This is a genomic window from Archangium lipolyticum (genome assembly GCF_024623785.1).
Taxonomy (GTDB): Bacteria; Myxococcota; Myxococcia; order Myxococcales; family Myxococcaceae; genus Archangium; species Archangium lipolyticum.
Map to the genome: position 1 here is coordinate 1 of NZ_JANKBZ010000041.1, position 56,988 is coordinate 56,988.

Consider the following 56,988-nt stretch of genomic DNA (forward strand, 5'->3'; position numbering starts at 1 on the left):
GCGTGCTCTTCAGCGTGGCCGTGAGGATAGAGCGACTCAAACGCCTGGCCCGAGAGGCCCCGGAGCTACCAGCGGACGTGGAGCTGTCACGCTGGGAGATTCGGGGTCTGCAACTGCGCTACGACACGCAGGGCTTGCGCCGTGAGGACATGCCCAACATCGCCCAGGCCGTCTTGTGGATTGCTCGCCTGGGCGGCTACTCCAAGTCCTCAGGAGGTCCGCCCGGCTCAATCACCATCGGCCGTGGTCTCAAGACCCTGGCCATCATCGCCGATGACCTCCAGCGTCTCCAGGAGCTGGGCCTGAAAATGTGACTAATGCTCAGCTCCCGGAGAGGGAGAGGGGTGGGCCCTCCCGACGGGAGGGGAAGGAGGTTGCCGACTACAGCTGCACCTGCTCGCGCTCCGGGTTGGTGATGTAGCCGGAGCCGGCGGCCACCAGCTTGGCCATCAGCCGGTCGATGCCGTTGGACTTGGCGAAGGCCATCTCGTTCTTCGTCACGCCCACGAGCGTGAGCAGCTGCACCTGCCCCGACTCGAGCTGGAAGTTCGCGGGGCGGGACGGATCCTTCACGAAGACGAAGCCGTTGAGCTTCGTCTCACCGCCCGTCAGCGTACCCTCCACCGGGTAGCGGTGCCCCATCGCGAAGGCCCGCATGCACACCAGGTTGTAGGCCATCATGTCCAGCAGCCGGAGCACGGGCCACTGGGCCTCCTCGGTCGAGTGGATGACCATCTCGTAGCCGAGGCCGCTCGGAGCGCCGGGTTCGATCTCCTGGCCCGGGACCACCGTGAAGGGGTTGGACAGCCCGCTCGTCACGTACGTCCAGTAGGGGTACTCGGGGCTCGGCGGCGCCACGCGCACGCCCATGCCGCCCCAGTTCGGGTCCAACTCCTTGACCTCGGCCAGGTCACTCTCGAGCCAGGCCTCCAGGGCCCCACTCTGTTCCAGCGTGTAGACCTCCTCGCTGATCGCCCCGAAGAGCTTGGGGTACTCCACCTCGTCCCGATCCGCCCAACAGTCCTCGTACCACTGCAGAAAGTCCGCTTCCGTCTCAGGCGCTTTCATAGCGGGTGGACTCTACGGGTTGTTTCCCCGCGATTCACTTTCCATTCACCGGGTTGTGTCAGGTTCCAGGGTGGGCAACCTCCTTCCCACCGGGGGTACGCCGTTTCCCAGCCGAGGGCAGGCAGGCGAGCACCCCTGTTGCTCGGTGTACCCACGAAGCGACCGCCGGTGGACGAAGTGGGGGGTTCTCCGCCCGGTATGGGTCGTGAAGGGGCACGGCGCGGCGAGCAGTCAGGGCGCTCGGGTCCACACATGGAGGAGCGACATGCTGAGGGGATGGAAGGCGGCGGCCATGGCCACGGTACTGGGGGTGACTGGGGCCGCGAGTGCCCACGAGTTCACCTGTGAAAAGCGCGTCCAGGTCCAGGGCGAGGTCGGGCCGAAGGACGAGGTGCCGCGGGTGACGAAGTTTCCGGCCACGCTGCGCTTCCATTACACGCTGAAGAACATCCACCCCCAGGCGGAGTCGGTGGCGGACCTCGTGGAGGATCCGCTGCTGGCGCCCTACGGCTTCGGCGCTCCGTTCGCCACGCCGCTGGCGCTCGGGGTGGGAAGGTCGGGAGAGGCCACCTTCGAGTTGAAGCTGGCCTCGCCCGATGCGTGCCAGGCCCTGGCGGCGAGCGATGGCAGGGCGGATGGGAACTTCGACAGCGCGCTCCGGGTGAAGTGGGCGCTGGGAGAGACGCAGTGCGCCGCGCGCGTCACATGCTGCGAGCCCTTCGTGGACTGCGAGATGGCGTGCCCGCCGGAGGACCCCTACTGCACGGAGTCGGCGGCGCGAGGTCCTTCGCGCAACGCGGGCTTCTTCAAGGTGCACGAGCAGGCGCTCCAGCAGTGCCTCGGGTTTGGATACCTCGAGCTGGGCGTGGCGCGGGTGGAGTCGTTGGAGCAGGCGCTGGGACTGTTGTGGGCGAGCCCTGGCCTGGACCGTAACGGGGGAGTCCGGAGCGAGGCGGACACGCGGCGCTTCGAGCTCGCGCGCGAGGCGCTGGTGGCCTCCTGCAACGAGCGGCTCTTCGGCGCCAGCGCGAAGCGGGGCCGGGTGCTGGACGAGGCCCTGAGGGCGCTGCGCGCGGGTGACGAGGGGGCCGAGCGCCTCATGAAGGAGCTGAGGCGTCAGAACGAGGCGGGGACGCGCGAGCCGTTGCCCCAGGGCTTCGACGCGGGACGGGCCACGCCGGCACACGCCGCGAGCATCGCCGCGGACCCGACGGAGCCGGGCCGTCCGTAGGGCCGTTTCCATCACACGCCTTCCAGGAGAACACACACCATGAAGAAGCTGATGCTGTCGGCGATGGGCGCGGTGGCGCTCGTGCTCGCGAGCTGCGGTGAGGCGGGCCGGACGCAGGAGACGCCGGGGCAGCGCCCGGACTTCCCCGAGGAGCTCGAGGGCCAGCGCTTCGAGCTGCGCCTCAAGGGGGTGAACAACCCGGGCTATGCCTCGGCGCTGGTGCAGGTGCGGAGCATCTCCGTCACCACGATGGAGGGGTATTCGCTGCCGACGCGGCTCAAGTCCCGCCAGTCGATGGACCTCACGAATCCCGAGCAGGCGTACCTCGTTGGCCGCTTCGTGGTGCCAGAGGGCGTGGACCGGGTGAAGGTGGAGGTGGAGTTCGACGACTTCGGCGGCTACGAGGACGCGGCGAGCGGAGGGGTCATCGACACGCGGGTGGCGCCGCTGCGCTTCGAGTCGCCGGTGGCGTACCTGGCCGAGCGGGGCCACGCGGTGGTGCACCTGGATCTGGGACAGTCGCTGCGCGCACAGGGAGAGTCGAGGCTGCTGCTGCCGAGCCTGGACGTGCGCTACTAACCGGTGGCGCGGCCCTGACCCGGGAGGGGCCAGGGCTTGAGGCCGGCGAGATCCTCGGCCTGCTCGATGGCGGGCTGGAGGTGGGCGTGCTCGCGGCGGAGGAAGTCGCGCACGGCCCTGTCGAGCGTCTTGTCGAAGAGCAGGTGGGCGCTGTGCACCGCGGTGGGCTCGAAGCCCCGGGCGATCTTGTGCTCACCGCCCGCGCCGGGCTCGAACACCTTGCGGCCCGCCTGGATGCACTCGTCCACCGAGTGGTACAGACACACGTGGAAGTGCAGGAACGGGTGCTCCTCGAAGCAGCCCCAGTAGCGGCCATAGAGGCGCTCGGGGGTGGCGAGATTGAAGGCGCCCGCGATGACCTTGCCCTTGTGCTCGGCCTGCACCAGCTCCACGGTCTCCGGCAGTGAGCGGAAGGCCCGCACGAAGAAGTCCTCGGTGAGCTGCACCTGGCCCCAGGGCCCGCGGCTCTCGCAGGTGGCCTCGTAGAAGCGGAAGGCGCGCCGGGCGTGCTCGGGGCCCAGCTCCTGGCCTCGCACGGTGCGGATGAGGATGCCCTGGTTGGCGGCGGCACCGCGCTCGCGCTTGAGCTGGGAGCGGCGCTTGGAGTCGAAGCGGGCCAGGTAGTCGTCGTAGTTGCGGTAGCCCGGGTTCTTCCAGTGGAACTGGAGGGTGATGCGGCGGGCCAGTCCCTGCTGCTCGAGCAGCTCCGCCTCGTCCTCGCGGGGATAGAGGAAGTGGACGGAGGAGCAACCTCCCTCGCGGGCGCTCTCGAGGGCGGCTTGAATCAGCGCGAGGCGGAGGGTGGGGACGTCCTCACCGGGAGCGATGAGGAAGCGCGGGCTGGTGGCGGGGGAGAGCGGGGCGCCGACGACGAGCTTGGGGTAGTACTCGATGCCGAGCCGCTCGGCGGCGCTGGCCCAGGAGAAGTCATAGATGTACTCGCCCATGCTGTGGTTCTTGCGATAGGCGGGCGAGGCGGCGACGAGGTTCTTCCCGCGCCAGATCGTCAGGTGCTGGGGCTCCCAGCCCGTCTCCGGCTGGGCGCTGCCACTCTCTTCCATGGCGGAGAGCCACGCATGGCGGATGAAGGGAGGAGCATCGGGTCCCACGAGGGCGTCCCAGGCGGAGGCGGGGACGTCGGTGATGGACTCGAGCATTCGGATGCGGAGGGGAGCGTCGGCGGCCACGGGGAAGCTTCTTAACGCGGGGGCCGCACGCTCGCCGTCCGTCCCTCCTCCCTTGCCGGGCGGGCAGGGGCGGGGGCTGTAAGCACCTGGAAGCCCTGGGGAATTTCCCCGGGGCTTCCTGTTCACGACACGGTCGCGGGCACGAAGGGGCCGCGCAGCCCCGAGCGGAACAGCGCCCAGGACAGCCAGGTGGGAACCAGGTCGAGGATGAGCACGGCGAAGAGCGTCGTGATGAGCGCGTCGGCGAGGCCTTTTCGCTGGAATTCGTCGCGGAAGAGCTGGAGTGTGGCGAGCCAGAACAGTCCGCAGAAGCTGAGCCCCACTCCTCCCAGGACGAGCTTGGTCAGGGCCCACCAGGAGAGCTCGCGAGGTGGCTCGCGTGGGACCACGGCCCAGGCGATCTCCGGCTCCGGCGCGGAGGGCGGGCCGGCCCTGTCATCCGCGGACTGCCTCCACTCCCGGAGCTTCAGCACATGGAAGAGCCGGTCCTGCTCCTCCCGGAGTGCCTTGAAGAGCCTCCAGGCCAGGTACAGGCCGAGGGCGTTCACGGCGATCGCCAGCAAGGCGAACGAGGTCTGGTGCGTGAGCAACGCGGCATTGAAGAGGGCGTTGAGGAGGATGGCACCGCCCAGCCCCCTGGCCAGGAGCGAGAGGCTCTGGAGCGGATCCTGGGTGAAGTGCGCGCGGCCCATGTAGGCGCCCATCACCACTCCACAGGCGGCCTGTCCCGGTACCGCGAGGAGGGCGCGCAGCACCGCGATGTCCATGTTGAACTCGCCCGCGTAGGTCATGTTCTCCAGCGTGGCGAAGCCGAGCGAGACGGTGGCGCCGTAGATGACACCGTCCAGGGGCTCGTTGAAGGCGGGGTGGCGCCGCGCATAGAGGTACAGCAGGAGGAACTTGAGGACCTCCTGGGGAATGGCCAGCGAGAGGAGGGCCCTCCACCAGGCCGTGCTCGACATCCCCGGGGTCGTCAGCTCCGGGAACGACTGCTCGAAGCTCACCCGCACGATGAGCGAGGGGAAGCAGCAGAACAGGCCGAGCAGGAACGTCTTCAACCGCAGGGCGCGTGGCTCGGGGAACTGGTCGCGCGAGTAGATGTACCAGAGCAGGACGAGGGCCGGAGCGATGGTCGCCCCCCCGAGGATCATGGGCTTCATGAGGCACACACCCTAGCAGCTGGCCGCCACCCATGGCCTCCGTGCGCGGCCGTGGTAGGGAGGGCCGCGCATCGGGAGGAGCAACCGGAATGAATCGCCAGGACATCGTCGCGTGGGACAAGCGGCACGTGTGGCACCCGTACACCGCGATGGACGAGTACATCGCCAAGACGGACCCGTTGGTGGTGGTGCGAGCGGAGGGGCCGTACCTCCACGACGCGGACGGCACGCGCTACCTGGACGCCAACGGCTCCTGGTGGGTGTCCACGCTGGGGCACCGGCATCCCCGGTTGGTGAAGGCCCTCACCGAGCAGGCCGGCACCTTCCCGCACACCTCGCTCGCGGGCGTGACGCACGAGCCGGCGGCGCTGCTGGCGCGGGAGCTGGTCGCGCTGGCCCCGGGTGCCGGGCGCGCGGACCTCTCGGCGGAACAGCGGCTCTCGCGGGTCTTCTACTCGGACAACGGGAGCACGGCGGTGGAGGTGGCCATCAAGATGGCGGCGCAGTACTGGGCGCAGAATGGCCGCCCCCGGCGCACGCGCTTCATCACGCTCTCGGGGGCCTTCCACGGCGAGACGATCGGCGCCACCAGCGTGGGCGGGGTGCAGGTGTTCCGCGATGTCTTCGGGCCGCTGCTCTTCGACGTGGTGCACGTGCCGTCCCCGGCGGAGCCGTCGGGCTGGGAGCGCGCCTTCGCGCAGGTGGAGGCGACGCTGCGCCAGCACCCGGAGGAGATCGCCGCCGTCATCCTCGAGCCGGTGATTCAGGGCGCGGCGGGCATGCTCGTGTACGAGCCCGGGTTCGTGCGCGCGGTGCGCGAGGCCACGCGGGCGGTGGACACCTTCCTCATCGCCGACGAGGTCTTCACGGGCCTGGGGCGCACGGGGGCTCGCTTCGCGTGTGACCTGGCGGGAGTGGTGCCGGACCTGCTGTGCCTGGCGAAGGCCCTCTCCGGAGGACTGATGCCCTTCGCGGTGACGCTGGCCACCGAGCGGGTGTTCGCGGGCTTCGGCGGAGGCAGTGAGCGGGCGCTGTACTACGGGCACTCGTACTGCGGGAACCCGTTGGGGGCGGCGGTGGCGCGCGAGGTGCTGGCGGTGTACCGGGACGAGGACGTGCTGGGGCAGGTGGCGCGCAAGGCGCCGAAGGTGAAGGCGGCCTTCGAGCGCATGGCCGGGACGATTCCCGGGGTGAAGAACCCCCGGGCCATCGGCATGGTGGGGGCGGTGGACCTGGGAGGCGGCGGCTACCTGGCGCGAGGAGGCTGGCGCGTGTACGAGGCGGCGCGGCGGCGCGGGTTGTACCTGCGCCCGCTGGGGGACACGGTCTACGTGGCGCCCGCGCTCAACATCCCGGACGCCGCGCTGGACGAACTGCTCGCCGGTGTGGAGGCGAGCCTGCGCGAGGTGGCGGCCGGGTAGTCCTGGCCGCGGGCCGCGCTACTGCTCGGAGGGGGGCGGTGGGTTGCCGGCCTTGATCCATTTGGCGAGAGAGATCGCCTCCTGGGTGGTGATGCGGCCGGCGAAGCTGGGCATCATCGTTCCCGGGCGGACCTTCTGGGGATCGAGGATCCACATGGCGATCACCTCGGGCTCCTTGGTGCGCGCATTGGCGAGGGCGGAGACGAAGGCGCTGCCCGGGCCATGACAGGCCCGGCAACCCAGGTTGGCGAAGAGCTGCTCGGGGGTCCGGGCGGCGTCGGCCGGAGGCGGGTTGCCCTGGGGCGCGGCGGCGGTGCCCGTGGGGCCCGTGGTCGGAGGCGCGGGGACGGAGGGCGACTCCGGCTGGCGGGGCTCGTCCTTGAAGACGGAGGCCGCGCTCGGGGGTGGAGGCGTCTTGTCCGCCGGTTTGTCCGAGCAGGCGAAGAGGGCCAGGGCCATCGACAGGGGCGCGGTGCGCGCCAGGAGGCGGGAGGAGAGCGTGCGGTTCGATCGGGTGCCCATGCGAGCTGGCTCTCTAGCACGGGAGACGCTAGCCGCGAGCGGGGAAGGACCCTTCGATCGCGATGATGAAGTTCACCGGTGTATACGGCTGCAGGTCGTTGGTCCGGCGGTCCTTCGCGGGGTCGCGGGCGCGCTGATCCCAGTCGGTGTGGGGCGTGCCCTGGAGCGTCAGGCCGGGTCCCGAGCCGGGGTGGAGCGGCACGCGGCCCCGGAGATCCGGCAGCGCGAAGGTGGTCATGCCGTCACCCCCGTAGGAGGTTCCCAGGACGGAGAAGAGGGCGGAGTGCTGCGAGATCGACAGGAGCCGGCCATCGCACAGCGCCCAACCGCGGGGCGCGAAGCTGCCGGCGAACATGCGGACCTCGCCAATGAAGGGCTCTGACATGGCGATGCTCTCGGGACTTTCGGCACCCAAGACGACCATGTCCCCCCGGCGCGGAGTACGAACGATTTCACGCCAAAGGTGTGAACGGCTTCATAGCGCCGGGGCTCCGGGCTCGTTCTCGGCGCTCCGCGCCCTCCGGTGCAATGGAGTTCGCCAGGGCGCGTAGTTCATGCAGACTGGCGTCACACGCAGCACGAGTGGAGGATGAAGTGATCAGCCTGTGTACGACGATTGTCTTCGGTTTCCTGGCGGGGCTGATCGCCCGCGCCCTCATGCCCGGCCGGCAGAGCATGGGCCTCATCGGGACCACGCTGTTGGGCATCGCCGGGTCGTTCATGGGCGGCTTCCTCGCCTCGATCATCTGGGGAGGCAACTGGCGCGTGCTGAGGCCCACCACCTTCATCGGCTCCATCCTCGGCGCCATCGTGCTGTTGATGCTGGGCCGGATGATGTCGAGCCGACGCTGACGGGGGCGGGTGTTCTCACTCCCCGGTAGGCGCCACCGTACAAACCGTACAATTTGATAGGCACACACCCCTCCAGGGTGTAGGCTGAAGGCGCAGTCCAGCTGGAATCAGGCGAACTCATGGCCACTCCCAAGTGGGACTGATGGCTTTGCGGGCCAGGGGCTGGCGTTCCGTCCGGTTTTTCTTTATGTGCCCGCCCGCGAATTTCGGGTGGACGCAACGCGTTCCACCCATACAGCCCGTGCTCGCAGGGGAACCCCTCCAAGGCAATCCGCGGCACGGGCTGGCTGAAGACTGCGCGCGTCCTCGGGATGCGAAACCCCTCCAAGGTTCAACCCGGGGACGTGCGCAGCCTTGGTTTTCACACCTGAGCGGAGGATGAGAGCTCCGGGTGATGGAAACGCAACCCTTGGCGATCCCCCGCATACCGAGCACGTCCCGCCCCCTGTGAGGGAGGGCTACCCTAAGGGCTTTTCCCTGTCCCACGACAGGACCTGTGCGGGATGCGAGGTGGCCCATGGGCACGGTGACGATGGCTCTGGTGGCGTGGCTGCTGGCGGGGGTGCCGGAGGCGGCGCCACCCCAGGCCGCGGGTGGGACGCCCGGCACGTTCGTGGCGAAGACGCTCAGCGTGCATGGCGAGACGTACCCTTATTCGGTGTACCTGCCGCCGGGGTATCGCCCGGGGCAGGCGTGGCCGGTCATCCTCGCGCTGCATGGAACGGGCTCGCGGGGAACGGATGGGATGCGGCCGAGGACGCAGAGCCTGGCGGAGGCGGCGCGGGTGCACCCGGAGCGCTACCCGGCCGTGCTGGTGCTGCCCCAGTGCCCGCCGGACAAGGACTGGAGTGGGGATGTGGCCGACTTCGCCCTCCAGGCCCTGGAGAACACCCTGGCCGAGTACGGCGGTGACCGGAAGCGGGTGTACCTGACCGGCCAGTCGATGGGGGCGCGGGGCGCGGTGCAACTGGCGGCGAAGTATCCCGAGCGTTTCGCGGCGGTGGTGGCCGTGTCCGGCCGGTACACGGATCGCTCGGTGGTGGCGCGGCTCAAGGGCCTGCCCTTGTGGATGTGGCACGGAGAGGCGGACACCGTGGCCTCCGTCTCCGAGAGCCGCACGCTGGTGGAACTGCTGAAGAGCGCGGGCAGCTCCACCGTGCGCTACACCGAGCTGTCCGGCCTGGGGCACGAAATCTTCGACACGGTGTACCTCGACGAGGCCGTGAGCACCTGGCTCTTCGCGCAGCGGCGCGGGAAGTGAAGGCGGCCCGGCTTCCGGCTATGACTGCGCGCATGAGCTCTGACGCCATCCGCCTCCTGGACCTGCTGTGGGAACGCTACGCCGCCGAGGTGCCCTACGCGCGCACCTTCGTCCAGCTCTCCGGGGGAAGCTTCCGCAACGACCACGTCGCGCTCCGCTCCCTCGCCCGGCCCGATGGCGGCATCGCGCTCTTCTCCCGCGTCTTCGAACGCTTCGGCTGGAAGCCCGCAGGCCAGTACACCTTCCCCGATACGCACCTCTCCGCCATCTATATGTCCCACCCGGAGGGGCTTCCCCGCGTCTTCATCTCCGAGCTCCACGCCGACAAGCTCTCGCCCGAGGCCCAGCGCATCCTCTCCTCGCTCCTCGCCGACCCTCCGCCCCCAGACTCCATCGAGGCGCTCGCCGACTGGTTCTCCGCTCCGCCTCCGCCCGACGAGCCGGCGCTGCTCGCGCTGGAGAAGGAGTCCCAGTACGGCGCGTGGTTGCTCGCCTTCGGCCGCAAGGTGAACCACTTCACCGGCGCCGTGGACGACGTGGAGGTGTGGCAGCGGCGCATGCGCGAGGCCGGCGTGCCCATGAAGAGCGAGATCGAAGGCGAGCCGGGCAGTGCCCTCCGCCAGACGGCCACCCGCGCCGCCTCCGTCTCCATCCGGCTCAAGGATGGGAGCACGCGCGGCTGGCCCTATGCGTACTTCGAGATCGCCCAGCGCGCCCCCGGCTTCGATGGCTTCCTCGGCCCCCAGGCCCGTGCGCTCTTCGATATGACGAAGCGCTAGAACTTCTCCGTCGCGGGGCGCACGTCCAGCTCCTGCGTCCACGCGGAGGGGTCCTGACGGTGCAGCTGCCAGTACGTCTCCGCGATGGCGTCCGGTGACAGCATCGTCGACGTCTCGCGCCCCGGCACCATGCTCCGCACCCGCTGCGTGTCGATCATCCCATCGATGACGACGTGGGCCACGTGGATGCCCTTCGGTCCGAGCTCGCGCGCCAGCGATTGGGCCAGGGCCCTCAGTCCGAACTTCCCCACCGCGAACGCGGAGAACCGCGCCGCGCCTCGAAGCGAGGCCGTGGCTCCCGTGAACAGCAGCGTGCCCCTCCCGCGCTCCAGCATCGCTGGCACCACCTCGCGCGCCGTGAGGAAGCCGCCCATGCAGCCGATCCTCCACGAGGATTCGAACTGCTCCGGCGTCAGCTCCAGGAGCCCCGCCTGCGCGAATGTTCCCGCGTTGTAGATGCAGACCTCTGGCGCGCCGAGCTCCGCGCGCATCCTGGCGAAGGCGGACCGCAGCGAGGCCTCGTCCGCCGCGTCCGCCACGTAGACGCCCGCACGTGCTCCTGTCTTCTCGAGCTCCTGCCGCACCGGGAGCAGGCTCGACTCGCTCCGGGCGAACAGGCCCACGGCATATCCCTCCCGGGCGAAGCGGCGCGCCAGCGCCGCCCCCAGTCCCGGGCCCGCTCCAATCACCGCTGCTGTCCTGGGTGTGTTCATGACCATGACATAACACCCTCCACTTTCCGTGAAGGGCCACTCATGTTAGGGCGGGTCCTCTCGGCCGCGGAGGAAGGGTTCAAGATGGAGCCGCGTCACCTCGTCACGCAAGTGCTCGGAGTGTCGGTGATGGCGCTGACGGGCTGGTGGGCCGTGGTGGAGTCGCGGCGGGACTGGAAGCTCAGGCGCATCCCCCTCCTACGAGGGCCCATGAGCGCCCGCGTGCTGCTCGTCGTTCTCGCCATGGTGGCGTTGGTGCCCGTTGTCGCCGTCTCGATCTTCTCCCAGGAGTTGGTCCCCCGCGACTCACCCCTCTGGTTCGTGGCCACACTCGGGTGGCTTTCGATCAGCGTCGTCTTGGGATTGATAGCGCTCATCACCCGTCAGCTGCGGAGTGGTGCCGAGGGATGGTTGACCGTACAGGGTGACGAGACGCTCCTGCTCGATGTCGATGGCACCACGTCGACGTTCGTGCTGGGCGTGGGAGCCGTGCGCGCGTACTTCATCGACGGCGCGCCGCAGTACGTTCAATTCGTGTTGACGGATGGCGAGAACGTCGCGTTCTTCCGGGGCGCGGTGGGGATCCGGGACATGAAGCTGGTGACGCAGGGCAGGGTGGTCCCCGCCCAGGGTCTGATGATCGGCAGCTCCATGAAGCCCCTCCTCGGGTGGCTTCGGCCCTTCATGACCACCGATTGACGACCGTCCCGGCCCGTGGCCTCCTGGCAGGTCAGGGTCCCCTGCTCGGAGAGGGCCGCCTCTCCCTCGCCGGAGGGCGGGCCTGGCGTTTCTCGTGGTGCCCGGGCTCTTGCTGGAGCCCGTGCAGCAGCTCCAGGAAGACGCCGTTGGTCCACCCGAAGCCAACGACGTTCGCCCTGTACCCCTTCGTCACATCCACCTCCGAGGTGCAGGCCACCACGTCGTACTTCTCCAGGATGACCCCCGTCTTCGCCCCTGGAAGCTTGCTCGTGCGGCGGAAGTCTCCGGCCACCAGGTCGAGGTACTTGCGCGAGAGCCGGTCGGCCTCCTTGTCGTAGCCGTAATGGCGCATGCCCTCGATGGAGAGGAGGTGCGCGGGCGCCCATCCAAAGGGGAAGTCCCACTGGGCTCCCGTCTTCCGCTGGCTCATCGCCAGGCCGCAGGGCTGCTCGAAGCGGGAGAGGTTGGACAGCAGCGCCCGAGCCTGCTCGGGCGAGGCCTGCTCCGCCCAGAGCGGGTAGAACGTCGTCGCGTATTCGTAGGTCGAGCGCTGGCCCGTCGTGAAGTCGTAGTCGAAGTACATCCCGCGCTTCGCGTCCCACATGTACCGGTTCATCCGCTCCTTGCGTTGGGCGGCCCGCTCCCGCCATCTGCTCGCGTCGGCGGTGCGGCCCAGCTGCGTACTGATGCGCTCGAGGTCCTTCTCCGTCTTGTAGAGCAGGCTGTTCAGGTCCACCGCGGCGTAGTGGTGCGTCCCCGCGCCGTAGGGCCCGAAGCGGAAGGAGACGTCGTACCCCGACTCCCTCATGGCCCGGTCTCCCTTGTAGAAATCCTCGGTGAGGGTGTGGGCCTGCTGCGACGTACACTCGACAGCGATCGTTCCCGGCGTCTGCTCACAGACCTGCGTGGTGAACACGGGGTTCACCGGGGAGTCCGCCTTGGTGCCCACGGGCACCTCCTTCATGTAGGGCTTGCCCTCCTCCGGGTGCTGCATGAAGTACCAGACCGTGTCCCGGTAGTGGCGGTTGTCATCGGCGATCTCCGGCACGGGACCCTCGCCATGATCGAAGTAGCGCGACAGCCCCGTGTCGCCCGCCAGGTGCGCGCCCCTCGTCCACATCTCGTAGTCGCGGACCATGTAGGGGAGGGCTTCCTCCAGCCACGCGCGCCGCTCCGCCTCGCCGAGCTTCCCCTCGTCGTACACGGCCATCACCATCGAGGACAGGAAGGGCGGTTGCGAGCGGGTGAGGTAGTAGGTGCGGTTGGCATTGAGCACCGACCCGTAGTGTTGGACCTCGAAGAGGAAGTTGCGCACCATGCCCTGGGCCAGCTCCGATCGGCCGTCGCGCAGCAGCCCTCGAAGGATGAAGTAGCTGTCCCAGCCATACATCTCGTTGAACCGGCCGCCCGGCACCACGTACGGATGCTCCAGGTAGAGCAACCCCTGGGCCTGGAGCTTCCTCACGTCCACCTGCCCCGGCCCGGTGATGACCTGCGGCAGACGTTGGACCTGTACCTGGGGGCACTTCTGGCGCAGGGCCTGGACCGACGCGGGCTCGGGCAGGTTCATCGGCAGGTAGAGCACGGAGCGGTCGCCGAGCTTGGGATCCACCACCACCTCGCATGAGCTCTGGGAGCGCGTCAGCACGTCCCAACTCCGGGAGATGTACTCGAGGACGTCCCCGTATCCCCGCGGCTCCTCCCTGGCTTCGGCGCTCGTGGCCACCGACATCGCGAGCACGAGACCCATGACCCATACGGGCATTCCTGACCGTCGAGTTCCCGTCATGTCCCCCTCCCATCCCAGGTTTCGCGGGAAGCTGTTCATTCCCGGCCGTGTGTGCATCGTGTCTCCAAACGCTCCCAAGGTTCCTGTTCCGACGCGCTGGCCGGGTACCGTCCGGCTGGGCCCTCGTTGCAGCCGGGGTGCTCGCGCCCAGATCCTTGAATCCCGTCCCTTCCCTTCCGCGCGCGGGAGAGCGGGATACGGCTGACCGAGAGGAGGGCCGAACGGTTGCCGCCAACCACACACAGCGCTCCCGATGGGTTGGAGGAGCCAAGAGACGAGCCGCACTCGAAGGAGGCGCTCGGTCTCCGGGGTGGGTTGGCCCTGCTCATGGTGGAGCAGGCGGGGGATGACGCGCTCGTCGGTCTCGACCTGAAGGGCCGCATCACCCTGTGGAGCCCGGGCGCGGAGCGGCTCACCGGTCATTCGAGGGCCGATCTCCTGGGCGAGCCCCTCTCCGCCCTCTATCCGCCCGAGGAGTGGGAGCAGGTGGCGAGGGACCTGCGTCAGGCCGGGTTGAAAGGCCGTATCGAGGTGGAGGGCTGGCGCGTGCGGAGCGATGGCACCCGCTTCCTCGCACTGCAGGTGATCACCGCCCTGCATGATACGGGCGGCGGGCTGGCCGGGTTCGCTGTCTCCCTGCGGTCCGCCGAGGAGCAGGGCGCGCTCCAACTGCTGCGTGACGTGGGCGAGCGCATCCTCGAGTCCGTGGACGAAGGCATCTACGGGCTGGATCTCGAGGGCCGCACCACCTTCGTCAATCCGGCCGCGGCGCGCATGCTGGGCTGGAAGCCCGAGGAGCTCATCGGCAGGTCCCTGCATGCGCTCATCCACCATACGCGCCAGGACGGCACGCCCAGCCCCGAGGCCGAGTGTGTGCTCTACGCCGCGTTCCGTGATGGGCAGACCCACCACGCGGTGGACGAGGTGTTCTGGCGGCGCGATGGCACCTGCTTCCCGGTGGAGTACCGCAGCAGCCCCGTCCGGCAGGGTGAACACATCATCGGGGCGGTCATCACCTTCACCGATATCTCCACGCGGGTGCGCCACGAGGCCCGCGAGCGCCAGCTCATCCGCGAACAGGCCGCGCGGGTGGAGGCGGAGGCGGCCGAGCAGCGCGTGCGCCGGATGCTGGAGAGCATCACCGATGCCTTCGTCGCCCTGGACCGGGCCTGGCGCTTCACCTATGTCAACCACCGCGCCGAGGAGCTGTCTCACCGCTCACGCGAGGAGATGCTCGGGCGCACCATCCTGGAGGTGTTCCCGGGGTTCATCGGCTCGCGCGCCGAGCGGGAGTACCGCACCGCCCTCACCGAGGGACGGGCCGTCCGCTTCGAGGAGCACGACCCACCACGCAACACCTGGGTGGAGATCCACGCCTATCCCTCGGAGGAGGGGCTCGCCATCTACTTCCGGGACATCACCGAGCGCAAACGCACGGAGCAGCGGCTGCGCCTCTTCGAGTCCATGGTGGTGAATGCCCATGACGGCGTGATCGTCCTCGTTCCGGCGCGAGGGAGAGAGGAAGGCCGCTGGGACATCGTCTATGCCAACGAGGCCTTCTCCCGGATGACGGGTTTCAGCCTCGAGGAGCTCCAGCGGCGGAGCTCGATGGCGCTGGTGGGGCCCGAGACGGACGCGGCTGCCCTCGAGCGCCTCATCGGGTCGATGAAGCGGCAGGAGCCCTGCCGGGAGGAGCTGCTCCTCTACCGCCAGGACGGCTCCACCTTCTGGTCGGAGAATGCCCTGGTGCCGGTGAAGGAGGATGAGGACGAGGGGGGGAGGACGCACTGGGTGGCGGTGATGCGCGAGGTGACGGAGCGCAAGCGGGCGGAGGAGGCGGCGTTGCGGCTCGCCCGGGAGGAGGCGGCGCGGACCGTGGCCGAGGTGGCGCGCGCGCGCATCGAGGACCTCCTGGAGAGCATCACCGACGCCTTCGTCGCCCTGGACCGCGAGCAGCACATCACCTTCGCCAACCAGCGGGCGGCCGAGGTGCTGCGGCGGCCACGCGAGCAGCTCCTGGGACAGCGCCTGGGGGAGGTGTTCTCGGATGAAGGCGCGCGCGATCTCTTGCACGGGGTGGGCCGGGTGCTGGAGGGCCATGGCGCTTCCGAGTGCGAGATGTACCTCGCCTCGCTCGAGGCCTGGTTCGAGTGCCACACCAGCCCCTCCAGCGAGGGCGCCTCCGTGTACCTGCGCGAGGTGACGGCACGCAAACGGGCGGAGGAGGCCCGCCGCCGGCTCAGCTCCATCATCGAGGCCACTCCGGACCTCGTGGGCAGCACGGACGCGCAGGGGCGGGGGCTCTACCTCAACCGCGCCGGGCGGCGCATGGTGGGAATGGCGGACGACCAGGACGCCAGCGCCTGGAGCATCGCCTCGGCCCACCCGACCTGGGCCGCGCGGCGCCTGCTGGGCGAGGGCGTGCCCACCGCGCTGCGCGAGGGCATGTGGAGGGGCGAGACGGCGCTGCTCTCTCCGGAGGGGCGGGAGCTGCCCGTCTCCCAGGTGCTGCTCGCCCACCGCGAGCCGGAGGGGGGACTGGAGATGTTCTCCACCATCATGCGGGACATCTCGGACCGCAAGCGCGCCGAGGAGTCGCAGCAGTTCCTCTCCGAGAGCAGCCGGGTGCTGGTGGCCGCGCTGGAGTACGAGGCCACGCTGCGGAGCCTGGCCCGGCTGGTGGTGCCGCGCCTGGCGGACTACTGCGTGGTGGGGACGTTGCAGGGAGACGAGGTGCACCGGGTGGCCATGGCGCACAGGGTGCCCGAGCAGGAGGCGCTGCTGCGCCGGATCGGGTGGGTGCGGCCCCGGTGCCACACCGTGGTGGGCGTGCAGAGCGTGCTGCGCACCGGCGAGCCGGAGCTCGTCCCCGAGGTGACGGAGGTCTGGCTGCGGGCCTCCGCCGAGGACGAGGAGGACTTCGCCACGCAACGCGCGCTGGCGCCGCGCTCGCTGATGATCGTCCCCCTGGTGGCGCGGGGGCGGACGCTGGGCGCCATCACCTTCGCCACCACCGCGGAGTCGGAGCGGCGCTACGGCCCGGCGGACCTCTCGCTCGCCGAGGGGCTGGTGGGGCGGGCCGCCCTCACCATCGACAACGCCCGGCTCTACATGGAGTCCCAGCAGGCCACGCAAGCGAGGGACGATGTGCTGGCCGTCGTCTCGCACGACCTGCGCAACCCCCTCAACGTCATCTCCCTGGGCGCCACCTATCTGCTCAAGCACCTGCCCTCGGGCACGGAGGGAAACTCGTGGCGCAAGCAGGCGGAGCTGATGCGGCGCTCGGCGGACCGGGCCGTCCGCCTCATCCAGGACCTGCTGGAGGTGGCGAGGATCGAAGCGGGGCGCCTGGTGGTGGAGCGCAACCCGGAGGACTCGCGCCGGTTGCTGGACGAGGTCATCGAGCTGCACCGGCCCCTGGCGGAGACGCGGGGACTGCGGCTGGAGCGCGAGGTGGAGGGCGCGCTCCCGCTGGTGCTGGTGGACCGGAGCCGGGTGTTGCAGGTGTTCTCCAACCTCATCGGCAATGCGCTGCGCTACACGCCCGAGGGCGGGCTCATCACCGTGGGAGCCCGGCGCGAGGCGGGCATGGTGCGCTTCCAAGTCAGGGACACGGGGACGGGCATCGCGCCGGAGAGCCTGCCCCACCTCTTCGACCGCTACTGGCAGGCGAAGGGTTCTCGCGAGGGCGCGGGGCTGGGGCTGCCCATCGCCAAGGGCATCGTCGAGGCCCATGGCGGGCGCATCCAGGTGGAGAGCCAGCCCGGCCGGGGCAGCACCTTCTCCTTCACCCTGCCGGTGTACGAGGCGCCACCAGCGCCGTGAGGACGTGGTCGCGCCAGCGGTCCTGGATGAGGACGAGCTCGCGCGCCAGGCCCTCGACGCTGAAGCCGAGGCGGCGCAGCACGGCGGCGCTGCGGTGGTTCTCCGGCAGGTGGTTGGCCTGGATGCGGTGCAGGCCCATGGGCCCGAAGGCGTAGTCGCACACGGCGCGCACCGCCTCGGTCATCAATCCCTGGCCCTGGTGGCCCAGGTCGAGCCCGAAGCCCATCTCGCAGGACTGGAGGGGGCCGCGGCGGATGTCCGTGAGGGACACGCTGCCGATGACGGGCGCGGCGGTGAGGGGCGCATCGCGTGACAGGAGGAAGAGGCGCAGGGCGAGACCCCGCCGCCAGTCCTCGGCGTCCTGGGCCAGCCGTGAGCGCCACCAGGTATGGGTGAAGAAGTTGTCGGGACGCGCGGGCGAGACGGGGCCGAGGTGCTCGCGGTTGGCCTCGTGGTAGGCCAGCACGCGCGCGGCGGCGTCCGGTGGCAGCATGGCCAGGTTCAGACGCCGGGTGGTGAGCAGGACGGGCGGGTTGTCCAGGGGCATGAGGGTGTCCGGAGGGTAGCGCGGACCGGGGGCTCGCGTGTGCGCCGTGAAGCCGGGCTCGACAGGCCGCGAGCGCTCGCGTTGACTGGTGGAGGTTGGAGCCCCGGAATTGGATTGGAGAGCGTTCATGCGCCTGCACCTCGTCGACGGTACCTATGAGCTCTACCGCGCCCACTTCTCCCCCCGGCCCGGGCACTCCTCGCCCGATGGCCGGGACGTGAAGGCCACCGTGGGGCTCGTCTCCTCGATGCTCGCGCTGCTGCATGACGCCGGGGAGGCGGTGACCCATGTGGCGCTCGCCTTCGACAACCCCATCCGCTCGTTCCGCAATGACCTCTTCGCCGGCTACAAGTCCGACGAGGGCGTCCCCCCCGAGCTGCACGCGCAGTTCGACCTGGCCGAGGAGGCCGCGCGGGCGCTCGGGCTCACCGTGTGGTCCATGAAGGACTTCGAGGCGGATGACGCCCTCGCCACCGCCTCCGCTCGCTGGGCCGGACGGGTGGAGCAGGTGCGGCTGCTCACCCCGGACAAGGACCTGGGGCAGTGCGTGCGTGGCCACAAGGTGGTCCAGGTGGACCGCAAGCAGCAGAAGGAGCTGGACGAGGACGCGGTGCGGGCGAAGCTCGGTGTGCCCCCGGCGAGCGTGCCGGACCTGCTGGCGCTCGTGGGGGATGACGCGGACGGCATCCCCGGGCTGCCCGGCTTCGGAGAGAAGGGCGCTTCGGCATTGCTCTGCGCCTACGGCCACCTGGAGGCGATTCCCCCCGACGCCGCCTCGTGGACCGTTCGCCCGAGGGGCGCGGAGAAGCTCGCCGCCACCCTGCGCGAGCACCGCCAGGACGCGCTGCTGTACCGCAAGCTCGCCACCCTCGTGACGGACGCGCCCCTCGCCGAGTCCCTGGAGGACCTCGCCTGGGCCGGTGTTCCCCGGGCTCGCTTCCTGTCCCTGTGCGACTCGCTGGGGCTCACCACCCTGAAGACCCGCCCCAAGCGCTGGGCTCCGGATGCCTCCTGAGGTTTCCCGGCCCACTCGGCGGTTGCATGGCGCCCAGAAATGGCGCACATGGCCAGTGGGTTGAACACGCCATGTCCACCGAGATGAAGCCCATCGGGCTGAAGATTCCTGGCAGCGACGATGATTGGGTCCCCTCCATGGAGGACATGCCCTTCCACCGCCTCGGCGGCGAGGAGGGTGTTCGTGCCCTGGCCGAGGCCTTCTACGACGCCATGGATGCCCACGAGCCAGCGCTCGCCCGCCTGCATGAGCTGGAGGACGGCAAGGTCTCCCGTGGCATGCGCGAGCGCTTTGGTCTCTTCCTCATCGGCTGGCTGGGTGGACCTCAGCAGTACATCGAGAAGCATGGTCACCCGCGCCTGCGCATGCGCCACGGCCACTTTCCGGTCGACGTCGCCATGCGCGACGCCTGGCTGCGCAGCATGCAGCGCGCGATGGACGCCCGTGGAATCACGGGCGGCGTGCGCCGCTTCCTCGACCAGCGCTTCGGCGACGTGGCCGACTTCCTTCGCAACGTCGAGGGCTGAGCCTCCGGGGGGAACCCGGGTTCACTTCATACCCTCACCCCGTCCCTCTCCCAGAGGGAGAGGGGTTTTTGTCGTGGGTGTTGCTCGCTAGAAGCGCAGCAGCACTCCCGGGCCCGCTCCCAGCGACTCGCCTCGCCGGCCCGCGCTCATCACCACCGGCACCGGCATGACCTGGACTGCATCCGATTGGCGCGACCGCTGCTGATACATCGTGGGCGCGGCATCCGCGGGCGGCTCCTGCGTGGCCAGCAGCGTGATGACGAAGGTCGCGGCGATACCGCCCATCGCCGACAGCGGCACGGCTGGACCCTCCGCCAGCACCGTGCCCGCCAACAGCAGCACCGCGCCCACTCCCAGCGGCAGCGCCGTGAGCTTGAAGGCACGCTCCGGTGAAATCTCGAACGGCACCGCCAGCAGGCCGCCCAGCGCCATTCCCAGCGCGGGCGCCACCAACGTCGGCGAGAGGTCCGTATCCTCTTCTCCCTCGTGCCCGAGCGCGATCGTCGACTGGACGAGCCCGGTGAGCACGAAGGCGTAGATGGCCGTCATCCCCACGAGTGAGGCGTCCCCTTCGCTCACGTCACCGGGACCGGCCGTGGCCGCCAGCACGCCGATGATGCCGAGCTGCGTCGTGAGGAGCGTGGTGAGGGCGCGATCCCGTTTGCTCAGTCCGTGCTCGGTGCCATAGCCGAAGCCGGCGATGAAGCCCAGCGCCGCTCCACTCACCGCGAGCAGTGACTCCGTGCGCTCCACCGGAACGTAGTACTGGTACAGGGCCGCGGCCGTGCCGAGCGACAGGCCTCCGAGCACCGCGCCCACGTAGGTCCCGTTCCTCGACTCGAGGGAGTTGCCGATGAGTCCTCCCGTCACCAGGCCGCTGAGGATCTCCGTGAAGACGAGCATCATGCCGCCCGAGCCCGAGGAGAACCGGCTGTAGCGCATCGCCCGCTCCGAGGGCGTCTCCGCGGGGCCCTGGGACTCGGTCGTCACGGGCGGAGGCGCGGGAGGCTGCGCCGCGGGCGCCGGAGGTGGCGGAGGTGCTGGCTCCGAGACGTTGGCCGGCGGCGGAGGCGGCGGAGGCGTGGTGGTGGCCGGTGGAGGCGTGGAAGGTTGTGCCGTGGGCGCCGTCGGCTGTGCCGGAGGCGGTTGGGCGACGGGCGCGGGCCGCGACGGTGTACCAGTCGGAGGCGGATAGGCCGGTTGTTGCGCCCGCGCCGCGCCACTCGCGGACATCAGGCCGAGACACAGCAGGGAAACGACGAGCCGCATACACAGGTCTCCTGGATATCGAGTGGGGAAGATGGGTCGGCCGGTGCCTGGATGCATCGTTCGCTTCCCAGCTCTTCCTCGTCCCGTGGGGCAGTGGCGTGTCGGGTGGCGTGCATCCACGGCCCCCGAGTGTCGGCTCCCGGGTCTTCTGGGAGGGGGGCGCGGGCAGGCCGTGTGGTGGGCGGGCGAGCCCCGGAGAGGGAGAGACCTGTGACAGAATGCGGGCTCCGCATGACGACTCCCCCCCTTGCCCGGTCCTTTCGGCGGAGCCTGCTTCTCCTGCTGCTCGCGAGTGTGGCCGCCTGTGCCCGGAGCGAGGAGCCGCCACCCCCCATCGAGGCCGAGGTCGAAGGCTACTGGCTGAAGCCCATCCCGCGAGGCCGCCAGATGGTGCCGTGCGGGCACGGCTCCCACGCCTGGGGATGGACGCCGGACCAGGCCGGGCTCTGGCTCGTCGACGGGTCCGGCCACCAACTCTTCCCCGACTTCAAGGGCATGGATTGGGAGGTGGTGGAGGTGATTCCCACGGCCGACCCCGAGCGGGCCTGGGTCCACGTGCGGCTGCCGTTGCCCGTGGGCCGTGGCAGCGCGGTGCTCGTGGTGGACCACCAGGGTTCGGTCCAGCAGCCCCTGGCGCTCGCCCAGGAGTTGGAGTGGAAGCCGTCCGCGGGGCGCGAGCGGCTCTGGGTCGTGTTCGGGCTCAAGAAGCAACTCTGGGTCATCGACACCGCGGGCACCGTGGTGGACAAGGTGGACCTGTCCATGGCGGGGACCACCATGCAGGAGGTGTCGCCCGTGGGGGAGGGCGTGCAGGGCTGGCTCGTGTTGGACCACAGTCTCTATCAGGTGGACCTGCGGGCGCGTCCCCAGCTCAACCCGCGTCCGCTGCGGACACGTGACGTCTCGGCCCTGGTGCCCACCTCGCAGCCCCAACGGGCCTGGGTGCTCTCGTACGGGGCGGCCAGCCCGGTTCTCTCCGACCCCGGAGGCGCGCGCGCGGACTCCGGCGGCACGGATTTCCTCCTCGTGGGCCGCGAGGGAGCGAAGACCACGTCGACTCCGATGAACAGGGAGGTGCGGCAGCTCCTGGGTCCAGGCGGTGACAGCCTCTTCATGGTCGTGGACGACGCGAGCCCGGGTGTCACGGAGTCCTCGGGCCGGACGCTGAAGCTCATGGGCGCCGACGGGAAGGGCGTGGGCACGGGCGTGGTGGGGGTGGAGGGCGTGGTGTTGTCCCTGGACAAGTCGCCGGACGGGCACGTGTGGGCGAGCGACGAGAAGCGCGTCTATGTCCTGGGGAGCAACGGTGAGGAAATGGCGCGCGGCGCGGACGTGGAGTGGCTCGCCAGGGCCCGGCTCGTTCCCGTCTCGTCGGAGCGCGCCTGGGTGGTGACGCCCGATGGCGTCGTCCGCCTGCTGCTCGTGAAGGGCAGGGACATCCTCGTGAGCGCCTCGCTGGACACGGGGCTGCGCTCCCCGTCGCCGAAGGCCTGGGACGCACAGGGCGGGTGGCTGCTCTCGGATGACGGGACCCGGCTCCACAGGCTCTCGCTCGATGCGGGGGGGCTCGGGGCCACGCAGGTGCTCGAGGGCGTGGGAATGAGCGACGTGCTCCCCATTCCAGGCACTGGCCGGGTGTGGATCGCCGGCGTCCCGCGCGGCTACATCTACGGGCCCGCCTCGGATGTGGGGCGCGCGGGCGTGGGCTTCGCGGGGGACGCCCGCATCGAGCGCGATGCGAGTGGCGAGGTGCGGGTGGAGGGCAAGCTCGAAGCGGGCATGCCGCTGGAGACGCTGATGCTCGACTGGCCCGGGCTCGCGCATGCCACGGAGGCCGGGCGCTCGCTGCGGCTCGAGTTGCGCGCGGAGGAGGGAGACGGCGAGCTGGCGGGGCAGGGGATCCAGCGCCTCGGGGAGCCGGCCGGCGTGCTCTTCCAGTGGACGGAGCCTCCGGGGAGCGCGGAGCGCCTCTATCGGGCCGTGGTGGTGCACGAGGTGGAGAATGGCACCCGGCTCACCGCCACCTTCCGGCACGTGCCCTTCGGCGTGCCACTGCTCGACCGGGTCTGGGTGCGCACCGCGCTGGCGTGCCTCGCGGTGACACTGCTGCTCGTGCTGCCCATGTTGCTGCTGCGCCCCTCGGCGGCTTCCCGCCGGTGGCTGCCGTTGTTCGGCTATATCGCCTCGCTCGTGGGGGCGGGGGGGGGCGAGCTGCTCGGGGTGCTGGGTGGACTGCGCATCCACGTGCCCACCGTGCTGGCGGTGACGTGCGCCGAGCTGGTGCTGTGCGCGGGCCTGGGGCTGCTGTCGCCCGCGGTGTTCCGCCGGCTCGTCTTCACCCACCCGTTCTCCTGGGCCGCCGCGCCGCTGCTGCGCTGGCCCGCCTTCCGGCGCCGCTTCTTCGCCTCCTATGTCCGGCAGGTGCGCCGCCGGGTGGAGGTGGCCTCGGCCCGCGCCAACGGCGAGGTGTACGTGGAGCTGTCCTCGCACGTCACCGAGCACGCCGGACCCGGGGTGCCGGCCTCCGCCTCGGAGCGCACCGCCGAGGAGCTGGCCACGCTGCTCACGCACGAGCGCGCGCACCTGCTCATCCAGTGCGCGGGAGGCCGGGGGAAGAGCGCCCTGTTGAGGCAGCTCGTCCGGCTGTCGCTGGAGCGCTTCGAGAAGCGGCCCGCCTCGCCCCTGCCCGTCTTCATCGACCCGGCGGCGGAGGACCTCGAGGTGGCCGCGAAGGAGGCGCTGGTGGACCTGGGGCTGCCGGAGGCGCTGCGGGACACGCTGCTGGAGTCGGGGGACTTCTTCCTCGTGCTGGATGGCCTTACCGAGTCGAGGCTGGAGCCGGAGGCGCTGCGCCGCTACCTGGAGCGCGAGATGGGGCTGCACGCGCCGCTGCTGCTGTCGGCCCGGCCCAACGAGGCGTACCGGCTGGCGATGGCGCATTCGCTCCGGTGGATGGGGGTGGAGCCGAAGCGGCTGGATGGGGCGGGGCTGGTGCGCTTCCAGGCCGCGTACCCGGGCGCGGATGGGAAGCCCGTGCCGCTCTCCGGGTCGCTCGAGCGCATCTGCCGGGGACGCGCGGCGGACGGGACGTACGTGCCCATCCTCGTGCGGCTGGCGCTGCGGTTCGGCGGTGGAGACGTGGACAGCGTCATCAACCTCTACCGCGCCGTCTTCGCGGGGCTGCTGAAGAAGGACCCGGAGGACGCGGCCACCTCGGAGCTGCTGGCCTTCGCGGAGGCACTGTGCCTGGGCAGCTACTGGGAGCACCGGAGCCGGCTCATCGTCTACCGGGACAGCCCGGACGAGCCGAAGCTGCGCGTGCTGTTGGACGCGGGCCTGCTGGTGCCGGCGGATGCGAGGCCCGGCCCGGTGCCCACGCACGTGCGCTTCTTCCACGACTCGATGCAGAGCTACCTCACGGCGCGGGCGCTGTACGCGCGCCACGCGGCGGAGGCGCGGTGGGATTGCCTGTGGCGGGCGGCGGGTGAGCCGGGCTTCGCGCGCGAGCAGTCGGACCTGATGACGGAGGCGGGCTCGGAGCTGTTCCAGATGTGCTCCTACGTCTTCGGGCACGACGCGCGGCTGAAGACCGAGCTGGTGCGCCACCTGGAGCTGTGCGCGGAGGCCAACGACGAGCGGCTCAACAAGGAGGGCATCCTGGAGGCGGTGCCGGAGGAACTACGGCTCGCGTTGCGCAAGACTGGCCGGGTGATGTCGCCGGGCCTGCTGCTGAGCGAGGCCAGCCGGGTGTGCCGCGAGCACGCGGACGGAGAATCCCTGTTCCTGCTCTACGCGCGAATCGCCCCCCTGGCGTGGCCCTGGCGACTGAATGGAGCCATCCCCTCGGAGTCACGCAAGGACGTGGCCTGACCGCACCAATCCCCTCCCTCTCCCTCTCCCTCTCCCTCTGGGAGAGGGTCGGGGTGAGGGTATCTCCTGTCCGCTGTTCGCCACTCGCCCGAGCGGCCGTGACACGAGGGGGCTTGCCGCGCGGGCCAAAGTGACTACGGATTGCGGATACCCGTGCCCGTCACCCTTCCCGCCCATGCCGCCGCGGTCCTGCCCTTCTTCCGGCTCTCGCGCTGGGGGCTGACGCCCACCGCGCTCATCATCGGAGCCTGCGCGCCCGATCTCTCCTACGTGTACGCGCTGAGGGAGCTCGGCGACTTCGCGCACACCTTCCCGGGGTTCATCTCCTTCTGTGTGCCCGTGGGCCTGGCGGTCCTGCTCTGGCTGGAGGCGCTCATCCTCCCCGCGCTGCGCCTCGCGCTGCCCGAGGTCGCTGGCATCCAATGGGGCCGCTTCGCTCGCACCGAGGGCCTGCCGCGCACCCCCCTCGCCTGTCTTCTCGCCTCCGTGGCGCTCGTGCTCGGCGCGGCCACGCACATCCTCTGGGATGGCTTCACCCACCACTCCATGTGGCCCGCCGAGGTCCTCTATCCGGACATCCGCGTGCCGGCCGGGAGCAGGGACCTGCCGCTCGCCCGGGTCCTGCAGCATGCCTCGTCGCTGGTGGGCTCGCTCATCGTGCTCGGGTACATGGCGCGCCGCTATCCGCGCCTGGCTCCCGTGCCAGGGGGCTCCGTGGCCGACTTCCTCCGCGTGCTGCTGCCCACCGCCGCCGGAGCCTGCGCGGGACTCGGGCTGCGGCTGTCGCGCTTCCAGGACATGGGGGCGCTGGAGGCGCAGCTCTGGTGGGCCTTCTGGCCCACGGTGACGGGGGCGCTCGTCGGGCTCACCCTCGGGTGCGCGCTCGTCCGGTGGCGCGCGTGGCGCGGTGCGTCCACGGTCTCCGTTCAGGAGTAGACCCTCACCCCGGCCCTCTCCCAGGGGGAGAGGGAGCGCGCTCTTTCCGGCTGGCTGTTAGGGTTCGCGCACCATGAATCTTGGACCCCTCGCTCCACTGCTCGTCTCCCTGCTGTCGGGTACTCCAGCCGCGGCAACGCCCGCGCAGCCCGCGCAGAAGCCCGCGACCGCCCAGGCTCCGTCCTCGGTGCCCGGCATCGCCCCCCTCCCCGGACAGCCCAACCTGCTGGCCAGCGGCGTCCCCGCCATTCCTCCCGAGCTGCGCCGCCGCGTCCTCCAGTACCTCGAGTCGCGCTCGGCGAACCTGCTGGACGTGAGCCAGGACGGCAAGCAGGTGCTCATCTCCACCCGCTTCGCCGACACCAACCAGCTCCACCTCGTGGAGCAGCCCCTGGGTGCCCGCTTCCAGCTCACCTTCACCCCGGAGCCCATCAACAGCGCGCAGTTCCTCCCCACCGACCCGCGCGTCATCTTCTTCCTGCAGGACGTGGGCGGCGGCGAGTTCTTCCAGGTGTTCCGCCTGGACCGGCGCAACGGCCGCTCCGAGCTGCTCACCGATGGCAAGAGCCGCCACGAGCAGCTCGACATCTCCGATGATGGCAGGTGGCTCGCCTACGGGAGCACCGGCCGCAACGGCAAGGACACCGACGTCTACGTGGCGCCCACGGACAACCCCAAGCAGGCCCGCCGCCTCACCGAGGCCGAGGGCACCTGGTACCCGGCCGGCTTCTCGCGCGATGGCTCGAAGCTGCTCGTCACCCAGTTCCGCGCGGCGGACGACAGCGACCTGCACGTGGTGGACGTGAAGACGGGCGAGCGCCGCCAGGTCACGCCGAAGGAGGGCAAGGGCAGCATCGACGGTGCCGCCCTCACGCCGGACGGCAGGAGCGTCTACCTCATCACCGACCGCTACAGCGACTTCGCCGAGCTCTACAAGCTGGACGTGGACAAGGCGCCCCCCACCAGCGCGCCCCCCTCCCTCACGAAGTCCATCCGCTGGAACGTGGAGGCCATCGCGCTCTCGCCGGACGGGAAGAAGCTCGCGGTGAAGACGAACGAGGACGGGTACAGCCGGCTGTACCTCCTGGACACGAAGAGCGGCGCGCTCTCGCCGGTGGAGATTCCCCAGGGCGTGATGGGCGGGCTGGGCTTCCCGCGCGGGCGCTCGGACGTGCTCGCCTACGCGTTGACCACCTCGAAGTCGCCCTCGGATGTCTACCTGCTCGACGTGCGCACGAAGAAGAGCACCCGCTGGACGCGCTCGGAGGTGGGCGGCCTGGACACGGACACCTTCGTGGAGCCCGAGCTGGTGCGCTACCCGTCCACCGACGGCGTGAAGGTCCCCGCGTTCCTCTACATGCCGCGTGGGGCCAAGGGGAAGGTGCCCGTGGTCGTCATCTGGCACGGCGGCCCCGAGGGGCAGAGCCGTCCCAACCTCAGCACCTTCATGCAGTACGCCGCGGTGGAGCTGGGCATGGCGGTGCTGGTGCCCAACGTGCGCGGCTCGGATGGCTACGGCAAGTCGTACCGCGCCATGGATGACGGGGTGAAGCGCGAGCAGAGCCTCGCGGACATCGGCGCCACGCTGGACTACATCGCCTCGCGCCCGGAGCTGGATGCCTCGCGCGTGGGCGTCTACGGCGGCTCCTACGGCGGCTACATGGTGCTGGCCTCGGTGGCCTTCTTCCCCGAGCGCATCCGGGCCGCGGTGGACGTGGTGGGCATCTCCTCGCTCGCCACCTTCCTGCAGAACACCCAGGCCTACCGCAGGGACCTGCGCCGCGCCGAGTACGGCGACGAGCGCGATGCCGAGGTGCGCAAGGTGCAGGAGCGCATCTCACCCCTCAACGCGGTGGAGCGCATCAAGGCCGCCCTCTTCGTGCAACAGGGCGCCAATGATCCGCGCGTCCCCCAGTCCGAGGCGGAGCAGATCGTCAAGGCCGTGCGCAACCGGGGCGCGGACGTCTGGTACATGCTCGCGCTCGACGAGGGCCACGGCTTCGGCAAGAAGGCCAACCGGGACACCATCACCATGGCGACTTTCCTCTTCCTGGAGAAGCACCTGGGCTCGCCCTCCACCGCGGCCAGCGGCTCCAGCAGGTAGCGGCCCCAGGCGGGGATGACCGGCACCCGTTCGCCGGCTCATCCCCCCCCGCGGGGCAGTAGCACGCGGAAGGTGGAGCCCTGGCCGAGCTGGCTGCTCACGGAGATGTGGCCGCCCATGGCCTCGATGATCTGCCGGGAGATCCACAGCCCCAGGCCGAAGCCGCCGTAGTGGCGCTCGGACACCGCGCGCTCGAAGCGGCCGAAGACGCGCTCCAGGTGCTCGGGGGCGATGCCGATACCCGAGTCCCGCACGACCAGGCGGGCCTCCCCACCCTCTCCATCCACGGTGAGCTCGATGGGGTTGCCCTGCCCGTACTTCACCGCGTTGGAGATGAGGTTCGTCACCACCTGCTCCAGCCGCAGCCGGTCCCACTGGCCGGAGATGGGCTCCGGGGCACTCAGCGTCAGGCGCGAGCCGGTGCGCGCCAGCTCCTGCTCGAAGCGCTCCGCCACCTCGCGCGTCAGGGTGGCCAGGTCCAGCGACTCCGGCCGCAGCACGAGCCGGCCCTCGTCCAGCCGGGACACGTCCAGCAGGTCGTTGACGAGGTGCATCTGTCGCTTCACCTGCCGGTCCATCACCTCCAGGGCCCGGCGCAGCCGCTCCGGGGGGAGGCCGTCGGGGCCGCGGGTGAGCGCCCCCAACAGGCCCTGCACCTGAAGCTGGAGGGAGGTGATGGGTGTGCGCAGCTCGTGGCTGGCGATGGAGAGGAACTCCTCACGTATCCGGATGGCCTCGCGTGCGTCGCGGTAGAGGCGCGCGTTGTCGAGGGCCAGGGCCGCGCGCCGGGCGAGCTCCTGCGCCATCGACAAATCCTGTGCGTCGTAGTCGTGGTGGGAGGACACGAAGGAGAGCGCGCCCAGCGTCTGGCCTCGCACCAGCAGGGGCACGCACAGGTAGGAGTGCGTGGTCAGCTCGCACGGGAGCAGGGGCCCCTCGAGGGGCGGAGGAGGGCGGGCCGAGCGGTCCGTGCACAGCTCGGGTTGTCCCGAGAGGATGACGCGTGAGACGGCGGAGCCACCAGGCGCCAGCGGCCCCAGCACGCGCGGCGGCTCCCGATGGCCTCCCTCGCAGGCGGTGGCCACGCACCTCACCGTGCCTTCTTCGCCGAGCAGGTACACGTGGCAGCCGTCGGCGTAGGTGGGGACGGCCAGGTGGGCGATCCGCTCCAGCGTCACCTCATGGTCCAGCGAGCTGGCCAGCAGGGTGCTGGCCTCCGCGAGGAAGCGCAGGGCCTCCTCGGCGCGCTTGCGCTCGGTGATGTCCGCCAGCACCGCCAGGCACAGCCGCTGGTCGCCCGCCACCTGCACCGAGGTGCTCCACATGGCCACGTCGAGCAGGGAGCCGTCGCGCCGCTGGCGGCGCAGCTCCCGGCCGAGGATGGACTCGCCGCGGGCGACGCACGCGAGGTGCTCGTTCAGCTCCGCCTGCTTGTCCTCGGGGACGATGGGGGAGCGGCGGCCGAGCACCTCCTCGGCCTTCCAGCCGAAGATGCTCTCCGCGGCGGGGTTCCACAGCCGCACCGTGCCATCCAGCGCCAGCAGGACGATGGCCATGGGCGAGGACTCGATGATGGCCCGCAGCGTGTGGTGGGCGTCGCGCAGCGCCTCGCGGGCCTGTCGCTCCTGCTCGAAGAGCCGGGCGCGCTCGAGGGCCTGGGCGGCGTGGTGGGCCAGCAGCGAGAGGAAGACGCGCTCGTCGTCGTCGAAGTGGTGCACCCCCCGGAAGCCGAAGGCGATCCCTCCCAGGCTGCGCCCGTCCACCATCAGTGGCAGGCATGCCAGGGCGATGGGGGTCTCGGCCATCGTCGTCGCGCGCAGCCGCTGCTCCGTCAGGGGATGGCGCCGGGCGAGCTCCTCGCGCGACTCGAGCCACGCCGGCTCCCCCCGCCGGATGATGTCCTCCAGGAGGCTGCCCTGTTCCAGCGGTGCCTGGTTCGCCGAATGGGCCACATCCAGCGGCAGCCCCACGCTGCGCAGCAACCGGGCGTGTTTGCCGGACTCGTCCGCGAGCCAGAGGCACGCCAGCTGGGCGCCGATGGCCGCCACGCCCTGGTCGAAGACGACCTCCGCCACGCGCGGGGCGGTGAGTACCTGGGAGAGGGCCGAGTTGAGCGTCTGCAGGCGGGCGGTGCGCGCCGCGACGCGCTCGGCGCGGGTGCGGGCCTGCTGCGCGGACTCGTAGAGCCAGGCGCGCTCCAGGGCCTGGGCGCTCTGCCGGGCCAGGTCCAGCAGCAGTCCCCGCTCGTCCGGGTTGAAGGTCCTGTGCGTGTCGAAGCCGAAGCCGATGACCCCCAGCGCCCGCCCCCGGAGCCGCAGCGGCAGGGCGACCACGGCCCGGGTCATGTCCGGCTCCGCGATGAGGGAGCTCGGGAAGGACTGGGTGAGGGCCTCGCGCGACTCGAGCCACACCGGCTCGCCCGTGCAGTACGCCATCACCACGGGCAGCGGCGCGCTGAGAGGGATGCGGGGACTTCTCGCCAGGGTCGAGAGCGAGACTCCCCGCTGGCTCACCACCTCCAGCTGCTCGGGGTCCTCCTCCAGCCGGGTGGCCATCACGGCCCGGTCCGCGCCAATGGCGGCGATCATCTCCTCGACGACGACGCGGGCCACGTCCGCGGAGGTGATGGCCTCGCTGAGGGCGACGGTGACGCGCTGCAGGCGGGCGAGCCGCTCGGCGGCCACCTCCGCCGCGTGCCGGGCCCGGCGCTCGGCCTCGTGGGCGCGCGCCAGGTCCAGCGCCAACCCCGCGCGGTCCGCCAGCTCCTGCATCAGCAGCTGCTCGGCGAGCTCGAAGGGCGGTGCTTCCGGTCCCCGATAGATGGCGAGGGTGCCCATCATGCGCTGGCGCGCGCGCAGCGGCAGCACCAGCAGGTGGGCGGGGGTCGAGGACGCGAGCTGACTCCCGGCCGGAACGTGCTGCGGGTGCTCGGCCCGTAGCTGGTTCTGCAGCTCGGCCAACTGCACCGGGGAGTAATGAATGGCGTGGCCGGTGACCAGCACCTCGGCGTGGACGCCCCGGTCCGCGGGCTGCGGGATGGAGGCGAGGTGCTCCATGAGGGCGCGCACCTCCGGGGCCGTGTGCGCCGAGGCCACCGAGTGCAGCCATCTGCCGTCCTTGGACAGCAGCCGCACCGAACAGGCCTGGCTCAGCCGGGGGACCATCAGCGCACACAGGCGCTCCAGCACCGCGGTCGGTTCCAGGCCGGCGTCGGCGAGCCGCTGGGACGCGTCCACGAGCAGCGCCAGCCGCTGGGCATCCGGTGTCCCGGACTCCCGCGCGCTCGCCTCTCTCGCTCCAGCAGCCACCATGCGGTCACCCACCTGCCCTGCGGTGCATGTGAGCAGAAACGAAGAGCCGAGAGAATCCAGTAGGTTGGACAACCCATCGCCTCCCGCGGGGGAACGATGGATTCCGGACGCATGGCGGCCCTCCTGTGCCTGGGTCGAAGCATTCCTACCATGCAAAACAAGCAAATCAAGAAAAATCCGATGCTGGGATGGCGAGCCTGGCTCCCTGTCCTCACCCCCGTCTCGGATTGCCTCAGGGTGAGAAACGCTCGCGGGTGACGGTGCTACAGCTCCTTGGGGAGGGATGAACGTCGGTGGTGGACGGGTCCTCCCCCGGTTTCGTCGGAGAGCGGACGCAGGGCGCTGGCCCGCTGGACATTGCACGCGCGGCACGCTCCTCGCGCATGGAGTCGCATCACTACTGATGTCCCCACGCGCGGGTACCCCCTTTCCCGCGCTGGGGAACTTCCATGCTCGATACGTGTCCGCCCGCTCGCTCGCCGGGCGTCCTCACAGGACTTGGCGTGCCGTTGTCCGTCCTGCTGCTCGTTGGTTTCGGGTCCGGCTGTGGTGGTTACTACGAGGAGTCCGATGGGTCGCACGGCATGGCGCCCGTGCTGGAGACGGCGACCCCGTCCGCGGAGGACCTTCCGGCGGCGCCTCCTGCGCCTCCCTCCGGTCCTCCCCGGGGGGGCTTCGTCATCGTGACGGGTGATGACGCCGACGACCTGTGGCACTGCGAGGAGAGCCGCTGCGGAGGCCTCTACCCCTCGCTCTTCCGCTCCGCGCTCTCCCGCTCCAAGTCGGGCGGCACCGGCATCCTCGCCATCGGCGTCAATGGGGGACAGGCCCTCGCCGCCTTCAACAGCTGGAACAACACCGGTCATGGCGGCCCGGGAGCGCGTGTCACCCATGTGCGCTCGGTCGAGGACATCGCCAAGGTGGACTTCAACCGCTTCGCCTTCCTCTACCTGCCGTCGGCGGAGCGGCACACCCTGGGCGGCCTCACCGCGCAGCAGATTCTCGCGCTCAACGCGCGCCAGCCGGACATCGCCCACTTCGTCAACGTGCGGGGCGGCTCGCTCATCGCGCTCACCCAGGCCGAGGTCTCCGGAGGGTGGGGTTTCCTCCCCATGCCGCTGCAGATGGAGGACATCCCCTTCGATGTGGCCGAGCCCACCGCGGAGCTTCACGAGTTCGCGCCCACCATCAGCGCCTTCGAGCTCAGCCACAAGTCCTTCCACAACGTCTTCACCGGGCCGAGCGGCTACTCGGGCCTGCACGTGCTCGCCTACAACAACGAGGCGTACAACCCGCATGCTGGCAAGCCGGTGATGCTCGGTGGCACCGCCGTCATCCTCAGCGCGGAGGACTGCGCCGATGGGCTCGACAATGACGGGGACGGCGCGGTGGACGGACAGGACACGGACTGCCAGGTGTGCGGCAACGGCCGTGTCGACCCGGGCGAGGCGTGCGATGACGGCAACCAGACGGGTGGGGATGGTTGCGGTGCGACGTGCCAGAAGGAGAACCGCGCGCCCGAGGCCACCTGCCACGACGTCTCCGTGTGCACCGACCCGGGCGTGTGCATCGCCACCGTGACGGACATGGCCACCGCCGTGGACCCGGATGGGGACTCCGTGTCGTGGGACGCACACCCGATGGGCCCGTATGCCCCGGGCGTGCACGGCGTCTGCATGACCGCTTCGGATGGTAAGGCGCAGGACTCCTGCTGGTCCAAGGTGACGGTGCGCGACTGCGAGGCCCCGGCGCTCGCCTGCCCGGGAGACTTCCGCGTGGAGTGCTCCGGCCAGGGCCAGGCACTCGTGACGCCGCCCCAGGCCACCGCCACCGACAACTGCGGCTCCGCGAGCGTCACCCAGCCCGAGGCCGTCACCCTGCCGCTCGGCGCGCACACGCTCGGCTACTCCGCGATGGATGCCTCCGGCAACACGGCGACCTGCGCTCCCACCGTGACGGTGGTGGACACGACGGCGCCCATGCTCCTGTGCCCCGAGCCCATCGTCGCCGAGTGCACCGGCCGCAACTCCGCCTATGTCGTGCCGGGCGTGGCCACCGCCTTCGATGTCTGCACCGGGTCCCAGGTCTCCGGCCCCATGCCGGACTGGTACGCGCTCGGCGCCAATACCGTGCGTTACACGGCGCGGGACAGCGCGGGCAACGAGGCCTCGTGCACCACCACCGTCCAGGTGGTCGACCAGACGCCCCCCGTGGTCACCGTGACGCCGCCCGCGCCCCTGTGGCCCGCGGACCAGCTCTACCGCACCATCCGCCTCGAGGACTGCATCGTGGTGCATGACCAGTGCAGCGGTGGGCTCACCCAGACGGGGGCCACCGCCACCATCTCCTGCGTCTCCTCCGACGAGGCCCAGGGCGAGGGCGAGCCGGATGTCGTCTTCGTGGACGCCACCACGGTGAAGGTCCGCGCGGACCGGCTGGCCGACGGGAATGGCCGCGCGTACTCGCTCCACTTCGAGGTGCGCGACACGTCCGGCAATGTCACCCGCGGCATGTGTCCGGTGGGGGTGCCCGTGGTTCGCAACGGTGCTCCCGTGGTCGACAGTGGTGAGAAGTGGCGCTCGTGCCGTCCGGTGGGCGGTGCGTTCGACTGGAAGCACATCTCCGTGGCGGAGTGAGGTCCGCCATCAGTGGGGTTGCGCGGCGCTCTCCTCGGGCGCCGCGTGGTCCGGTGGCGCGAGGCGCTGGATGCGGCACTCCTTCACCCCGCGGCCCTCCACGTTCGTCACCTCGAGGCGGACCTCGCCGTAGTCGACCACGTCGCCCACGTGCGGAGGCCGGCCCAGCAGGGCGAGCACGAGCCCGCTCACGGTGTCCACCTCGTCGTGAGTGAGATCGAGCCCCAGCTGCTTGCCCACCTCGTCGAGCCGGCGGATGCCCTCGGCGATGAGGTGGCCATCTCCATCCGACTGGAGGACGGGCGCGGTGGGGACTCCCTCGTCGATGTCGCCCACCACCTCCTCGAAGAGGTCCTCGATGGTGAGCAGGCCCGCGGTACCTCCGAGCTCATCCATCACCACGACCATCTGGGTCTTCTCGCGGCGCATCACGGACAGCACGTCGTCGAGCCGGACCGTGCGCGGCACGAAGGGCACCGGCCGCACGCGCGCGTACGTCAGCGGGTCTCCCGAGGACAGGACGCGCAGCAGGTCCTTGATGTGCACCATGCCCACGATGTGGTCGAGGTCCTTCGCATACACGGGGTAGCGCGTGTGGTTGGACTGCCGCAGCACGCCGCGCACCACCTCCGGCGAGGCACCCAGCGGAATTCCCAGCAGGCGGACGCGGGGCGTGGCGGCTTCTCCAGCGGTCCGCTCTCCGAAGCGCAGGAGCTCCTTCATGACCTGGCCCGACTCCTGGCGCAGGTGCCCCGCGTGCTGGCTCTCCTCGACGACGAAGCGCAGCTCCTCCGGCGAGTGGCTCGTGGAGCCGCCGGTACGGCGCACGCCCATGAGGCGCAGCACCCCGTTGCCCATGGAGTTCAGCAGGACGACCACGGGGAACAGGACCGTGCTCACCCACCGGATGGGCGTGCTGATCCACAGCGCGGAGTGCTCCGCGCGGTGCAGCGCGAGCGTCTTGGGAATCATCTCGCCGAGCACGATGTGCAGGTACGTCAGCAGGGTGACGGAGAGGATGCTCGCCAGCGTGTGGGCGGCGGCCCACCGCGAGCCTCCGAGCGACTCCAGGAGGGACGCCAGCCACTCGGCCACCACGTGCTCGCCGTACATGCCGAGCCCGAGGCTCGCGAACGTGATGCCCACCTGGGCGGTGGCGATGTAGCGGTCCTGTTGCCTGGGGTCGCGCAGCAGCTCGCGCACGCGCAGGGCGCGCTTGCTGCCCTTCTCCGCGCGGCGGTCGATGGCGGTGCGCGGCGCGCCGAGCAGGGAGAACTCGGCGGCGACGAAGAACGCGTTGACGAGGATGAGCAGCGCGATGACGAACGGCGCGACGAGGTCATGCATGAGCGGGCTCCATCGCGGGCTTGAGCTCATCGCCCATCCGGCCGAGCAGCGCCTCGAGCACGTCCTCGAGGCTCACGAGTCCTTCCACCCTTCCGTTGCGGTTCACCACCAGGGCCTGGGTGGCACGCCGCTCGCGCAGCAGGGTGAGCAGCTGGTCCGCCTTCACCCCCCGGCGCACCGTGGGCAGCGGACGCAGCACGTCGCGCAGCGGCGGCAGGGTGCCATGGCGGGCGAAGTGGCTCGCGATGTCCTTGGTGTGGACGATGCCCAGCATCTTCTCGAGCGAGCCCTGGTACACGGGCATGCGGGTGTAGGGGCTCGCGATGGCCCGGCGCAGCAGCTCGTCCGGTGAGGTGGTGATGTCGAGCGCGGCGATGCGCTTGCGCGGCACCATGAGGTCCGCCGCGGTGCGCTCGCCCAGCGTGAGGGCGCTGTGGAGCCGGCGCTGCTCCTCGGGGGCGAGCACGCCCGCCTGGTGGCTCTCCGCGATGAGCAGATCCAACTCCTCGGGCGAGTGGATGTGGCGGTGCCCGCCGGGCTTCACCCCGAAGAGGCGCAGCAGCAGGAGCCCGCTGCCGTTGAGCACCTTGAGGAAGCCCGCGTACAGCTTGAGGGACAGGCGCATGGGCGGGTACGTCAGCAGCCCCGCCTTCACGGTGAACTGTAGCGCGAGCGCTTTCGGGACGAGCTCACCGAAGAGCACCTGCAGGACGGTGAGCAGCACGAGGACGACGATCGCCGCCGCCGAGTGCGCCGCCACGGGTTGCAGCCCTCCGAGGCGCTGGAAGAGGGGCGCGAGCTGCAACGCGACGGTGGCCTGTCCATAGGCGCCGACGACGAGGCTCGAGAGCGTGATGCCAATCTGGCAGGCGGCCACGTAGCGGTCGAGCTCGGCGCCATCCTGGAGTACCGCGAGAAGACCCGCGGCGCGGCGATCGCCCCGTTGGGCGAGCGGCTGAAGTTGTGTCGCGCGCAAGGCGACCGCGGCGAACTCCGCGACGACGTAGAGCGCATTGACGCCAATGAGTAGAAGAATGACGAGCCAGGCCATCGCGCCTCACGTAGGGAGAGAACACACCCTACGAGCATGGGCATCGCCGCTCATGCAGGCACGGGAGGGACGGGCTGTACTCCAGGACAATCCGCACGGCCCCGCTCAGGCGCATCGCCGCGCTCGCGGGGCAAAGCTGTACCCGGGTCGAAGGCACTCTCGGACAGCAGGGGAGCGACTGGCGTTACTCGTCCAGCAGCACCGGGGAGAAGCCCGCCGCGTCACACGAGGCCAGCACGTAGCGAATTCCGGCGCGCTCTCCGGTGAAGCCCGCGGGGATTCCTCCCGCGTGCAGGTGGCCGTACACGCAGACCTTCGGCTTGAACGCCTCGATGGGCCCGAGGAACGCCGTCGGCTTCTCGTTCGCGTACATGGGTGGGAAGTGCACCGCCACCACGCGCGTCAGCGGCTCGGCGCTCTCCTTCTCCTTCTTCTCCGCGTCCGCGATGGACGCCGCGAGCCGCCGTGTCTCGCGCTCCACGTACCCCGCGTCTCCGTGCTCGTCGCCCATCTCCCCGCCCGGCATCGGCGGGGCCTCGGGTGCCGTCCACAGCCGCGTACCGGCGATCACCCACCGTCCGATGACCACCGCGCTGTTGTGCAGGAAGCCCTCCAGCGTCTTGTACGGCTCCAGCAGCTTGCGCAGCTTCGACGCCGAGTCGCCCCACCAGTAGTCGTGGTTGCCACGCACCAGCACCTTGCGCCCCGGCCGCTCGTCCAGCCACTTCAGGTCGTCCATCACCTCGGTGGGCCGCGTCGCCCACGAGATGTCCCCCACCACCAACACCACGTCCTCGGGCCGCACCTTCTCGTCCCAGGCGCGCTGGAGTGGCAACGGATGATCCGTCCACCCGAAGCGGTGCATGTCCTTGTTGCGCGTGGAGGGCAGATGGGTGTCCCCGATGGCGAAGAGACGCATGCCCCTCTCCTAACCCAGCCCGCATCCCCCGTCGCCCCTCGCATCGTCCCCCAGGCCACTCCCCGGCCACCCGGCCGATCGTTTCAAGACAAAACTCTTGAAGAATAGGGTTTCAAGAAAAACAGGCTTCCCTTGGGGAACGGGAAAGGGCATCTTATCGGACCAGCCCCCCCAGGAGGGGGCGGAGCCGTCGCTTCATCCCTTCCCCCCAAGGAGTGCTTCCATGCACCCGTTCCGTAAGCCGCTGGTGGCAGCCGCCGCCGCGTTCTCCCTGGCTGCCTGTGGTCCGCAGGAGCCCACCCCCTCCGCACCTGCCCCCGTCGAGGACTCGCGCACGCCCGCGCAGCGCGAGGCCGAGCGCACCCCGTACCAGTTGGACGGCTTCTTCGCCCAGGCGGCCGCCGACTTCCGCGTTCCCGCCGACCTGCTCAAGGCCGTCTCCTACACCGAGACCCGGTGGGAGATGGTGAAGGGCGAGCAGGAGTTCGAGGGCATGCCCGCCGCCTACGGCCTGATGGGCCTGCGCGGCGCGAACGTCGCCGAGGGTGCGCGCCTGGCCGGTGTGTCCGAGGAGGCCGTGCGCACCCAGCCCGAGGCCAACATCCGCGCCTACGCGGCGCTGCTGTCGGCCACCGCGGACGAGCTGAAGCTGGACCGCTCGGAGGTGGGCGCCTGGGCCCCGGCCGTGGCGAAGCTCAGCGGCATCACCAGCGCCGACGCTCAGGCCGAGTACATCCACAATGAGGTGTACAACGTGATGCGCCTGGGCGCGGTGGCCCAGACGCCCGCGGGCGACCTGGCCGTCTCGCTCATGCCCACGCAGGTGCGCGCGCAGTTCGACTCGCCCCGCGTGCACGCGCTGGCCACCGGTCCGGACTACGCCGCCTCCATCTGGCGCCCCTCGCCCAACTACAACGCGCGTCCCACGGGCACCCAGGGCGACGTGCAGATCGTGGTCATCCACACCTGTGAGGGCAGCTACTCGAGCTGCTGGAGCTGGCTGACCAACTCCGCCTCCGGCGTGAGCGCGCACTACGTGGTGAACGAGAGCGGCTCGGAGATCTCCCAGCTGGTGCGCGAGTCGGACCGTGGCTGGCACGTGGGTGCCACCTACGACTGCAACCTCAACGGCGGCGTGATGTGCGGCCTGCAGGGCGTGTCGGTGAACCACTTCTCGGTGGGCATCGAGCACGGTGGCTTCGCCAGCCAGACGTCCTTCCCGGCCGGGCAGATCGACGCCTCGGCGAGGCTGACGTGCGACATCACGCAGGGGCAGGCCATCGTGCGTGACAGCTACCACATCGTGGCGCACGGACGGCTGCAGCCGGCCAGCCGCACGGATCCGGGTCCCAACTGGCCGTGGTCCACGTACATCAGCAAGGTGCAGAGCTACTGCGGCGCCTCCACGGGCATCGTCGTCGACAGCAACAACGCCAACAACGACTCCTCCAAGGGCTACATCGAGGTGTCGGCCAACTGGGTGTCCTCGACGAACGTGGCGGGCTACTACGGCTCGGGTTACTTCGCGGCCCCGACGGCGGCGGTGTCCGACCCGGCGACGTTCTGGTTCTACCTGCCGGCGGCGGGCACGAAGACGATCGAGGCCTGGTGGACCTCGGCCACGGACCGCTCGACGACCGCGCCCTTCATCATCTGGGACGCGAACGGCACCAAGCTGGCCACGGTGAACAAGAACCAGCAGACCGGTGGCGGCGCGTGGAACGCGCTGGGGACGTGGAGCTTCCCGGCCGGCTGGAACAAGGTGCAGTTGAGCCGCTGGACCACGTCTGGCTATCAGGTCATCGCGGACGCCATCCGTGTGCGGTAATGACGTGACGTGATGACTCGGGACTTCGCGAAGCAGCAGGGGTGGCGGGGTGGAGCGCGGCGGTTGGCCGTGCTCGCCCTGCTCGGAGTGGGATGCAAGGCGGGCATGTGCGGCTCCGGCTCGGGGCCGCTGTCGGCGGAGGAGCGCAAGGCGATGCCGGGAGTGATCGCCTTCGTCTCCGAGCGGGCACCGCAGAAGGATGTGTGGCTGGTGCGCCCCACGGGGGAGGAGTCCCAGCTGACGCGAGGTCCCGAGGACGAGTACCCCATCGCGCCGTCTCCGGACGGAGCGGCGGTGATGGTGGTGGCGGCGGCGCAGGTGGGGGGGCTGCACGTGGAGCAGTTGCGGTTGGTGCCGTTGGGGGGAGGCGAGCCGGTGATGTTGACGGAGCCCCGGGGCCGGGCGCGCAACCCGAGCTGGGCGCCGGATGGCCGCTGGTTCGTGGCGGAGTCGGACGCGGAGGGCTTCAGCGACGTGGTGCGGCAGGAGCCGCGAGCGGGCGCGGAGGTGAAGCGGCTGGCGACGGCGCGCGAGGGGAACTTCGAGCCGAGCGTGTCACCGGACGGGACGCAGGTGGCGTTCGTGTCCAGCCGGGAGGGAGACCCGGAGATCTACGTGATGAAGGCGGACGGCACGGACGTGCGCCGGCTGACGGCGTTCTACAAGGAGGACATGGCGCCGAAGTGGAGCCCGGACGGCAAGTGGATCTCCTTCCTGAGTGACCGGGAGGGGCGCACGAGGGTGTTCGTGGTGAAGCCGGACGGGACGGGGCTGAGAGCGGTGTCCGGGAGCGCGGTGACGGGGGAGGAGCGGGAGCCGGTGTGGAGTCCGGACGGGCAGAAGCTGGCGTTCGTGGCGAGGGAGAAGACGGAGAAGGAGGGGAAGGCGCGCATCTGGGTGGTGGGGGTGGCGGGAGGGGAGCCGGTGGCGCTGACGGACGGGAAGAGCGTGAACGACCAGCCGGAGTGGAGTCCGGATGGGAAGTACCTGGCGTACGCGTCGGACCGTACGGGGGACGTGGAGCTGTTCCTGATGAGGGCGGACGGGAGTGGGCAGACGCAGTTGACGAGCGCGAAGGGAGCGGACTGGCTGCCGCGCTGGTTCGTGCCCAAGGAGCCGCCCGATGCGGGCCGGGCCGTGAGTCCCTGACTCCCCCACATCCCCTCTCCCTCTGGGAGAGGGACGGGGTGAGGGTATGAGCGCTCTCGAGTTCCCTCCCAGGGAAAGACACCCGTGTCCCGAGCTCCGCCGAGCTCCGCGGGAAGGTCTTGCCAGGACTGGCGACAACCCCCAGACTACCTGACCTGAAACGTCAGACGCCTCCGCTATACTGAACGGGTTCAGCGATGGAGAGGCATGGGGCCTGTCAGGGACGGGGAGGCGCGGAGGAATGGGGCGCAGGAAGGTCTTACTGCGGAGGGAGTACGAGGGGTTGAAGAAGGGGAGGATGGGGGCGCAGGAACGAGGCCGCCGTCTGGAGGGCATCGTCTACGAGCTGCTCGAAACCGAGTCACTGCGCCCGCGGCGCAACACCCGGCCGCCTGGGGAGGAGATCGACATTTCCTTCACGGATGGGCAGCGGCACTTCCTACTGGAGGCCCGCTGGAGGGAGCGGGTGTCCATGGCGGATGTGTTCGCGTTTCGGGGCAAGCTCGAAGGCAAGCTGGTCGGGACGCTCGGGATCTTCCTCTATATCGGCGCGGAGTTCAGTAAGGGAGCCATTCAAGCCCTGACTTGGGGCAAGGAGATCAACACGTTGCTCTTCAGCGAGGATGATCTCGACGACGCATTGTCGCCCGCGCACTCGTTCCGAAAGGTGCTTGAGCTCAAGCTTCGGCACGCCGCTGGTTACGGTGAATGCCACGTCCCTTACATGACGCTCTTGGATGGTTGGGGGTTCTGATGACGAGGAGGTCTTCCACTCAAGCAGCCCCTCCGAGGGTTGCTTTCATCGTCGAGGGGAACAAGGGAAAGTGGCTCGTGGAGGCACTGGCTCGGAAGAGCGTGGCACGGCTCCGGTTGGCGGCACGGCCGTGCTTCGCGACCGTGCGGCTGGGCGGTTCCCCTCATGTGATGGGCATTCTTTCCCTGGTGCTCTTGCTGCTGGGCAGGGACTACCAACGAATCATCGTCGTCTTCGACACGCGTACCACCAACAGGCGGCGCATCGCCGCCATCCTCGAGGAGATCCGGGCTCCGCTCATCAAGGGGGGCGTGGTTGAACGAGTGACCCTGGTACCCGTAGTGCCCTCCATCGAGAACTGGGTGCTGGCGGATGAGAAGGCTCTCGAGCGCGCCGCTGGAGCGCACTTCGTGGAGGGCGTGCCGCGTGGAGGGACCCGGCCCGATGAATTCTTGAGCGAGTTGCTAGGAGGCTGGGGGCCCAAGCAGCAGAAGCAGATTGCGCGAGCTCTCGAGCCCGAGCGGATTCGTGTGAACGACTCGAGCTTCGACGCCTTCGTCCGAGCCCTTCACTCTTCACTGGAGGAACAGGCGCACCTGTCCGCGGAGCAGGAATCCGCTGCGCCCTCCTGAGTTCCCGGTCCGCTTCTGCCAGGAAGGCCTGGCGGCCAGCCGGGCCCTCGCCAGGTTCTCCTCTGTCCTACGGCGCGATGCTGCCCGGGTACAGGGTGAGGACGAGCGCCCTGCCGGGAGTGGCTCCCGCGTGGCGGGGCAGGTAGTCCCGGGTGCCCTGGATGGAGAGGGTGAAGGTCTCGGCGGCGGCGCCGGAGTGCACGTAGAGGAAGAGGCCGGTGGAACTGGTGGCGTCCTGGGTGGAGCTCTGGAAGTCCGGGGCGGGGTAGTAGATGCGGTTGGCGAGGTCTCCCCGGTCGAGCACGACGCGAGCGCCGGCGACGGGGGCTCCCGAGGCATCCACGACGCGGCCGAGGATGAAGCCGGCATCGCGCAACGTCCGGGCGCGGTCTTCGGAGTGCGCGCGGATCCACGTCTCGCCCACGGCCTGGGTGAGGGCGTCGTGGAAGGTGTTGGGCAGGGCCCAGGCGCGCGCCTCGATGATGTCGGTGCGCGGCCGTGTGCGCGTGAAGACGGTGTCGAAGACGATGGTGGAGCTGCGCACGAAGCCCTCGTGCTCGAGGCTGGCGGCGAGGCTCAGGTTGATGCCGCGCACGGGCACGTCGGGCACGGCGAAACCGCCCTCGGCGCTGATGGAGCCCTGGCCGAAGATGGAGTCCGCGTCGTTCACCCCGATGCGCAAGGGCTCCTCGATGGTGAGGGCGACGCCGTCGAGCGTGGGGACGGATTGACCCCGGGCCTCGAGCAGGCGAGCGGCCTCGGGGAAGACCTCGGCGCGACCGGCGACGGTGATGGTCAGGTGGTCGAGATCCACCGACTTGCTGTCACTGCCGTCGACGGCGGGATCCGGATTCGCGGAATTGCCAGGGCCACAGGCCGCCGGGGCGAGCCCAAGGAGAGCGCAGCAGAGAATGAGACTCGGACGCATCATGACTGCGCGCCAAGGTCTTCACGCTCCCGCGCGGCGGCAATCCACCCTCGGGCCGGTGACGTCCCCTGGGTGACGCAATCCCCACGTTCCGAGTGCTCACAGGTGGAAAATGCGAAGGGCCGCCCCCGCCTCGCGAGAGGAAGGGAGCGGCCCTCGAATCACGGACTGCTGGAGTTCAGCTCCTAGCGGCGACCTCCGCGGCCCCAGCCGTTGCCATTGCCACCGCCGTTGCCGTTGCCACCGCCGTTGCCGCCGCCATTGCCGTTACCCCAGCCGCCGCCATTGCCGTTGCTATTGCCACCGCCGTTGCCGCCGCCGTGGCTGTTGCCGCCGCCATTGCCGTTACCCCAGCCGCCGCCATGGCCACCACCGGGGTTGGGCGGAGGATTCCCGCCACCGCTGTTGCCACCGCCATTGTTACCCCAACCACCGCCGTTACCGTGGCCACCGCCGTTACCGTGGCCACCCCCGTTGCCATTGCCACCGCCGTTACCGTGGCCGCCCCCGTTGCCATTGCCACCGCCGTTACCGGGGCGGGGCGGAGGCGGAGGGGTGCCACCGCCGTTGTGTCCATCACCGTTCGTGGGAGGAGGGCGGTTGCCCCAGCCACCGGAGTTGCCCGAGGGAGGAGGCGGCGGAGGCGTGCTTCCCCCCCCGCCCGAGGGAGGAGGGCGGTTGCCCCAGCCACCGGAGTTGCCCGAGGGAGGAGGCGGCGGAGGCGGGCGGCCCCAGCCACCGGAGTTGTCGCTGCTCGTCGGGGGCCGTGAGCCGTAGCTCGTTCCCGGCGGAGGAGGCGGGTTCCGGTTGGAGTTGCCCCAGCCGCCCGAGGAGGGCGGAGGAGGAGGCGGAGGGGACGAGTAGCCACCCCCCGAGTGGCCGCCACGGACGGGCGAGGCGTCATGCGAGTTGCCGCCCCACGACGGGGGCGGAGGAGGCGGCCGGTAGTTGTTGTAGACGTACCCCGAGCGCCCGTTGTCCCAGCGGTACGTCGTGCCCGAGTACGAGTACGGGAAGTAGTCGTGGCTGTGGCGGCCGTGCATGTAGCAGACGCTGCCGCCGACGACCGGGTGGTAGTCCATGTACCAGACCACGCGGGGGCCCCGGTACACGTACACGTCGTTCGAGTAGGTGTAGGTGTTCACGTCCGAGGGCGCGTAGCCGTGGACGTGGGAGTAGTCCTCGGTGCACCACCCGCCGTACTGATCGGGATGGGCGCCGGAGTAGCGGTACTCGTAGGTCGTGGTGGTTGACGACGAGTAGTGGCCTGGCTGGTGGTAGTGGGCGACACAGCCCGTTCCCATCATCAGGGCGGCCGGTACTGTGAGGACGAGAAGGCGACGCATGGAATTTCTCCGGAGCCGGCGGAGGGCCGGTCTGCCCATTTCATCACGGCGATGACTTCCAAGCAGACGGGCGGGCTGTCGGAAAATTCACCTCCTGTTTCCAGGGATTCCCTCCTCACGCTGTGTGCGTCTCTTCCGGGGGCTGCTCCGGGGCCGTTCCCCCCTGGTAAAGAGGAGGCGGGAGGGAGGAAGAGATGGCCGTCATGGATTCCGGGAGCGGTGGGATGGGGGCGTACTGCGCGCTCCACCCGGTGCTGGGGGCCTCGGGCACCTGCGAGCGGTGTGGCAACTTCATGTGCGACCTGTGCGGCGAGCGCGGGGCCCAGACGTTCTGCCCCGGGTGCCGCGAACGCGCCGGGCACCCGGTCTTTCCACTGCGGCGGGACACCTGGAACTTCAGTGCCCTCTGGGACTACTGCTTCGCGGCCTTCAAGCGCGACTGGCTGATGCTGTCGGTGGCGATGCTGGTGGCGATGGCCATGAGCGTGGGGGCCAACCTCGTCAGCAAGCCCTTGGAGTTGCTCGTGGGTGACGGGGCCCCCCTCCTGTCCATTGTCGTCTCCGTGGTCCTCGCCGTCTTCGTGCAGATGGCGCAGGGGGTGATCGGCATGGGGATGATGAGGGTGGTGTTCGATGTCCTCGACGGAGGTAACGCCGACGTCGCCCGGCTCTTCTCCCAATTCCACAAGGCGGGGCGCTACGTGGGGGCGACGCTCCTCGGGGGCGTGGCGGTGTTCCTCCCCCTGCTGCTGCTCTTCTCCGTCCTGTCGTTCGTGGGGCTGGTGGCGATGGGCTACTCCGTGGAGAGCATCGTCACGGGGGACGTGTTCCGCTCGACGGACGTGGACGTGCCGGCCGCCCTGGGCGTCTTCGTCGGGGTGGGAGTCCTCACGCTCGTCCCCGGCCTCTACTTCGGCCTGCCGCTCTACCTCATCCAGGAGGAGCTCACCTTCAACGAGGACGTCTCCGCCGTGGAGGCCCTGCGCAACTGCTACGCGCTGGCGCGCGGCGAGCGGCTGTCGGTACTCGGCGTGGCCCTCGTCGGGGCGCTGCTGGGCTTGGCCGGCATGCTGGCCTGCTGCGTGGGCCTCATCCCGACCCTCGCGCTGAGCCAGCTCCTGCTAGGGGGCCTCTATCTCGCGCTGCGCAAGGGCTCGGAGCTCAAGGCACGGCCCCGCTGAGGGCCGTCCCCGGACGTGTGGGAGCCGCGGCGCGGCGGCCCTCAGTGCACCATGCGCTCGGACGAGCCCGGGCGCGGGGCGTTCAGCTTGCCGATGCAGGTGAGGATGTGCTCGCGGTACTCGGACACGTCGCGCAGGCCGCACACCATCCACCGGCCGCCGATGACGATCGTGGGCACCCCGCGCACGCCGCGGCTGGCCGCGAGCTGGTGCTCGTCGAGGATGAGCTTGCGCGTGTCCTCCGAGTGGTACGCCGCCGAGAAGGGGCCCATGTTCAGGCCCACGCGGCTGGCTAGCTCGAAGATGACGTCCGTGCGCGTCACGTTCACGCCCTGCTCCAGCGCCGCCCGCTGCATGGCTCGCGCGAGGTACGCCCTCGCCGTCGGGCTCTGCAGCCGCGCCGCCTCCAGCGCCGCCAGTGCCGGCACGCTGGTGCGCGGGGCGTCTCCGCCCTGCCACAGCTCCGTCGTCAGCAGCTTCGCCACCGGCTCCGGCTCCTGTTGGGCCCGGCGTACTTCCTCCGTCAGCCCGCGCAGCTCCTTCTCCGTGGGGCGCTTGTCGTGGAGGCGCAGCGGGTACGGACGGACGCGCCAGCGGAGGATGTCTCCGAACTCCTGTTTGAGGGATTCCAGCCGCAGGTCGGCCAGATAGCACCAGGCGCACAACACATCCTGGTAGACGGTGATCTGCAGTGGCTTGGGCAGGGGCTTCATGGGTGCGAGCGCGCACAGATTACGAAGGCCTCACTCCCACTGCCAATCCCCTCCGACATTTTGGAAATGAGCCCATTCCCACGAGGGCCGAGCAAGTAGCTCGTCCGCCCGCCTGCTCCACGAGCCGCAGTTACACCACCAGCAACGGCTTGGCCGCCGCGTGCGCCTCGGAGAGGACGAGCGCGTGGTCGAGGATCGCCCCGGCGATGTCCTGCTTCGTCGCCCGCTCCAGGCCCTCGAAGCCCGGACTGGAGTTGAGCTCCATCAGCCGGGGGCCCGCCCGGCCCTCGAGCATGTCCACGCCGGCGATCTCCAACCCGAGCAGGCGCGCGGCCTGCACCGCCACCTCCACATAGGAGGAGGGGAGCTCCACGGGGTGTCCCTCGCCGCCGCGGTGGATGTTGGAGCGGAACTCGCCCTTCTTGGCCCGCCGCTGCATGGCGCCCACCACCTTGTCGCCCACCACCAGGGCGCGCACGTCGCGCCCCTTGCTCTCCGCCACGAACTCCTGGAGCACCACCTCCTGCCCCAGGTCCCAGAAGGTGTTGAGGATGGTCTGCACCTCCTGGAGCGTGTGGGCGATCATCACCCCCACGCCCTGGGTGCCGCGCAGCAGCTTGATGATGATGGGCAGCCCGCCTACCTCCTCCACGAGCTTGCGGACGTTGCTGCGGTCATGCGCCATCACCGTCCGGGGGACGTCCAGCCCACTGCGGCACAGCAGCTGGAGGGCACGCAGCTTGTCCCGGCTGTGGGAGATGGCCGAGGCGCCATTGAGTACCGGCACCCCCATCATCTCGAAGTGGTTCACCACCGCCAGGCCATATCCGGTGATGGAGGCGCCGATGCGCGGAATCACCACGTCCACGCCCTTGACCTCCACCCCTCGGTAGAGCATCCGCGGCTGGCCCGGGGCGAGCACCATGGTGCAGCGCAGGGTGTCCAGCACCAGGGGCCGGTGGCCGCGCTGCTTGACGGCCTCCACCAGCCGCCGGGTGGAGTACAGGGAGCGCTTGCGGGAGAGGATGACCACCGTCTTCTTCGCTCGTGCGCGGCGCGGGGCCGGCGAGACCGGGAGGGCGGGGGGAGGCGGTTCGACCGCGTGCGCCGGGGCCTTCGGGCGGACCTTGCCGGCCGCCTTCTTGGTCGAGACCTTCTTGGTGGGCATGTGGAGGGGCGTGAGACTACCACGGGCGGACGCGAGTCACGTCACGAGTGTTTGCTATCATCGTAAAATGATGAGCGCTAACGAACCGCACCCGGACGACATCCTGACCAACCCGGGCGAGAACGGTCTCGACTCCATCGTCGCTCCGGCGGACAGCGGAGCCGGCGCCGGGACCGAGGTCCTGGTCCTCGAGTCGCCGCGCACCACGCTCAAGCTGCGCAAGTGCCGGCTGCAGGTGTCGGCCGGCCCGGACGAGGGCAAGTCCCTGGTCTCCGACAAGGAGCGCCTGCGCTGCGGAGCCCACCCCACCAATGACCTGGTGCTCGCCGAGGACCGGACGGCCAGCCGCCACCACTTCGAAATCATCAACACCGAGCGGGGCTGGCTGCTGGTGGACCTCAACTCCACCAACGGCACCTTCCTGGATGGCCGGCGCATCGAGCGCGCCTACCTGTCCGCCAACTCCCAGATTCGCGCCGGCTCCTCCACGCTGGCCTTCTCCCCCATCGACGAGGAGGTGACGGTCGAGCCGGACCGTGACGGCGAGCTGTGCGGGATGGTGGGACAGAGCGTGCAGATGAGGCAGATCTTCGCTCTCATCAAGAAGATCGCCCCCATGGACGTGTCCGTCATCATCAATGGAGAGACGGGGACGGGGAAGGAGCTGGTGGCGCAGGCCATCCATGAGCTGAGCGGCCGGAAGAAGGGGCCGATGGTGGTGCTGGACTGCGGCGCCATTCCGCCCAACCTCATCGAGAGCGAGCTGTTCGGCCACGAGAAGGGGGCCTTCACGGGGGCGATGACGGCGCGGCCGGGCGCCTTCGAGCGGGCGCACGGGGGCACCATCTTCCTGGACGAGCTGGGCGAGCTGCGGTTGGACCTGCAGCCCAAGCTGCTGCGCGTGCTGGAGAACCGCGAGGTGCGGCGCGTGGGCGGCAACGACGTCATGGAGGTGGACTGCCGCGTCATCGCCGCCACCAACCGGGACCTGGTGAAGGAGATAGCGGCGGGCAACTTCCGAGAGGATCTCTTCTTCCGCCTGTCCGTCATCAACATCCAGCTGCCGCCGCTGTGCCAGCGCCGCGAGGACATTCCCCTCATCCTCAAGCGGGCCCTGGCCGAGCCGGAGATGGTGGCGCGCCATGGCCGCAAGCACATCTCCCCCGAGGCCCTGGCGCTGCTGATGGCCTACCCGTGGCCGGGCAACGTGCGCGAGCTGGTGAACGTGCTCTCCCACGTGCTGGCCTTCAGTGACGGAGAGGAGTTGCTGCCCGAGCACCTGCCACCCCGGTTGCGAGGCCAGGCGCGCGAGGGGCCCCTGCCCTTCAACGAGCACCTCACCTTCAAGGACGCCAAGGAGCAGCTGCTGGAGAACTTCGAGCGCGAGTACGTCACCAGCGTCCTCACCCGCTGCGAGGGCAACCTCTCCCGCGCCGCCCGTGAGAGCGGCCTGCACCGCAAGTCGATTGAACGCCTGGTGAAGAAGTATCAGCTGGATGCCAAGGGTATGAAGCCGCGCTGATGCGGCGCGTCAGGTTTCACACGTTCGAGCAGGCAGGCGGGCAGGGGCCGTCCAGTTGACGGATGGGAAAGCGCCGGGTGGAGTGGAACAACCACAAGGTATGAGTTCCCAGGAGAACCCGGCCCCGATCCAGGGGCGTCAGTCCGGTCAGGCATCCGTGGAAGCGGCGTTGACGCTGCCTCTGGTGATCTTCCTGATCCTGGGCACGCTGCAGCTCTTCCTGCTGTTGCAGGCGCGCATCATGACCCAGTACGCGGTGTTCCGCGCCACGCGCGCCGGCAGCGTGAGCCACGGCGAGTGCAAGCGGATGATGGACGCGGCCATCGGCGCGCTGCTGCCCACCTTCGCGCGCACGGACAGCCCGGAGCGGCTCGCGGAGGCCTACGAGCGCTTCAGCAACAACAGCTACGACGGCCAGTTGTCGGGCGGCTCGACGGGCACGCCCTTCACGGGTCAGGTGGTGTGGCTGCTGCGCGAGAGCCCCACCAACGTCACCGCGTCGGAGGAGGACACCTTCGATCAGGGCGGCGACCCGAGGCGGCTCGAGGTGCGCATGGTGTTCTGGTACCCGCTGCGCATTCCGTTCGCGGACTGGGTGCTGACCCGGATGTTCCGCGCTCACTTCGCCATCGCGGAGCTGCACAGCGCCAACCCGCTCATCCTGGCGGACAAGGACGCCAACTGGGAGAACGGGCCGGGGAAGATGGAAGCGCTCATCCGCAACGCCTATTCGAGCAGGACCGCGCCGGGCCAGGGCAGCTACGTCTTCCCCATCACGGCCAGCTACTCCATGCGGATGATGACTCCGGCAAAGCCGGAGAACTTCGCGCAGCAGCACTGCGCCGCCCCCAACTGAGGACGCCATGAAGACCTGTCGCTCCCGTGGCCAATCGCTGGTGCTGTTCTCGCTCACGCTGATGCTGCTCGCGTTGATGGTGCTGCTCACCGTCTCCATGGGCATGCGCGTGCGCGAGAAGATGGAGCTGCAGACGATCGCCGACGCGGCCGCCTACTCGGACGCCGTGGCCACCGCCCGTACCTTCAACGTCATCGCGGTGATGAACCGCACCGAGTGGAGCCTGCTGGTGGCCCAGACCGCCACGCAGGCCTACATCAGCTGGGCCTCGGCCTACCGCGGCTCGCTCAATGTGCTCAGGAGCAGCGTGTACCCGATGATGCAGGCGGAGCTGGCCCTGTGCCAGCCGCCCTGGCGCATCCCTCCCGCGCAGCTCAAGATGACCCAGTGGATGCAGAAGCTCAACCAGGAGATCCAGCGCGTCCAGAATGTGTGGGACGGGGTCGACCGGGCCGCTTCGGCACAGGTGCGGGGCCTCAATGGCCTCGAGGCGGCGATGTACGAGAATGACTTCGCGGCCAACTACCGGACCCTGGATGGACTCATCCGCGACCAGAGCCTGGCGGGGACCATCGTGGAGAAGGCCCAGGGCGCGTCCATCTGGCCCCTGGAGGCACCCGCGGAGGGCAGCAAGATCAACATGCGGGAGATCTCCAAGAACTGCAGCGACGGCGCCGCGTGTGATCCGATGCCGAGCAGCAATCCCCAGGGCGGCAACAGCATCGACCACCAGTACGAAATCTACATGGGCAGCCGCGGCGATGCCTTCACCACGGGCCGCGCGGGCGGCGCGGCGATGATCACCGCCCGGCTCAACGTCGTCTTCGCGGGGTTCACGGGCGCCGCGGTCTACAGTGGCGACGGTGCCGCGTACCGGTCCGACCAGTTCGATGGGCCCCTGCACGGCGCGGAGGGCAATCCGGGCGCGGCCCAGTCGGACGACCATGGCAACGTGAGCTGGGCAGGTCTGATGGCGAGCTGCCCCGTCTTCGGGACGGGGTCGGTGGAGGCCAATGTGCGGGCCAACCTCAGCAGCAACCCCGACGTGCACACGTGGAGTGGCGACACGTGCCAGAACCAGAGTGACACCACCCACTCGCTCATCGGCGACATCGCCGGCGGCAACTGGCCCATCGTCTACGACTACAACGAGAACAAGCTGTCCAACAAGGACGACCTCCAGGGCCAGCCCAAGTTGTACTCGCTCATCACGCGCGACTACGGCCAGCCGAAGAAGGATCTGAAGAACGCGGCCCCCTGGTTCCGGAACTTCAACTTCAGCTTCTCCCCCAATCGCACCAGCCGCTTCGACAACCGGGGGCTGAGCACGGACAACGGCAAGTACGACATCCGCAAGCAGGCCACCCTGGCCACGGGGTTGGCCTACTACCACCGCGGTGGGGACTGGGCCGAGCCGCCCAACTTCATGAATCCCTTCTGGCGCGCCACGCTGGTGGCGCCGGACATCGACGCGCAGGGCAAGGGCCGCGAGGGCGACATCGCCAAGACGCTCGACAATGTCGGGCTGGACGTGGCGAAGCAGACCTATCAGGCGCTCTACGACGCGAAGTTCGGAGGCTGGCAATGAGCACGCTCCCCCGCCGCGCGCCGCGCGGACAGTCACTCGTCGAGACGGCGCTCGGGTTGATCGTCTTCGTCTCCATCGTGGTGTGGGGCATCCACCTGGCGGAGCTGGGCTACCTGGCGCCCAAGGTGCACGAGGCGGCCGCCAACGCGCTGTGGGACACCACGGCGAAGAAGATGCACGAGCATCCCAATGACTACTCGCCTCGCCAGCAGGCCATCAGCAGCGCGGGCTCCGAGGCGACGGGCCGCTACACCAGCTTCGACGGGCGCGAGTCCAAGAAGAACGGCGATGGGACGGTGAAGCTGGTGTTCACCGAGGCCAGGAGCATGAACGTCACCTGTGAGTCGGACCAGGTGGCGAACATGTCCCAGAACAACTACCAGGCCTACCCGGGCGGCAGCGGAGGCATGGGGTGCTACGCGAGCGCGCAGCTGCGCGTCATCAACTTCCCCAAGTCCTTCGTGGACCAGGGAAACGAGGGCTTCTTCAAGGTGAAGAACTACCCGAACCTGGGGTGGTTCACCTTCTGCTCCATGGGCATGGCCTCGAATGGCGACTGCAGCCAGGGCCGGTTCGCCATCATGCTGGATGACTGGGGGCTGTCCGGGGGCGCGGAGAGCCAGGACCACCTGCTCGACAGCGGGGGCAACGATGGCTTCTCGGGCCTGGTGCGCAACGTGTACAACCAGACGGGCGCTTCGGGCATGGGCGCCGGCCAGGCCATGGCCATGGCCATCGTCAACGCGGCGCCCGGCAGGTTCGATGGCACCTTCTGGATGAGCTACCAGAGCGGCAAGCCGGACCCGGAATTCACCGACGGCGACAGCGGTCCCAATGACTGGATGACCAACGTGCGCAGCGGAAGCCGCAACTCCAAATACAAGGACCGGGGTAATAGATGGTTGGGGTTGTGAGGGCGGGGCTGGTGGTGGCGCTCGTGCTCGGGGCGCTGCTGCCGGCCGGCGCGGCGGAGCCGGAGAAGAAGAAGCGCTTCGAGTGGGACGTGCCGGGAATGGTGTCGCAGGTGGAGGTGGACGGCGTGCAGGTGGCGCTCGGCATCCCCATGAAGCTGCACGCGGTGACGTCCTCGTGGAAGCCGAAGGACCTCCTCCGCCACTTCGCCGAGCAGTTCAAGCAGCAGGGGTTCTACATTCCTCCGCCCTCGCACCAGGTGCATGTCCACGGGGGCCTGTCCCTGACGGCGCTGGATGTGAACCGGGACCTCACGTACACCGTGTTCCTGCGGCTCAACCCGGATGGGAAGACGACGCGCGTGCTGCTGGGCACCGCCAACGTGGGGCAGATCCGCAATCCCACGGCCGACAACGCCTTCGCGCCGGTGTACCCGGGAGCCACGCAGCTCGTCACCAGCGACGTCGAGGCCGCGCGCTCGCTCTCGTACGTCATCACCGCCACGGCCGAGCAGCTCGCCGCCTTCTACCGCGACGCCATGAAGGCCGCCGGTTGGGAGGAGAAGCGCCCGGGCACCTACCGCAAGGGCAACGAGCGGGTGGTGGTGATGGCCCGTCCCCTGGAGAAGGGGCAGCTCTCGGTGGTCGTGCTGGGCGGGTACCTCGCCCGCGATGAGGAGGACCTCTCCGAATGACACGCGGGGTGCTCGGCGCGTGCGTGGCCCTGGGGTTGCTCGCCGTGCCGGGATGCGTGGCGCGCGAGGCCCGGCCCGAGCCCGTGAAGGCGGCCCCCGCGCGGCCCGCGACGCTCCAGGAGGCGGTGACGCAACTGGCCGCCGAGGCGGCCCTGCTGTCGCCCGGGACGGAGGTGGCCATCGCCGTGCGCAACCTCCGCACGGGCGAGTACGCGGGCGTGGCGGACGAGGTGCCCCACGTCTCGGCCAGCGCCGCGAAGGTGCTCTGGGTGGCGGCGGCGCTCGCGCGCGTGGGCACCGACAAGGTGGCTCCCCACGCCGGACCCATCTTCCGTGCCTCGGACAACGAGGCCTCGGGCGAGGTCATCGACCTGATCGGCCCGGATGCCGTCAATGATTGGTACCGCGAGCTGGGGCTGAGACACACCGCGCTCACCCGGTGGAGGTACGGCAAGCCGCGCCAGGCGACCAACTCGCCGCGGGAGATGGGCGGGGACAACTACTTCACCGCCCGGGACGTGGTGGAGGTGCTCACGCGGTGGGACCGGGGTGAGCTGCTCGGCGGGGCGGAGACGGAGGCGCTGCGCCAGTGGATGACGCTCACCCCGCGCACCGGGTGTGGTGGGTGGATGGGGGCGCTGCTGCCGGAGCCCGCGCGCGTCACGCTGATGCACAAGGCGGGCTGGCTGCCCCCTGGCTGCTGCTCGGACGACGCCGTGTACAACACGCTCACCGAGGTGGGGGTGGTGCAGGTGCCCGGTGGGGACCGCTACGCCGTGGCGCTGCTGGCCCGCCGTGGCAGGGACTACTGGCGGCGCCAGGCGCCCTTCGTCGAGCGCGCCTCGTGCGTGCTGTACCGGACCGTCTCCCGCGATGCGTCGCTCGCCTGCCACGACGCGGCGGGCGTTCTCGACCCGGGCACCTTCGGCCTGCCAGAGTCGGCTCCCGTTCCGAAGGACTGTGATTGAGGGGATACACATGCGGACGATGAAGCGAGTGGGACGGGCCTGGGGCCTGCTGATGCTGGGCGGAGCGCTGCTGGCGCTGCCGGCGAGCGCGGCGGGCTCCCAGAACAAGCCGAAGACGTGCGAGGCGGCCTGCACCGAGAAGGCCATGGCACCGATGCAGCAGTGCGTGGCGAAGTGCCCGAACCCCGAGAGCAACAAGGGCGGCTTCGAGCACTGTTCGCGGCGCTGCTCCGAGCACTTCGAGGAGAAGGTCAACGCGTGCAGCAAGGACTGCCCCAAGGAGAAGCCGCAGCGGAGCAAGCACCGGACGCAGCAGGGGCAGAACAACCGGTCGAAGTATTAGGGGTCGCTCCCCCAGCTTCGGGGGAGGGGAGGGCTCGGCCGGAGGGTGACGCGGTTGAAGCACTGCCGGCCCCGTGTTACGGCCGGTGGCCATGAGCGACACCGGTGCACCCCCGAAGGATTACAAGGATTCGGTCAACCTCCCCAAGACGGACTTCCCCATGAAGGGGAACCTGGCCCAGCTGGAGCCGAGGATGCTCGGCTGGTGGGCGGAGCGGGGCATCTGGGGGAAGATTCTCGAGCGGCGCGCGGAGGCCGAGCCCTTCGTCCTGACGGATGGGCCGCCCTACGCCAACGGGCACATCCACGCGGGCCACGCGCTCAACAAGGTCCTCAAGGACATCGTCGTGAAGTACCGCAACCTGGCGGGCCGACGGTGCGACTACATCCCTGGCTGGGACACCCACGGTCTGCCCATCGAGCAGGCGGTGGAGAAGCGGCTCAAGGACAAGAAGATCGACAAGCGGACGCTGGACCGGGAAGCCTTCCTGGAGCAGTGCCGCGCGTACGCGGTGGAGTTCATCGACATCCAGCGCACCGAGTTCAAGCGCCTGGGCATCCTCGGGGACTGGGAGCACCCGTACCGCACGCTCGACTTCGCCTACGAGGCTCAGGAGATCCGCGAGCTGGCCACGTTCGCGAAGCGGGGCATGCTCTACCGGCGCAAGAAGCCGGTGTACTTCTGCCTGACGGACCAGACGGCGCTGGCCGAGGCCGAGGTGGAGTACGAGGACCACGCGAGCCCGTCGGTGTACGTGGCCTTCCCGGCGGGTCCCGAGGTGGCCGGGCGGGTGCCGGCGCTGAAGGGGAAGAACGTCTCGTTCGTCATCTGGACCACGACGCCGTGGACGCTGCCGGCCAACCTGGCCATCGCGATGAACGCGGAGTACGAGTACGTGTTCTACGCGCTGGGCGAGCGGGTCATCTGCGTGGCGAAGGACCTGCTGCCCAAGGTGCTGGCCGAGGTGAAGGCGGACGAGCTGGCGGTGAAGAACGTGAAGGTGGCCGGCGAAGAGGTGTCGGCGGCCGCGCTGGTGGAGCCGGAGCGCATCCTCGCGTACGCGCGCGGTGACGAGCTGGAGGGCTGTACCTACCGGCACGTCTTCTACGAGCGGGAGGGGAAGATCCTCCTGGGCGAGCACGTGACGCTGGAGGCCGGTACGGGCCTGGTGCACACGGCGCCGGGACACGGCCAGGAGGACTACGAGGTGGGCCTGAAGTACGGGCTCGACATCTACAACCCGGTGCGCCAGGACGGCCGCTACGACGAGAGCGTGGGGAGCTGGCTCGCGGGCAAGAAGGTCTTCGAGGCCAACCCGGTCATCATCGAAGCGCTGGCCGAGAAGGGCGTGCTGCTCAACGACAAGTCGGACAAGGTCGAGCACAGCTATCCGCACTGCTGGCGGTGCCACAACCCGGTGATCCTCAGCGCGACGTACCAGTGGTTCATCCCGTTGGACAAGCCGCTGAAGGGCGAGAAGACGTTCCGGCAGCAGGTGCTGGACGAGGTGGACCGGGTGCAGTGGGTGCCCTCGTGGGGACACAGCCGCATCCGGGGCATGCTGGAGACGCGGCCGGACTGGTGCATCAGCCGGCAGCGGACGTGGGGCGTGCCCATCCCCATCGCGTACTGCGAGGGGTGCGAGGAGTCGGTCATCTCTCCGGAGCTGATGGAGAAGGTGGCGGCGGCGGTGGAGAAGGAGGGCGCGGGCGTGTGGTACCGCACGCCGGTGAAGGAGTTCCTCCCCGCGGGCTACGCGTGTGCGAAGTGCGGCAAGACGGAGTTCCGCCGCGAGACGGACATCCTGGACGTGTGGTTCGACTCGGCGTGCGCGTTCAGCGCGGTATCGGGGCGGCGGCAGCGGATTCCGGCGGACCTGTTCCTGGAGGGGAGTGATCAGCACCGGGGCTGGTTCCACTCGTCCATCCTGGTGTCGGTGGGGACGAGGGACGAGTCGCCGTACAAGGCGTGCCTGACGCACGGCTTCGTGGTGGACGGCGCGGGCGAGAAGATGTCGAAGAGCCGGGGCAACGTGGTGGCGCCGGAGAAGATCATCCAGCAGTACGGCGCCGAGGTGCTGCGGCTGTGGGTGGCCTCGAGCGACTACCGCAACGACGTGCGCCTGTCGGACCAGATCCTCAAGGGGCTGAGTGAGGGCTACCGGAAGATCCGCAACACCATCCGGTACGCGTTGAGCAACCTGTACGACTTCGACCCAGCGAAAGACGCGGTGCCGGCGGGCGAGCTGCTGTCGCTGGACACGTGGGCGAGAGGCCGGCTGGCGGATGTGGTGGCGCGGGTGAAGAGGGCCTACGAGGCGTACGAGTTCCACCTCGTGTACGCGACGGTGGTGGACTTCTGCGCGGGAGACCTGTCGGCGGTGTACTTCGACATCCTGAAGGACCGGCTGTACACGACGAGGACGACGGGCCACGCGAGGCGGAGCGCGCAGACGGTGCTGCACGAGGTGGCGACGGTGCTGCTGCAGGTGTTGGCGCCGGTGATGAGCTTCACGGCGGAGGAGGCGTGGCAGTACCTGCCGGGGAAGAAGGCGGAGAGCGTGTACCTGACGGACTTCCCGGAGCCGGCGGTGAAGACGGACGCGGCGCTGGCGGAGCGTTACGAGAAGCTCTTCGCGGTGCGTAGCGCGGTGCAGGGGCTGCTGGAGGCGGCGAGGCGGGACAAGATGATTGGCGCGTCGCTGGAGGCGCGGGTGGTGCTGAGCGCGAGCGGCAAGGCGAGGGAGTTCCTGAAGGCGAACGAGGCGGAGCTGCCGGGGCTGCTGATCGTGAGCCAGGTGGAGCTGGTGGATGGGGCGGGGGAGAAAGCTCAGTCACTGAACGTGGCGCAGGTGCTGGGCGAGGAAGTGAAGGCGGAGGTGCTGCCGGCGAAGGGAGCGAAATGCCCGCGCTGCTGGACGTACTCGGAGAAGGTCGAGTCCGGAGCGGAAGTCTGCGCCAAATGCCAGGAAGCGCTGAGCTGAGGTCCCAACAACCCCTCTCCCTTCGGGAGAGGGACGGGGTGAGGGTACCTCGCGCCCCGGGTTGAGCCCGAGTCAATCCCCTCTCCCTCTGGGAGAGGGCCAGGGTGAGGGTCTACGGCCGCGGCTCCCTACGGGAGCTGCTCGAGCTCGCGCAGCTTGTCGATGATGACCTGCATGCGAGCGTGGTGTGAACCAGCCCAGAACACGCGCTTGCATTCGGGGCACTGTTGGAACCGGGTGAACGAGGCATGCACGCGCTCCGGCACGCGGCCCTGGACCTCCGCGTGAGAAGCCTCGGAGAGCGCGCCGTTGCACGCGATGCACCGCGAGAACGGATGCATGAGCGCGGTGAGCCTGAATCGCCGGACCACTTCCACGAGCTGCTGCGAGGGGTTCGTCTCGCGGGGAAAATACCCGTGAACCACCTCGGAGCGCTTGAGCACGCCAATATCCCGTGTGAGCAGGATGCGCTGCTCGTCCCGGGACACACGGGCGAGCACGTCATCGGCGTAGTCATTGCGCCACAGCGTGTCGAACCCGAGCATGCGCAGCAGGCCCGCGAGCCGGCCGAGGCCCACGTCGAGCAGGAAGCGGGGCTTGGGGAGGGCAGGGGGCCCCACGCGCACGAGCGGTGCCACGTCGATGGCGGAGAACACGGGGTACACCGCGAGCCGCTGGCCGGGCTCGACGCGGTGGGAGAAGTCCACGGCCTCGCCGTCCACGAGCACCACGTCCACCTCGGGGTGGGGCGGGCCGAGCGACTCGATGAGGTCCTTCACCGAGCAGGGCCCGGCGAGGGCATGAA

46 protein-coding genes (1 of these 46 only partly in view) are annotated in these 56,988 nt (G+C 69.7%); 28 read left to right on the plus strand and 18 right to left on the minus strand.

The window, feature by feature from the left end:
• On the plus strand, positions 1–314 hold a 314-nt coding region (locus tag NR810_RS46090; RefSeq protein ID WP_306817904.1), incomplete at its 5' end, for an IS4 family transposase.
• A 67-nt stretch (positions 315–381) separates the two neighbouring features.
• Here NR810_RS46090 and NR810_RS46095 read toward each other — a convergent pair.
• Positions 382–1,068, minus strand: coding sequence for a suppressor of fused domain protein (locus tag NR810_RS46095; protein ID WP_257462068.1), 687 nt, complete (start codon positions 1,066–1,068; stop codon positions 382–384).
• A gap of 265 nt (positions 1,069–1,333) precedes the next feature.
• Between NR810_RS46095 and NR810_RS46100 the strand changes: the two genes are divergently transcribed.
• Together NR810_RS46100 and NR810_RS46105 are read left to right on the plus strand one after the other, a co-directional pair.
• Entirely contained in the window at positions 1,334–2,299 is a 966-nt protein-coding gene (locus NR810_RS46100; RefSeq protein WP_257462069.1) for a hypothetical protein, read from the plus strand.
• A gap of 39 nt (positions 2,300–2,338) precedes the next feature.
• Entirely contained in the window at positions 2,339–2,878 is a 540-nt protein-coding gene (locus NR810_RS46105) for a hypothetical protein (RefSeq protein WP_257462070.1), read from the plus strand.
• On the opposite strand, the gene NR810_RS46110 is transcribed toward NR810_RS46105, so the two are convergent.
• Positions 2,875–4,065: a GNAT family N-acetyltransferase gene (locus NR810_RS46110; protein WP_257462072.1), complete on the minus strand. Its 1,191-nt coding sequence runs from the start codon at positions 4,063–4,065 to the stop codon at positions 2,875–2,877. The genes NR810_RS46105 and NR810_RS46110 overlap by 4 nt on opposite strands.
• 122 nt (positions 4,066–4,187) lie before the next feature.
• A complete protein-coding gene (locus tag NR810_RS46115; RefSeq protein ID WP_257462073.1) occupies positions 4,188–5,225 on the minus strand; it encodes a PrsW family intramembrane metalloprotease in 1,038 nt (345 codons plus the stop codon).
• An 89-nt stretch (positions 5,226–5,314) separates the two neighbouring features.
• On the opposite strand from NR810_RS46115, the gene bioA reads away from it, so the two are divergent.
• Positions 5,315–6,646: an adenosylmethionine--8-amino-7-oxononanoate transaminase gene (gene bioA, locus NR810_RS46120; protein WP_257462075.1), complete on the plus strand. Its 1,332-nt coding sequence runs from the start codon at positions 5,315–5,317 to the stop codon at positions 6,644–6,646.
• 18 nt (positions 6,647–6,664) lie between these two features.
• Here bioA and NR810_RS46125 read toward each other — a convergent pair whose 3' ends face one another.
• Positions 6,665–7,168 carry a c-type cytochrome gene (locus NR810_RS46125; RefSeq protein ID WP_257462076.1) on the minus strand — a complete coding sequence of 168 codons (504 nt, stop codon included), beginning with the start codon at positions 7,166–7,168 and terminating at the stop codon, positions 6,665–6,667.
• 28 nt (positions 7,169–7,196) lie between these two features.
• A complete protein-coding gene (locus NR810_RS46130) occupies positions 7,197–7,553 on the minus strand; it encodes a phage tail protein (RefSeq protein WP_257462077.1) in 357 nt (118 codons plus the stop codon).
• A gap of 212 nt (positions 7,554–7,765) precedes the next feature.
• On the opposite strand from NR810_RS46130, the gene NR810_RS46135 reads away from it, so the two are divergent.
• From NR810_RS46135 to NR810_RS46145, 3 genes are all read left to right on the plus strand, one after another.
• On the plus strand, positions 7,766–8,020 hold the full coding sequence (locus NR810_RS46135; RefSeq protein WP_407653901.1) for a GlsB/YeaQ/YmgE family stress response membrane protein: 255 nt from the start codon (positions 7,766–7,768) through the stop codon (positions 8,018–8,020).
• A gap of 517 nt (positions 8,021–8,537) precedes the next feature.
• A complete protein-coding gene (locus NR810_RS46140; RefSeq protein ID WP_257462078.1) occupies positions 8,538–9,281 on the plus strand; it encodes a carboxylesterase family protein in 744 nt (247 codons plus the stop codon).
• A gap of 32 nt (positions 9,282–9,313) precedes the next feature.
• On the plus strand, positions 9,314–10,060 hold the full coding sequence (locus NR810_RS46145; RefSeq protein WP_257462079.1) for a DUF1338 domain-containing protein: 747 nt from the start codon (positions 9,314–9,316) through the stop codon (positions 10,058–10,060).
• On the opposite strand, the gene NR810_RS46150 is transcribed toward NR810_RS46145, so the two are convergent.
• A complete protein-coding gene (locus NR810_RS46150; RefSeq protein WP_257462080.1) occupies positions 10,057–10,779 on the minus strand; it encodes an SDR family NAD(P)-dependent oxidoreductase in 723 nt (240 codons plus the stop codon). The genes NR810_RS46145 and NR810_RS46150 overlap by 4 nt on opposite strands.
• A 78-nt stretch (positions 10,780–10,857) precedes the next feature.
• Between NR810_RS46150 and NR810_RS46155 the strand changes: the two genes are divergently transcribed.
• Positions 10,858–11,472: a hypothetical protein gene (locus NR810_RS46155; RefSeq protein WP_257462081.1), complete on the plus strand. Its 615-nt coding sequence runs from the start codon at positions 10,858–10,860 to the stop codon at positions 11,470–11,472.
• Positions 11,473–11,503: 31 nt separating this feature from the next.
• On the opposite strand, the gene NR810_RS46160 is transcribed toward NR810_RS46155, so the two are convergent.
• Positions 11,504–13,222, minus strand: a complete 1,719-nt coding sequence (locus NR810_RS46160; RefSeq protein ID WP_257462082.1) for a trehalase family glycosidase — start codon at positions 13,220–13,222, stop codon at positions 11,504–11,506.
• 264 nt (positions 13,223–13,486) lie between these two features.
• On the opposite strand from NR810_RS46160, the gene NR810_RS46165 reads away from it, so the two are divergent.
• Positions 13,487–17,086: a PAS domain S-box protein gene (locus tag NR810_RS46165; protein WP_257462083.1), complete on the plus strand. Its 3,600-nt coding sequence runs from the start codon at positions 13,487–13,489 to the stop codon at positions 17,084–17,086.
• Here NR810_RS46165 and NR810_RS46170 read toward each other — a convergent pair.
• A complete protein-coding gene (locus NR810_RS46170) occupies positions 17,049–17,633 on the minus strand; it encodes a GNAT family N-acetyltransferase (protein ID WP_257462174.1) in 585 nt (194 codons plus the stop codon). The genes NR810_RS46165 and NR810_RS46170 overlap by 38 nt on opposite strands.
• A gap of 127 nt (positions 17,634–17,760) precedes the next feature.
• Between NR810_RS46170 and NR810_RS46175 the strand changes: the two genes are divergently transcribed.
• Positions 17,761–18,648 carry a 5'-3' exonuclease gene (locus NR810_RS46175; RefSeq protein ID WP_257462084.1) on the plus strand — a complete coding sequence of 296 codons (888 nt, stop codon included), beginning with the start codon at positions 17,761–17,763 and terminating at the stop codon, positions 18,646–18,648.
• A 71-nt stretch (positions 18,649–18,719) separates the two neighbouring features.
• Positions 18,720–19,175, plus strand: a complete 456-nt coding sequence (locus NR810_RS46180; protein ID WP_257462085.1) for a group II truncated hemoglobin — start codon at positions 18,720–18,722, stop codon at positions 19,173–19,175.
• Between the two features lie 87 nt (positions 19,176–19,262).
• Here the strand turns inward: NR810_RS46180 and NR810_RS46185 are convergent, their stop codons facing one another.
• Positions 19,263–20,444 carry a hypothetical protein gene (locus tag NR810_RS46185; RefSeq protein WP_257462087.1) on the minus strand — a complete coding sequence of 394 codons (1,182 nt, stop codon included), beginning with the start codon at positions 20,442–20,444 and terminating at the stop codon, positions 19,263–19,265.
• A 231-nt stretch (positions 20,445–20,675) separates the two neighbouring features.
• Here NR810_RS46185 and NR810_RS46190 point away from each other — a divergent pair, with 231 nt between their 5' ends.
• The 3 genes from NR810_RS46190 (at position 20,676) to NR810_RS46200 (ending at position 27,354) form a co-directional block, all read left to right on the plus strand.
• Positions 20,676–24,314 (plus strand): hypothetical protein, encoded by a 3,639-nt coding sequence (locus NR810_RS46190; protein WP_257462088.1) that lies wholly within the window; start codon positions 20,676–20,678, stop codon positions 24,312–24,314.
• A gap of 153 nt (positions 24,315–24,467) precedes the next feature.
• Positions 24,468–25,250, plus strand: coding sequence for a DUF4184 family protein (locus NR810_RS46195; RefSeq protein WP_257462089.1), 783 nt, complete (start codon positions 24,468–24,470; stop codon positions 25,248–25,250).
• A gap of 73 nt (positions 25,251–25,323) precedes the next feature.
• Positions 25,324–27,354, plus strand: a complete 2,031-nt coding sequence (locus NR810_RS46200) for a S9 family peptidase (protein WP_257462090.1) — start codon at positions 25,324–25,326, stop codon at positions 27,352–27,354.
• 38 nt (positions 27,355–27,392) lie between these two features.
• Here the strand turns inward: NR810_RS46200 and NR810_RS46205 are convergent, their stop codons facing one another.
• Entirely contained in the window at positions 27,393–30,665 is a 3,273-nt protein-coding gene (locus NR810_RS46205) for a GAF domain-containing protein (RefSeq protein ID WP_257462091.1), read from the minus strand.
• A gap of 449 nt (positions 30,666–31,114) precedes the next feature.
• Between NR810_RS46205 and NR810_RS46210 the strand changes: the two genes are divergently transcribed.
• The gene (locus NR810_RS46210) at positions 31,115–33,301 is read left to right on the plus strand and encodes an HYR domain-containing protein (protein WP_257462092.1); all 2,187 of its coding nucleotides are present in this window, start codon (positions 31,115–31,117) and stop codon (positions 33,299–33,301) included.
• A 9-nt stretch (positions 33,302–33,310) separates the two neighbouring features.
• Here NR810_RS46210 and NR810_RS46215 read toward each other — a convergent pair whose 3' ends face one another.
• The 3 genes from NR810_RS46215 to NR810_RS46225 all read right to left on the minus strand — a co-directional run bounded on the left by NR810_RS46215 (position 33,311) and on the right by NR810_RS46225 (position 36,618).
• Positions 33,311–34,648 (minus strand): hemolysin family protein, encoded by a 1,338-nt coding sequence (locus tag NR810_RS46215; RefSeq protein WP_257462093.1) that lies wholly within the window; start codon positions 34,646–34,648, stop codon positions 33,311–33,313.
• The gene (locus NR810_RS46220; RefSeq protein WP_257462094.1) at positions 34,641–35,699 is read right to left on the minus strand and encodes a hemolysin family protein; all 1,059 of its coding nucleotides are present in this window, start codon (positions 35,697–35,699) and stop codon (positions 34,641–34,643) included. Before NR810_RS46220 ends, NR810_RS46215 begins: the two co-directional genes overlap by 8 nt.
• Positions 35,700–35,883: 184 nt before the next feature.
• On the minus strand, positions 35,884–36,618 hold the full coding sequence (locus NR810_RS46225) for a metallophosphoesterase (RefSeq protein WP_257462095.1): 735 nt from the start codon (positions 36,616–36,618) through the stop codon (positions 35,884–35,886).
• A 223-nt stretch (positions 36,619–36,841) separates the two neighbouring features.
• Here NR810_RS46225 and NR810_RS46230 point away from each other — a divergent pair, with 223 nt between their 5' ends.
• The 4 genes from NR810_RS46230 (at position 36,842) to NR810_RS46245 (ending at position 40,981) form a co-directional block, all read left to right on the plus strand.
• Complete coding sequence (locus tag NR810_RS46230; RefSeq protein WP_257462096.1) at positions 36,842–38,446, plus strand: golvesin C-terminal-like domain-containing protein; 1,605 nt, start codon at positions 36,842–36,844, stop codon at positions 38,444–38,446.
• 12 nt (positions 38,447–38,458) lie between these two features.
• Positions 38,459–39,595: an LpqB family beta-propeller domain-containing protein gene (locus NR810_RS46235; RefSeq protein ID WP_257462097.1), complete on the plus strand. Its 1,137-nt coding sequence runs from the start codon at positions 38,459–38,461 to the stop codon at positions 39,593–39,595.
• Positions 39,596–39,878: 283 nt separating this feature from the next.
• Complete coding sequence (locus NR810_RS46240) at positions 39,879–40,349, plus strand: hypothetical protein (protein WP_257462098.1); 471 nt, start codon at positions 39,879–39,881, stop codon at positions 40,347–40,349.
• Between the two features lie 77 nt (positions 40,350–40,426).
• Positions 40,427–40,981: a hypothetical protein gene (locus NR810_RS46245; RefSeq protein WP_257462099.1), complete on the plus strand. Its 555-nt coding sequence runs from the start codon at positions 40,427–40,429 to the stop codon at positions 40,979–40,981.
• 67 nt (positions 40,982–41,048) lie between these two features.
• Here the strand turns inward: NR810_RS46245 and NR810_RS46250 are convergent, their stop codons facing one another.
• Both NR810_RS46250 and NR810_RS46255 read right to left on the minus strand, forming a co-directional pair.
• On the minus strand, positions 41,049–41,912 hold the full coding sequence (locus NR810_RS46250; protein WP_257462101.1) for a carboxypeptidase-like regulatory domain-containing protein: 864 nt from the start codon (positions 41,910–41,912) through the stop codon (positions 41,049–41,051).
• A 182-nt stretch (positions 41,913–42,094) separates the two neighbouring features.
• Complete coding sequence (locus NR810_RS46255; RefSeq protein ID WP_257462102.1) at positions 42,095–43,255, minus strand: hypothetical protein; 1,161 nt, start codon at positions 43,253–43,255, stop codon at positions 42,095–42,097.
• Positions 43,256–43,449: 194 nt separating this feature from the next.
• On the opposite strand from NR810_RS46255, the gene NR810_RS46260 reads away from it, so the two are divergent.
• Positions 43,450–44,436 carry a hypothetical protein gene (locus tag NR810_RS46260; RefSeq protein WP_257462103.1) on the plus strand — a complete coding sequence of 329 codons (987 nt, stop codon included), beginning with the start codon at positions 43,450–43,452 and terminating at the stop codon, positions 44,434–44,436.
• Between the two features lie 41 nt (positions 44,437–44,477).
• Here NR810_RS46260 and NR810_RS46265 read toward each other — a convergent pair whose 3' ends face one another.
• A complete protein-coding gene (locus NR810_RS46265; RefSeq protein ID WP_257462104.1) occupies positions 44,478–45,149 on the minus strand; it encodes a DsbA family oxidoreductase in 672 nt (223 codons plus the stop codon).
• A gap of 130 nt (positions 45,150–45,279) precedes the next feature.
• A complete protein-coding gene (locus tag NR810_RS46270) occupies positions 45,280–46,317 on the minus strand; it encodes an ATP-grasp domain-containing protein (RefSeq protein ID WP_257462105.1) in 1,038 nt (345 codons plus the stop codon).
• 70 nt (positions 46,318–46,387) lie between these two features.
• On the opposite strand from NR810_RS46270, the gene NR810_RS46275 reads away from it, so the two are divergent.
• The 8 genes from NR810_RS46275 (at position 46,388) to ileS (ending at position 56,183) form a co-directional block, all read left to right on the plus strand.
• Positions 46,388–47,839, plus strand: a complete 1,452-nt coding sequence (locus NR810_RS46275; RefSeq protein WP_257462106.1) for a sigma 54-interacting transcriptional regulator — start codon at positions 46,388–46,390, stop codon at positions 47,837–47,839.
• A 100-nt stretch (positions 47,840–47,939) separates the two neighbouring features.
• Positions 47,940–48,695 (plus strand): TadE/TadG family type IV pilus assembly protein, encoded by a 756-nt coding sequence (locus NR810_RS46280; RefSeq protein ID WP_257462107.1) that lies wholly within the window; start codon positions 47,940–47,942, stop codon positions 48,693–48,695.
• Between the two features lie 7 nt (positions 48,696–48,702).
• Positions 48,703–50,283, plus strand: coding sequence for a pilus assembly protein TadG-related protein (locus NR810_RS46285; RefSeq protein WP_257462108.1), 1,581 nt, complete (start codon positions 48,703–48,705; stop codon positions 50,281–50,283).
• Complete coding sequence (locus NR810_RS46290; protein WP_257462109.1) at positions 50,280–51,197, plus strand: hypothetical protein; 918 nt, start codon at positions 50,280–50,282, stop codon at positions 51,195–51,197. The genes NR810_RS46285 and NR810_RS46290 overlap by 4 nt, the downstream gene beginning before the upstream one ends.
• A complete protein-coding gene (locus NR810_RS46295) occupies positions 51,182–51,889 on the plus strand; it encodes a hypothetical protein (RefSeq protein WP_257462111.1) in 708 nt (235 codons plus the stop codon). Before NR810_RS46290 ends, NR810_RS46295 begins: the two co-directional genes overlap by 16 nt.
• Positions 51,886–52,857 carry a serine hydrolase gene (locus tag NR810_RS46300; protein ID WP_257462112.1) on the plus strand — a complete coding sequence of 324 codons (972 nt, stop codon included), beginning with the start codon at positions 51,886–51,888 and terminating at the stop codon, positions 52,855–52,857. Before NR810_RS46295 ends, NR810_RS46300 begins: the two co-directional genes overlap by 4 nt.
• A 10-nt stretch (positions 52,858–52,867) precedes the next feature.
• Positions 52,868–53,200: a hypothetical protein gene (locus NR810_RS46305; RefSeq protein ID WP_257462114.1), complete on the plus strand. Its 333-nt coding sequence runs from the start codon at positions 52,868–52,870 to the stop codon at positions 53,198–53,200.
• Between the two features lie 91 nt (positions 53,201–53,291).
• Positions 53,292–56,183 carry an isoleucine--tRNA ligase gene (gene ileS / locus NR810_RS46310; RefSeq protein WP_257462115.1) on the plus strand — a complete coding sequence of 964 codons (2,892 nt, stop codon included), beginning with the start codon at positions 53,292–53,294 and terminating at the stop codon, positions 56,181–56,183.
• Positions 56,184–56,311: 128 nt separating this feature from the next.
• Here the strand turns inward: ileS and NR810_RS46315 are convergent, their stop codons facing one another.
• Positions 56,312–56,988 carry the 3' portion of a Mut7-C ubiquitin/RNAse domain-containing protein gene (locus NR810_RS46315; protein ID WP_257462116.1) on the minus strand. 76 nt of this gene lie beyond the right edge of the window, so 677 of the gene's 753 nt are visible here — the last part of the coding sequence; the start codon falls outside the window, past its right edge; it ends in the stop codon at positions 56,312–56,314.

What these genes read in the sequence shown, in the direction of transcription:
- NR810_RS46095 (WP_257462068.1), bottom strand. Translation starts at nt 1,068, where the DNA reads ATGAAAGCGCCTGAGACGGAAGCGGACTTTCTGCAGTGGTACGAGGAC.
- NR810_RS46100 (WP_257462069.1), top strand. Translation starts at nt 1,334, where the DNA reads ATGCTGAGGGGATGGAAGGCGGCGGCCATGGCCACGGTACTGGGGGTG.
- NR810_RS46105 (WP_257462070.1), top strand. Translation starts at nt 2,339, where the DNA reads ATGAAGAAGCTGATGCTGTCGGCGATGGGCGCGGTGGCGCTCGTGCTC.
- NR810_RS46115 (WP_257462073.1), bottom strand. Translation starts at nt 5,225, where the DNA reads ATGAAGCCCATGATCCTCGGGGGGGCGACCATCGCTCCGGCCCTCGTC.
- bioA (WP_257462075.1), top strand. Translation starts at nt 5,315, where the DNA reads ATGAATCGCCAGGACATCGTCGCGTGGGACAAGCGGCACGTGTGGCAC.
- NR810_RS46125 (WP_257462076.1), bottom strand. Translation starts at nt 7,168, where the DNA reads ATGGGCACCCGATCGAACCGCACGCTCTCCTCCCGCCTCCTGGCGCGC.
- NR810_RS46130 (WP_257462077.1), bottom strand. Translation starts at nt 7,553, where the DNA reads ATGTCAGAGCCCTTCATTGGCGAGGTCCGCATGTTCGCCGGCAGCTTC.
- NR810_RS46140 (WP_257462078.1), top strand. Translation starts at nt 8,538, where the DNA reads ATGGGCACGGTGACGATGGCTCTGGTGGCGTGGCTGCTGGCGGGGGTG.
- NR810_RS46145 (WP_257462079.1), top strand. Translation starts at nt 9,314, where the DNA reads ATGAGCTCTGACGCCATCCGCCTCCTGGACCTGCTGTGGGAACGCTAC.
- NR810_RS46150 (WP_257462080.1), bottom strand. Translation starts at nt 10,779, where the DNA reads ATGGTCATGAACACACCCAGGACAGCAGCGGTGATTGGAGCGGGCCCG.
- NR810_RS46155 (WP_257462081.1), top strand. Translation starts at nt 10,858, where the DNA reads ATGGAGCCGCGTCACCTCGTCACGCAAGTGCTCGGAGTGTCGGTGATG.
- NR810_RS46160 (WP_257462082.1), bottom strand. Translation starts at nt 13,222, where the DNA reads ATGGGTCTCGTGCTCGCGATGTCGGTGGCCACGAGCGCCGAAGCCAGG.
- NR810_RS46170 (WP_257462174.1), bottom strand. Translation starts at nt 17,633, where the DNA reads ATGCCCCTGGACAACCCGCCCGTCCTGCTCACCACCCGGCGTCTGAAC.
- NR810_RS46175 (WP_257462084.1), top strand. Translation starts at nt 17,761, where the DNA reads ATGCGCCTGCACCTCGTCGACGGTACCTATGAGCTCTACCGCGCCCAC.
- NR810_RS46180 (WP_257462085.1), top strand. Translation starts at nt 18,720, where the DNA reads ATGTCCACCGAGATGAAGCCCATCGGGCTGAAGATTCCTGGCAGCGAC.
- NR810_RS46185 (WP_257462087.1), bottom strand. Translation starts at nt 20,444, where the DNA reads ATGCGGCTCGTCGTTTCCCTGCTGTGTCTCGGCCTGATGTCCGCGAGT.
- NR810_RS46190 (WP_257462088.1), top strand. Translation starts at nt 20,676, where the DNA reads ATGACGACTCCCCCCCTTGCCCGGTCCTTTCGGCGGAGCCTGCTTCTC.
- NR810_RS46200 (WP_257462090.1), top strand. Translation starts at nt 25,324, where the DNA reads ATGAATCTTGGACCCCTCGCTCCACTGCTCGTCTCCCTGCTGTCGGGT.
- NR810_RS46205 (WP_257462091.1), bottom strand. Translation starts at nt 30,665, where the DNA reads ATGGTGGCTGCTGGAGCGAGAGAGGCGAGCGCGCGGGAGTCCGGGACA.
- NR810_RS46210 (WP_257462092.1), top strand. Translation starts at nt 31,115, where the DNA reads ATGCTCGATACGTGTCCGCCCGCTCGCTCGCCGGGCGTCCTCACAGGA.
- NR810_RS46215 (WP_257462093.1), bottom strand. Translation starts at nt 34,648, where the DNA reads ATGCATGACCTCGTCGCGCCGTTCGTCATCGCGCTGCTCATCCTCGTC.
- NR810_RS46220 (WP_257462094.1), bottom strand. Translation starts at nt 35,699, where the DNA reads ATGGCCTGGCTCGTCATTCTTCTACTCATTGGCGTCAATGCGCTCTAC.
- NR810_RS46225 (WP_257462095.1), bottom strand. Translation starts at nt 36,618, where the DNA reads ATGCGTCTCTTCGCCATCGGGGACACCCATCTGCCCTCCACGCGCAAC.
- NR810_RS46230 (WP_257462096.1), top strand. Translation starts at nt 36,842, where the DNA reads ATGCACCCGTTCCGTAAGCCGCTGGTGGCAGCCGCCGCCGCGTTCTCC.
- NR810_RS46235 (WP_257462097.1), top strand. Translation starts at nt 38,459, where the DNA reads ATGACTCGGGACTTCGCGAAGCAGCAGGGGTGGCGGGGTGGAGCGCGG.
- NR810_RS46250 (WP_257462101.1), bottom strand. Translation starts at nt 41,912, where the DNA reads ATGATGCGTCCGAGTCTCATTCTCTGCTGCGCTCTCCTTGGGCTCGCC.
- NR810_RS46255 (WP_257462102.1), bottom strand. Translation starts at nt 43,255, where the DNA reads ATGCGTCGCCTTCTCGTCCTCACAGTACCGGCCGCCCTGATGATGGGA.
- NR810_RS46260 (WP_257462103.1), top strand. Translation starts at nt 43,450, where the DNA reads ATGGCCGTCATGGATTCCGGGAGCGGTGGGATGGGGGCGTACTGCGCG.
- NR810_RS46265 (WP_257462104.1), bottom strand. Translation starts at nt 45,149, where the DNA reads ATGAAGCCCCTGCCCAAGCCACTGCAGATCACCGTCTACCAGGATGTG.
- NR810_RS46270 (WP_257462105.1), bottom strand. Translation starts at nt 46,317, where the DNA reads ATGCCCACCAAGAAGGTCTCGACCAAGAAGGCGGCCGGCAAGGTCCGC.
- NR810_RS46275 (WP_257462106.1), top strand. Translation starts at nt 46,388, where the DNA reads ATGAGCGCTAACGAACCGCACCCGGACGACATCCTGACCAACCCGGGC.
- NR810_RS46280 (WP_257462107.1), top strand. Translation starts at nt 47,940, where the DNA reads ATGAGTTCCCAGGAGAACCCGGCCCCGATCCAGGGGCGTCAGTCCGGT.
- NR810_RS46285 (WP_257462108.1), top strand. Translation starts at nt 48,703, where the DNA reads ATGAAGACCTGTCGCTCCCGTGGCCAATCGCTGGTGCTGTTCTCGCTC.
- NR810_RS46290 (WP_257462109.1), top strand. Translation starts at nt 50,280, where the DNA reads ATGAGCACGCTCCCCCGCCGCGCGCCGCGCGGACAGTCACTCGTCGAG.
- NR810_RS46295 (WP_257462111.1), top strand. Translation starts at nt 51,182, where the DNA reads ATGGTTGGGGTTGTGAGGGCGGGGCTGGTGGTGGCGCTCGTGCTCGGG.
- NR810_RS46300 (WP_257462112.1), top strand. Translation starts at nt 51,886, where the DNA reads ATGACACGCGGGGTGCTCGGCGCGTGCGTGGCCCTGGGGTTGCTCGCC.
- NR810_RS46305 (WP_257462114.1), top strand. Translation starts at nt 52,868, where the DNA reads ATGCGGACGATGAAGCGAGTGGGACGGGCCTGGGGCCTGCTGATGCTG.
- ileS (WP_257462115.1), top strand. Translation starts at nt 53,292, where the DNA reads ATGAGCGACACCGGTGCACCCCCGAAGGATTACAAGGATTCGGTCAAC.